The following is a 57,671-nucleotide window of genomic DNA, read 5'->3' as shown; positions in this document are numbered from 1 at the left end:
CTCAACGTCGTCTACCGCATCGTATGCCTTTTCTAAAGCAGTTTGTGCTCTGTCACCGCTTAAGGTACCCAAGGCACCAGCAGCAGTATACTCATTGCTAAGTTCGGTTAAAGCATCTGATTTAGCAGTATCAAATTCAGCCTCGTCATCAGAGTTCTTAATGGCAGTGAATATATCGTTATCTACAACATCACCAATCAAATCCTCTGCATCGGCTACGTACCCTTCTGCTTTGGACAAGGGGCTCTCTACAGCTTTGGCGGATACGTTGGCCCACTCAAACCCGTCCGGCAGGACCAGCTTGATGGATTCGTCTTCGCCGTCAGCCAGACCGCCGGCCCGGTCTTCTTTAAATCTGATGACCACAGGGTCGTCTGCACTGGTGTCGTCGCCGAAGTTGGGTGCGTCAATTACATCAATGTCAACTTCGCCACCGGTTACCCGACCGACTGTAAGTGTACCGTCATCAAATCCACCAGTACCGTCAAGTGTCATCTCGATATCGCCGTCAAATCCTTCATCAACGTACACGGCGCCTAATTTGAAGGAGAAATATCCATCTGCGCCGGGATCAGGAGTACCAGCAACAGTCAACTGGATTTCATTGTCAGCCAATTTTTTAATTTCAAGCATTCCAGCGCCCCATAAGGCGTTGGTGTCCCCACGGTAATTCTCGGGAACTGAAATTATATTTTTGATACCATCCGTACCATTGGTACCATACTGATAAACGCCACCAGCTACACTGGTTTTTGACCAATCAGCCTGGGTCATTGCATTACCGTCTTTATCTACAAATTCAAAATCACTTGGCAACCGCATGGTTAAACGAGCGCCTTCACTTACTTCGCCAGGATCCAGTTGAACTGTTACTGTTTCCAGATCCTGTATCTTGTCATCGTCTACTACTGGGACATTGGAATCGTAATCGGCCGCAAATGCTGCGCCCCAGGGGAACACCATGGTGAACGCGAACACGAGAGCCATTAGTAGTGAAAATCTTTTGCTGCGTACTTTAAGCAAATTAGTTTCCCTCCTTAAATTGTTATTTTTGGCCCCTCGGCCAGATTTAAATGAAAGTTACTTTAGTTTTACATCCCCCCTTGAACAGGTATCAGTTAATTTATTAACTTGCTGCTATAGAGAAGCGGCCAAGCCGCCTGCTCACCTTGTGAATGTGACATCTAAATGAGCCGTCTGGATTATTATATCTTCGTTCCTGTATCCTGCAGTGCATGTCTTTATCTGCCACTCGATTGTTAGACACACGGCTAAACGTAAAAGTTCCATTCATCTGGATTTTTTTCTGCTCATTTAATATTTTTCGTTAGTTTGGGTATTTTGGATTTCTTTGTTTTACACCCGTTTCTTTAGACACATGGTTTTTGCGAAAAGTTCCAAACCGGATCAAAAAAATTTAAAAACTTTTTACCGGCAGATAATTGGCGTATAATAATATGAAAGCGCAAAGGGCCGGGTTTAATTTAATTATTATATTTGAAATATCAGGACAGGCAGGCAGCAGTAACCTTTGATAAATTTAATGTTTTAAAGTAAATTATTAATTAGATTAATTATTTAATTCAATAAGTTTTGCCAGTATTTATTAAAATAGTTAAAATAGTGCCCCGCTGTCGGAACTTTTTCTCTTACATAGGTGTCTAAAAAGTATCCGGAGCTGGAGCTCGAGGGGGATTGTCCCTTTGGATAACGTGAAGCTCCTGGTAACAAAATCCCAAAAGGGTGATACCAGGTCCTTTGAACAACTGGTTACTATGTATCAGGACAAAATATTTGCACTAAGCTACCAACTTACCGGCAATTACGCCGACGCGCAGGACCTGGCGCAAAATGTGTTCATCAAGGCTTACCGTGCTTTGCCCGGTTTTCGCAACGAGGCTGATTTCGGAACCTGGCTGCACCGCATTACAGTAAATCTTTCTATTAATGAAAAACGTAAAAAGAAACCCGAGGTATACCTTGACTCCCCGGTGCAAACCGGAGAGGGTGAAATGCCCCGCATGGTGGCCTCAGACATCGAAAGCCCCGAGGAGGCTTTTGAAAAAAAGGAATTTAGCAGTATGGTTCACGCCGCGCTATGGAAATTGTCCGAGGAACACAGGGCAGTGCTGGTATTAAGGGAGATGCAGGGTTATTCCTACGAGGAAATAGCCCAAATGCTGGACTGCACCTTGGGTACCGTTAAATCCCGCATCAGCAGGGCCCGTCACTCTTTGAAAATGCAATTATCCCAGGTTGCCTGCAATGGCAGGAAAAAGCAGGCTTAACCTTCCTTAATAAAATTAACCGCAGGGAGGTGAATCATAATGAATTGCACGCAAATTCAGCAACTGCTGCCGGAATGGCTGGATGGCGAATTGGATGCCGCCACAGCCGGACAAATTGAAAAACACGTTGCCACCTGTGACGTTTGCAGTGCAGAGGCTGATATCTGGAGAAATATCGGCAGCGTTTTACGGGAAGGAATGCCGGACATAAAGACACCGCCTGGCCTCGTCGCCAGTGTTATGAGTCAATTGCCGGAACAGCGCAGCACGTTTGCAGCAGGCCTGTTCACCAGGTGGAAACGCAGTATCGCTGTGGCTGCCGCCTTTATGCTGGTAACGCTGGGATCAGCGGGAGCCTACCTGAATTGGGGAGGTAATATGGCGGGGCAGCTGGCCGGCAACGGCAAAGGCAACCTGAGTAACTTTGAGCAAAATGTACCCACAACCTCACCACCGGAAAACGAAACGAACAAGCAAACGGAGCCGGATGATCAACCGGGCGATGTGCAGGCAGACCCCGGCCAAACACAGCAGACCGGCGGCAATGACAGCAATAATAATACTAATGATACCGATGCCAACGCCAATAAAGATACAACGCAACAGGGCGATACCAAGGATGGCCAAACCGATCCCAATGCCGGGTCAGGAACGGTCAAACCTCCGGCCAAAGATGCCGGCCAACAGCAGTATGTGCTGTTGGGCACGGACAAAAACCGGGTTTTAGACCGTATCTTTTTAAATGTCAAAGTCGATGATTTGCAGGCCGCCCACCGGCAGGCGCTGGCACTTATCAACAGCAGCAACGCCACGTATGAAGTTCTGGCTTCCGAGTATACTCCCGCGGGAAACCAGGAGAGTTTAAAGATAATAGTCGACGACGGTTCGTCCTACGACTTGTTGGATAATCTTAAAAAGCTCGGACAGGTGTTGAACAATGACGCCCAACCGGTCGATATTAATGCACGCTATAAAGAAAAGGTTGAACAATACCAAGAACTGGCAAGCCAGCTAGGAAGCTCCGGCCCGGCGGAACAGGAAGAATTAAAGGTTAAGCTGGCCACTATTGAGGCGCAGCTAAAGGCTTGGGACCAGGAAGCAGATACGGATACAATTATACTATGGTTGGGAAATTAAAAAAAAGCGGGTGTTTTTGCAAAACACCTGCTTTTTTTGGCTTAACCGTACTTCTTATAGCTCCGGGCACCCGCAAGGGGTGCCCCTACTGCTGTTGCCGGGGCTGATTGGCATCGGTTATTACCGAATCCAACAACCTGTTCAAGGCGGCAGCCGTTTCAGCCCGGGTAATGTAGTTACCGGGGTCAAATAAATTCCCGGGTTTACCGGACAGCAACCCCAGAGCATCGGACATGCTCACGCTTTCTCTTGCCCAATTCGGAACTTTATCCCAATCCGCGTAGTGTGGTTTTTGCTGCGGGTTTTCCGGCGGGCCTTTTAGTATTGCATATGCGCGAACCAGCAGTGACGCTGCCTCTACCCTGGTTATTCGTGCCTGCGGCCGAAAAGTGTTATCGTCGTAGCCGACGGCCAGTCCCCTGCTGTAGGACAGAGCTACGGCATTCCTCGCCCAGTCCGGTATGGACCCTACATCCCTGTACGGCAAATTTGCCATGAGATTGCCCGAGCCCAACAGCCTGGACAGCAAAACAGTAAATTCACTCCTGGTAACGGCCTTGTTCGGCCGGAATGTGCCATCCGGATAACCGCTCACCATGCCGCGAGCTGCCATGTGGCGAATATCTGTTTCCGCCCAGTGCCCGCCGATATCGGTAAATCCTTTCCGCTGCCGGGCGAGATTTAGCTGAAGTCCGGCCACCCCGCCGGTTGTCCCGTCCACGGCCACCAGTTGAATGTCTTCCTCCTCGCCGGCTTTGATCGGGTAATAAAATGTCCCGGAAGCGTTAATTTCAATCTCCCTGACATCGCCTCCCGGATACCGGGCATAAAGGCGGGAAGCGGAGGTTTGACCGGTAACCATAGAAAATTCTTCATATGGCACGGTGGATATTATTTTTAATTCCGGCGGCGCGACCCCTTTCCGGGTTTCCGCTTCCAGGTTTGCGGCAACCTGCCGGCCGTCCGGCGTATAAAGAGCAGAAACTACAACCTGTTCTCCCGGCAGCAAATCCCTGAATTCAACAGGATAGCCATTTTTAGTTACCGCGGCAAATGAGCTAAGCATTAACGTTTGACCGTTGTCAAGCTTCATTCCCTGCCCGGAGGTATAGGATTTAAAGACGCTTTTTACTTTTTTAGCGCTCTCGGCGATATCCACCCGCCATACCGTATCCGCGGAGGGATCCCGCGCAACCCGTACCCATTGGCCGGGATTTAATATAGCAATGCCCGCGGGCATGCCCCATCTGTACAGCCGGGTTTCGGGAGATAAAATTAAATATCTGAAACCTTTGTTGCTGTCCATTAAATACAGCGTATCTTCTTCCGCAAAAATCACCTGACCGTAACTAACATCAGAGAAAGCAGTAACACCCAGCACTTCAGTGGAACCCGGCGCCAGATTGAGCATGACCAGATCATCTTCTTGCAGCGAATCAAGTGCAGCCGGCTGCTGATCCCTGGCGATGGATATGCCTGCCATAACGTGATACCGTTTACCCGAGGATAAAGTTATATTTCCTGCGTCGCGGTTCACTCCGGCTATATGCCCCAGAGCCAGGTAGCGTTTTACGGTCAGGTGATAAACCAGTTCATCAACCCCCGAAGTAATTTGCACCGGCATACCGGGCAAAAGATTGTCCAGGTCCGCGGTGGTGGCAGCGCCAAAAGGCAAATCGGCCGCATCACCGTCTACTATGACATCGGAAAAATCTATTGAGGCTTCCCGGGCCAGACTGAAAATTTGCCGGTCCTCCAGCAGTTCAATTTGCCCCTTTTCCCGGTCAACCCCGGCCAGAACACCCTCGTTCTCAAGGCTGGTAACATGCGCCTGCCAGATGGTTTGGTCATGGGGGTTGATATAAGCCGTTACACTGCTGCCCGGGGTAATCGTCTGTCCTGCCGGCGAGGCACGGCCGTTGACAACCAGGGCTTTTTTAGCCTCCGGATTGATAACATAACCACCTTCCCGGTAATCACGATTAACCCGCAATAAAATTTCTTTTTCTTTATCTTCCATTTCCTTAATCCCGGTGGCCTGCCAGGTGCGGCCCACAACATATGCCAGGCGGGAATCATTAGTCGCTTCCAACCGATAAACATCAGCGCCGGCCGGGATTTTTTCACCGGCTGACAGCAAATGGTCATCAACAGCCGATATGGTTTCAGGTGGCAAAGAAATCCCTTTTTCTCCGTTAACCGTCTCCCGGCCCGGAGGCTGGCCGAAAACCAGGGCAAAGTCCTGAGTCAGCCCGCTTTCCGTTGAGGCATCTTCTACAACTGACCGGCCGCGCACCACGATTTTGTATTCTCCGGATTGGGGATCGGGTATATAAACCTGCTCCACATTGTTGCTGTTATCCTTTTTGCCCCGGCGGTCGAAGTCATTTCCATAATATGTTTTTCCGTCCGGGGCGATAACCTCCAGGTCCAGGTTGTTAACCAGAGTTGTTGCGGCGCCCGGCGCCGCCGCAGGGTCTGTCCAGGCCAGAGTAACTTTAAACGGGGCCCCGGCGGATGTGATTTTCTTTCCTATGGTCCTGCTGCCGCCGGCAGCCAATCCCTTTTTATCGTCCACCAGCTCAAAAAGTTGGTTTTGCAGGGCTATAACCGTGCTGCCCAGATCCAGTTGGCCGAAACCGGCCGCCGGGAGGTCCGCCTCCAAATGCTGCGCGCCGTTGATTAAGACAGCTTTCATTAGAGCCGCCGAGGGATCATTAAATCTGGTATAGTTTTGCAAATACTGGCGCAGCAGTGCCGCGGCACCGCCTGTGACGGCTGAAGCCATACTGGTTCCATCCATCACCGTGTAATCGGAGCGGCCATCCAGGTTCCCCTCGACCAGCCGGGAGGCTGTAGAAATTATGGAGGTGCCGGGAGCCACCAGTTCCGGTTTGATACGCCCGTCACCGGCGGGACCCCGGCTGGAAAACCCTGCTACTTCACCGGCGTCACCCATATCTCTCTCAAACGCCGGTCTGGAGCTGTTCGAAGCCCCGACCACCAGGGCATTTTTACTGTTGGCCTCCGCAGTAAGGCTATCCGTCTGGGGACCGGAATTACCCGCGCCGAAAATGGCCAAAAAATCATTATGAGTGCGCACGAACTCATCTATTTGAGCGGCCGTGCTGTCATATGTATTTTGTTTTTTACCCCAGCCATCCACATGAATGCGAACACCCGCACTATACGCCGGTCCAAAAAGTTCCTGCAGGTCCAAAGGCGGGGCGGTATTACCGTTTTTGTCCACAATGCCCTGAAAATACAGGCCGGCGCCGGGAGCCAGTCCGGCATATTTGCCGTCGGAGGCCTTGCCGCTGCCAACCAGGGTGCCCGCCATATGGGTGCCGTGTCCGATGGTATCCGCCGGCGTCTCAACTCCGGCCCAGGATTTAAGCATGGTTACCCGGGGCTTTTCGTCCGGTCCGGTTTGCAAATCGGGATGAATATTGGTAATTGAGCCGGTATCCAGCCCGCTGTCCGCCAGACCGATGATTTGCCCGGCTCCGTTAAGCCCGCCGGGAGTTATAAAATCCGGGATAGCCAGGGGCCTGGCCCCCACTATATCTCTGACCCGGTCATTTAAAAATTCAGGCCGGTCGTACTTTTCCACATACAGTACCAACGGGGAAGCCGCCAGTTTACCGACCGCAGCGCCGGGCAGTTCTATTCTCAAGTAGCGCCCTTCACCCGCAGCGCCATCCAGCACCCGTCCATCCAGGCTTTCTATCAGCTGTAATGCGTCGGGTTTGTCTCCCGCCCCGGTTAAGGTTACAGTGTAAACTTCCTGCTGGGAACCATTTTTTTGAGTATTGCCACTGCTGTTTTCTGGTGTTTGATGGCTGTCTTTTGGCTCGTTTTGCGACAAGCCTTTCAGTTTTTGTTCAGGAAGGTATTCTGTAAGGTTTTTAACATAGGGCAGTTTTTGCAGCGCTTGCTTTTGTCCGGCGCTGGCCCGTACCAGCAAAATCTCACCGTTTAGGCTACCCATCCAATCTACCTGTTCGGTGAGAGATTTTTTTTCTTTGCTGTTAAGTGGCCTGCTAATGTTTAACGCATACATTTCAAGGTCTTGTTTAGGCTCCGCCGCCCCGTCTTTGTCTACTTCTTTAGCTCCATCATTATGATTCAGCACGCTTTGCCGGTTACCCGGGCCCTGCCACCATAATACCAGGCCAAGTGCAATAATGGCTATAATTACAGCCATTCGCCTTAACTTTATCGTGCTATCACCACCTTTATTTAGTTTTTTATTGGTTAAACGGCATGTTCCTTTTGCCAATACTGGATTTGCGCTGTTGTTCTGCCATTAATGACTTTAGCTTGTATACATTTTTTCTACGGAAGCTTTTAAATTCCCTGTTAATTTACCTATTAAATATTTAACAATATTAACTATCTGCGGTTTATTTTTACCTTAATATTTATTGACGACCATAAAGGTAAATTGTTCCCTTTAATATGCAAATAAAATGAATAAAAAAATAAAACAAAAAGCACATAACATACTAAAGCCCCTCTGATGACAGAAGGGCTTTACTCTTATCTTATCCGGCGTATACTTTTTGCTTGATTACTTTGCGAATCATCCTGCGTTTATGCTGGTCGTTTAACACGTTCAACATGGTCAGCGCTCTGCCGGTACCTATGGCAACGCAGGAAAGGGGGTCTTCCGCAATGAACACGTTTAAGCCGGTCTCACTAGCTATAAGCTTGTCCAAATCGCGCAAAAGTGACCCACCCCCGGTCAGTACGATGCCCTTGTCAACTATGTCCGCGGCCAGTTCCGGCGGGGTTTGTTCCAATACTTCTTTGACCGCGCCCACAACCAGAGCAAGGTTTTCCCTGATTGCCTCATAAATATTATCGCTGGAGACGGTAACTTCTTTGGGCAGGCCGTCCAATAAATCACGGCCCCTGACCTGCATTTCGGCCGGCGGCCCGGCATCCGGATAAGCGTTGACAATTTCCATTTTAATCTCTTCCGCCGTGCGCTCTCCTATGGCCAGGTTATATTCCCGCCGGACGTATTTGATTATCGCCTCGTCAAACTTATCGCCGCCGACCCGGAGGGAAATGCTGATTACTATTCCTCCCAGAGATAACACGGCGACATCGGTGGTGCCGCCTCCAATGTCAACAACCATGGTCCCGCCGGGCTGTGAAATATCAAGCCCGGCACCAAGCGCTGCGGCCAACGGCTCCTCAATCACGTGGGTCTGGCGCGCGCCTGCCTGAACGGCCGCTTGTTTTACCGCGCGCTCCTCCACTCCGGTAACGCCCGAAGGAATACAAACCATCACCCGGGGTTTAAAAAACAGTTTTTTGCCGACTGCTTTCTCAATAAAGTAACGCAGCATTTTTTCTGTTACGTCATAATCGGCAATCACACCATTGCGCAATGGGCGGGTGGCCACAATATTGCCCGGAGTGCGCCCCAACATGCGCCGCGCTTCTGAACCTACGGCGATCACTTTGCCTGAAATTTTGTCTATAGCTACTACAGAAGGTTCTGTTAAAACGATACCTTTGCCTTTAACGTATACCAGTACATTTGCTGTTCCTAAATCTATACCTATATCAGTGCTCATGTGGAACCTCATAGACCCCTTTCCATACTTCTAATTAAAACGCCTGTCCACAATTGCATCAATAAATATTTAGCCCTATGTCCCTAAAAATTAATAAGCATGCGTATTTATTATCTTAGGACAAGCTTACCGCTACTAATATTTCTACTATCAGGGACAGATTCCTCCAGGAAATGATATATTTGTTATTGTTTTTCCCGGTATTTTTTTCTAGTAGCTTCGCCGCCGCGCAGATGCCTCTCAGCCTTATTAAAATCCAGAACTTTTTTAACCTGGTTGGCCAGTTCTTTATTTAATGAAGGAAGCCTTTCAGTCATATCTTTATGCACCGTGCTTTTGCTCACGCCGAAAACCAGAGCAGCCTGTCGTACAGTGGCCTGGGTTTCAAGAATATAGGTACAGATTTCCAGCACCCGCTTTTGGATATATTCCTGCATTGCTTTACCTCCCCCGGCATTTGTTACATTATATGCGGAGGGAATGAAAAAATTGTTTTATGAAAAAAATAAAAGCCCCCCAATTTAGGGGCGGCATTTAGATTACACCATACCCGGCAGCATTATGCCTGTTGTTACCGGATCCAAACAGCCAGCGCTTTAGCCAGCGGTGGTATTTCTCCACCGGGTTTTGATTCCCAAGTCTTTTGTTGAACGGCCACATTCATAACACCCCCAAAATGTGATCAGCTGTTATGTTAATAAGTTGGAGTTTTATTTATTGTGGCTTGATTGTTTATTTTTTATTCAGGGCAAATTTTGTTTAATCGGTAAAAATGTTGTTTATTTCCACTCCAGTATAATAATGTTTTAATATTTTTTTATAGTCATAGTTGTGTTCAGCCAGTCCTTTGGCCCCATACTGGCACATTCCCACACCATGCCCGTAACCTCTTGTATTAAACGTTACCTTATCGCCGTCGGAGGTAATGGTAAAATTAGTTGAGCGCAGGTTCAGCATGCTCCTGAGATCTGTGGCGGCAATTTTAGAATGGCCGCCGACCATTAATACTTTAGGCCTGCCGGTTGCCGTTCGTTCCAATACCTGGAACATTTCGTCACTTTGCCCGGTGGACACTGCCACAGCCTGCAGGTCGACACCAACTGCCTTCACCAACTGGGATAAACTAAATATCACCTGACGCTCCGGCTCGGGGTCGGCATCATAGGGGCAAGCTACGCTTTGTAAGTATGGCACATCATATTTCCATACATCACCGGAATTTTCAGTTTGCCCGCCGCAGGAGGCATGAAAAACCGGGTCGATGGGCTTCCCATTGAAGGTAATTATTTCTCCCGCAGTATCATCAACAGCCATGCGAACTTTGTAATAATAACGGTAGTAATTGACTGTGCCCCAGCGCTTTTTCATTTCTTCCCTGGACTGCCAGGCCTGGGCGTGGGCCGGGTCGTCACAAGTATCGGCGCCTTCCTTGCAGCTATTGACAATGCCTCCAGCCACCATTCTTTTATAAATGTAAGTTCGTGCGGCCACGGCCTGGGCTTTAAGCGCTTCGGAGGGAAATTCCGCCGGCATTTCGGCAGCTACGACACCGGTAACGTAATCTTCCAGTGGTATTGATTCAATTTCACCGGTTGCATGTCTGTATAAACGGACAATTGTACCCTCATTCTTCAGAGGCGGCTCGGTCAGCCGGTTAACGACCCAGGGCACTCCCAGAGCTAATATTGCTATTAATAATAATGTTAAACAAAATACCTTACGCAAGGCAATCACCTTTCTTTAGGAGTCAGGAGTCAGAATTCAGGAGTCAGAATATAAACATAAAATATTTGCTGTCTTGTATCATCTTGTTTAATTTTCTCCTGACTACTGACTACTGTCTCCTGGTTCCTGCCTACTAACTCTCGTCTCCTAATTTATATTACCCATCAATGGCATTTATTACCTATTATCACCGGCAGAATGTTTGTTTATACGCCCATAATTACCACTTAGGTCTAACTTAAAAACGCAAGTCTTAATCCTAATATTTGATTGATTTTTCAAAATATTAGATATATACTTAAAATTGGTTGGAAAAATTTTCTCTATATAAAAACTAGAAAGGAGGGCGGGTTTTTAATTCTTGGTTAATTAATTATTGGGGGTGTTATTATTAAAAAAAATATTCTTACCTTAACAGTAATGCTTTTACTATCACTAATGCTATTGATGTTTGGCTGCGGTAAGAAAGAAACGCAGGAAAATGCATCGTCTAATGTTCCAGATCAGACTAAACAGCAGCAGGTTAAAGACAACACTACACAAGCAGGACAACAAGACAACCAACAGGTTACTGATGACACTACAGAAGCTGAGCAACAGGATAATCAGCAAGTTACAGGTGATGAGGTCAAAGCAGAAAATGGCGAGATTAAGCATTCTGTGCAGCAGTCCACAGATAATCCATCGGCCCCAAGCTCCAAACCAGTACCTGATGATACTAAACAGGCGTCTAATCAGCAACCGGCGCAGCAAGGGGCAACTCAACAATCAGCTAAACCCGGCAACTCGCCAACCAATCAGCCTGCGCAGCCACAGCCGGAGGACCAAGCTACGAGCCAACCTGCCGATAAACCTGCGGTATCTGAAAAAACCCCTTTTGAATCTTATTTGGAGGGACTGCCGGCAAGATTAAATCCGGCAAACGCTGAGGGAGTAACATGCACTTACCAATTTAACATTACAGACGGCCATCCCGGATTATACTGGGTATCTATAAAAGACGGTAAATGCACTACCGGCAAGGGTGCCGTTGATTCCCCCAGCATAAAAATTAATGTCGGCGAACAATTATGGCTTGACATTGCAGCCGACAAGGTTAATGGTACTATGGCTTACTTATCCAAAAAATTTACCGCAGAGGGCAATACCGACTACCTGTCTAATATGAAAAAATATTTTACAAAATAGTTGATTAGGAGGTAATTTATTTGATGATTAAAAGGTCCTTTCTTGTTTTAACCTTAATGCTTATGCTCCTGGCTACGGCTGTGCCGGCGCTGGCCGGAACGCCTGCCGTGTTGGTAGATGGCACCCCCATCACCCTGGATGTTCCGCCAATTGTTAATAATGGAACTGCCATGGTTCCATTGCGAGCTGTTTTTGAAAAATTGGGGTTCGTTATTAACTGGAATGATGAACAGCAGTTAGTTACAGCCACTAAAGACAATACTGTTATTAAGCTATATATCGGTGGTAAAGCATATAAAAACGAAATGGAAATTAATCTTGAATCCCCGCCTATTGTCGTCAATTACAGAACATTGATCCCAATGAATTTCTTATCTGACGCCGTTGATTATGCAGTTGAATTAAATGAAGATTCGATATCTGTCACATCGCCAGATCAGGCACCAACACCCCCTGCACAGCAGGCAGAGCCTTCAACCCCGGTAACCACAGAACCTGCAGATCAGCTTTCTCCGTCTGTTGATCAGACTGAAAGTGATAAGCCTGCAGCAGCAACACCCTTTGAGGAATACTTAAACACTTTACCTTATGATACAACTGTTATTGCTAACGTTGATAAAGAGGCTCAGTTCGTAATTACAGGAGATAATGCCGGAAATTACGTTATTGTTATTAAAAACGGTACGGTCAGCTGGTATAAAGGTAGTTCCAGCAATCCCGCCATTACCGTTAGAACATCCGAGAGTATCTGGCTAAAGGCTGCAAGCAGGGAAATTGATCCCACATCGGCTATTATGGACGGGCTGATTCTAACAGATGGTGACTTGCCTTTCTTTGTCGAGATTAAAGATTCATTCATTAAGACTGCAAATTAATTTATTATCGTATCATTGAATGATTGTTCACTCATAAATATTTCCTTGTAATCTGCTCTAATGATAAACAACAAAACCGGAGTTGAATAAACCCCGGTTTTGTTGTTTTACTAACACTTAATCACGGTATTCTATATCGGCGCCAACTGATTTTAATTTCTCGGTTAGTTTTTCATAACCCCTCATAATGTGTTCTACTTTGCCCACTACAGTCTCGCCTCTGGAGCTGAGGCCCGCCAGTACCACGGCAGCCCCTGCTCTTAAATCAGTGGCTTTGACGTAGGCACCGGTCAATCTGGCAGGGCCTTCAGTCACCGCCATCCGGCCTTCCACTTTTATCCTCGCACCCATGCGTTTCAATTCACTAACATGCATAAATCGATTTTCAAAGACTGTTTCTGTAATGATGCCGGTGCCTTTGGCCACCGTCATCAATGCCATCATCTGTGGCTGCATATCTGTGGGGAACCCGGGATAGGGCATAGTTTTAATATCTACGGCATGATACTGTTCACTTGCCGTGACCCTTACTGCATTTTCCAGCTCCTGAACCTGCACACCCATTTCTTTTAGCTTTGCGGCGACTGGCTTTAAATGGTCCAGAATAACATTTTCTACAATAATATCCCCGCCGGTAATAGCTGCGGCCACCATATAGGTGCCTGCTTCTATCCGGTCCGGAATCACCGAGTGGGTAACGCCATGCAGTTCTTTTACCCCGTTTATTCTAATTACCTTTGTACCGGCACCCTTGATTTTGCCACCCATGGCGTTGATGAAATTGGCCAGGTCTACTACCTCCGGCTCCTCTGCGGCATTTTCGATAATTGTTTGCCCTTTTGCCATAACCGCAGCCATCATGATATTTTCCGTTGCACCAACACTGGGAAAGTCCAGGTAAATTTTCTCCCCCTGCAGGCCGTTTACCCCGGCTTCGGCCAGCACACTGCCATAACCGTGTTCAATACGTGCTCCCAGCATGTTAAAGCCTTTCAAATGCAGATCTACCGGCCTGCTGCCGATAGCGCAACCACCGGGTAGCGAGATAGAGGCGATGCCTGTACGGGCTAACAATGGCCCCATTACCAGAAAAGAAGCTCTCATTTTACGGACGAATTCATATGGTGCCTCGGTGCGGGGTTTTTCCGGCGGTTCAATAATTAATGTGCTGCTGTTGAGCCAGGTTATGCCGGCTCCCAGGGTCTCTAAAACCCTGCATATTATATGTACGTCTGCAAGGTCCGGTACGTCTTCCAGAGTACACGCTGAATTGGGTAAAAGGCATGCGGCGATAATAGGCAGCACCGCATTCTTGGACCCGCTAACCCTTATTTTCCCATACAGGGGTTTGCCACCTCTAATAACAAGTTTAGTCACCAAACAGTCTCCTCGGATTTTGCTTTGCTACCTATTGTTGCCAAATTAAGGTATTGAGATACAAAAATAACCCCCGGTTGGTTATCCGGGGGGTATTTTATGTCTTCCGACTACTGACTCCTGTTCTTCAGCTTACAGCCTTAAGGCGATTTAGTGCACGCTTCAGAGCTGCTTCGGCGCGCAGCGTATCTATATCGCCTCCGCCTTGCAGGCGGTGCTCGGCGCGTTCCTTGGCTTCCTCGGCCCTTTTAACGTCAATTTGGTCCTCGCGCTCAGCGGAGTTGGCCAGTATGGTCACCCTGCTGCTGCGGACTTCCACGAACCCGCCGCTGACGGCTATTTTTAAAATTTTGCCTTCATGGTGCACTCTGACCAGACCAACTTTAACGGCACTGACCAGTGCAGCATGTTCGGGCAAAAAGCCTAATTCGCCTTCACTGCCGGGCACCACCACAAACCGCACTTCCTGGCTGTATACTTTCCGCTCGGGTGTAACAATTTCCAGTAATTGCAGTTTTTCTTCCGCCATACTTATGCACTTCCTTCAGCCAGACGTTTTGCTTTCTCTATGACTTCTTCAATAGTTCCCACCATATAGAAGGCATCTTCCGGCAGATCGTCATACTTACCGTCCAGAATTTCCTGGAAGCCGCGGATGGTGTCTTTTAGTGAAACATAGGCTCCGGGGAACCCGGTGAATGTTTCAGCAACGTGGAAGGGCTGAGAAAGATAACGCTGCAGCTTCCTGGCCCGGGCCACGGTTAATTTATCCTCATCGGACAATTCTTCCATACCAAGGATGGCGATGATGTCCTGCAGTTCCTTATATCTCTGGAGCACCAGCTGCACACCGCGGGCGGTGGCATAGTGTTCTTGTCCGACAACGTTGGGGTCCATAATCCTGGACGAAGAGTCAAGCGGGTCCACGGCCGGATAGATGCCCAGCTCGGAAATGGCACGGGACAACACAACGGTGGCGTCCAAGTGAGCGAATGTGGTAGCAGGCGCAGGGTCGGTCAAGTCGTCAGCAGGCACGTAAACGGCCTGCACGGAGGTAACTGAACCCTGCTTGGTTGATGTAATCCGCTCCTGCATCTGGCCCATCTCTGTGGCCAGGGTCGGCTGGTAACCCACGGCGGAGGGCATGCGGCCCAACAGCGCCGAGACCTCGGAACCGGCCTGGGTGAAACGGAAAATATTATCGATAAACAGAAGTGTGTCTGAACCAAGTTCATCCCTGAAGAACTCAGCCATGCACAGACCGGTCAGGGCCACACGGAGACGCACTCCGGGAGGCTCGTTCATCTGTCCGAACACCATGGTGGTTTTATCAAGAACGCCGGACTCGGTCATTTCGTTGTATAGGTCGTTCCCTTCACGGGTACGCTCGCCCACACCGGCAAACACGGAGATACCACCGTGCTGCTTGGCGATGTTGTTGATCAGTTCCATAACGATAACGGTCTTGCCAACACCGGCGCCGCCGAACATACCGACTTTACCGCCCTTGAGGAACGGCACCATCAGGTCGATAACCTTGATGCCTGTTTCCAGCTGTTCCGCCCTGGTGGACTGGTCCACAAGAGCCGGAGCCGGACGGTGGATGGGGTACTCGTTATCACTTACGATGTCGCCTTTGTTGTCAATGGGCTGCCCCAGCACGTCCACCAGGCGTCCGAGAACCGGCTTGCCCACAGGAACGCTGATGGGTTTCCCCAGGTCGACGGCTTTCATTCCGCGTACCAGGCCGTCTGTTGTGGACATGGCTACGGAACGTACGATATTGTTGCCCAGGTGCTGGGCCACTTCCAGGGTGAGGTTCATCTTTCTTCCGAAAGCGTCCTCTTCTTCACTGGTAATTTTAACAGCGTTATAAATATCAGGCACCTGGCCGGGTGGAAAACGAATGTCCACCACAACGCCGATGACCTGTACTACTTCACCTACGTTAGCCATTAGCTACTCCGTACCTCCTTTGCCTTACATAATTGGGGACATTCCTTGCGGTGAGATTGCTTCGCCCGCAATGACAAGAGCACTATGCTCACAAGGTGTATCCCCTTCCTTATTCTGGCTAACCGCCTCCCGCTCCGGTTATTCCAGAGCGGCAGCGCCGCCGACAATTTCAGAAATTTCCTTGGTGATGGCGGCCTGACGGGCACGGTTCATGGTCAGCGTCAGCCTTTCAATCATATCCGCAGCGTTGCTGGTTGCGTTATCCATGGCGGTCATCTGAGCGCTATAAAAACCAGCCTTGGTTTCCAGCAACGCCTGGAATAAGGAGTTTTCAATATACATGGGCAATAATTTACCCATAATCTGCTCCGCATCCGGCTCAAAAATGTAGTCCACATGTTTGCCGTCGGCTTCTCCTTCGGGCGGTTCCGCCGGAAGCAGTTTTTGTACTATGGGCTTTTGTACCAGCACGTTTACAAACTGGCTGTAAACCAGATATACCGCGTCATATTCCTCCGCCGCGTATTTGTCCATCACGAACTTGGCCACTTCGCGGGCAAACCCGGGACCGGCGGCATCGATTACTCCGACATACTGCTGGGCTAAGTTGTAATCCCGGCGGCGGAAGAAGTCCCTGCCTTTGCGGCCGATACAAACAACGTCAAGATTAGGTCGGCCTTTCATCTCCTGAGCGGCTCTCTTAATCAAGTTGGAGTTAAAGCCACCACACAGGCCGCGGTCGGCGGTCACAACGATATATGCCACTTTATTGGCCTCGCGCACTGCCAGCAATGGGTGCTTCAAGCCCACCGAAGCAGATCCCACCCTGCCCAGCACGTCACGCACTCGCTTGGCAAAGGGCCTGGCAGCCAGAACATTTTCCTGGGCGCGCCGCATTTTTGCCGCAGATACAGCCTTCATCGCCTTGGTAATCTTCTGGGTATTGGAAATACTCTTGATACGGCGCCGGAGGTCGCGTATGCTTGCCATCTACTATTTCACCACCTCGCTGTTTACTCTGCCGGGCAATTTATTTAACGAATGATTCTTTGTATTCTTTAATGGCAGCCCTGAGTTTTTCTTCAAGATCCTTGGTAATCTCTTTCTTCTCGCTCAGTTCCTGGCGGACATCGGCCTTATTGTTCTTGATGAATTTAAGCAACCCGTCTTCAAACGGCAGTACCTGGTCCACAGGAAGGTCATCCAAAAAGCCCCTGGTGCCAGCGAAAAGTGAGATAACCTGGTCTTCGACGTCCATCGGCACATACTGGCCCTGTTTGAGCAGTTCCACCATGCGCTCGCCACGGGTCAAACGGGCCTGGGTGGCTTTGTCCAGGTCGGAGCCGAACTGGGCGAATGCAGCCAGCTCGCGGTACTGGGCCAGGTCCAGACGCAGGGTGCCGCCGACTTGCTTCATCGCCTTGATCTGGGCGGCGCCACCCACGCGGGATACTGAAATACCCACGTTAACAGCAGGACGGACACCGGCGTAGAACAGGTCCGGCTCAAGGTAGATCTGACCGTCGGTAATGGAAATAACGTTGGTCGGAATGTAGGCCGAAACGTCACCGGCCTGGGTTTCAATGATCGGCAGAGCGGTCATTGAACCTGCTCCCAGCGCGTCACTAACCTTACAGGCACGCTCCAAAAGGCGTGAGTGCAGGTTGAAAACGTCACCCGGGTAGGCTTCACGTCCGGGCGGGCGCCGCAGCAGCAGCGACAGTTCGCGGTAAGCGGAAGCCTGCTTGGACAAATCATCATATACGATTAACACGTGTTTGCCCTGGAACATGAACTCCTCGCCCATGGAGGCGCCGGCAAACGGAGCAATAAATAGCAGCGGAGCAGGATCGGAAGCGGTAGCTGATACGATGATGCTATAATCCATGGCTCCGGTATCTTTTAATTTTTGCACCACGTTGGCCACAGTGGAGTTTTTCTGCCCCACCGCAACGTAGATGCAGATAACATCTTTACCTTTTTGGTTAATAATGGCGTCAACGGCAACAGCCGTTTTACCGGTTTGGCGGTCGCCCAAGATTAATTCACGCTGGCCGCGGCCAATGGGAATCATGGAGTCGATAGCTTTTAAACCGGTTTGCAGTGGTTGGTGCACGGATTTACGTTCAATAACGCCGGGGGCGATACGCTCAACCGGGCGGAATTTATCCGTGTTAATGGGGCCAAGGCCGTCGATGGGCTGGCCCAGGGGGTTAACCACGCGTCCGATCAGGGCATCGCCAACGGGCACGGAGATAATCCTTCCGGTCCGCTTAACAGTATCGCCCTCTTTAATGTGGGTGTAGGGACCCAAAAGCACGCAACCGATGTTGTCCTCTTCCAGGTTCAGCGCCATACCCATGGTGCCGCCGGGGAATTCCAGCAGCTCACTGGCCATACATTTTTCTAAGCCATAGACCCTGGCAATACCGTCACCCACCTGGATGACCGTGCCAACGTCGCTGACTTCGACTTCGGCTTTATATTTCTCAATTTGCTGCCGAATGATCGAACTGATCTCTTCAGGTCGCAAATTCATCTACTGTTTCACCCCTATCTACTTAACTTATTTGTCTGAGGTGTTCGCGCAGGGTCGCAAGACGTGTGCGCACACTACCGTCGATAACCTTGTCGCCAACGCGTACCAGCAATCCACCCAGCAGGCCCTGGTCAACATTATAGCTGATCCGGACTTTTTGACCGGTGCATTTGGCCATAGCATCGGCAAGCCGCTTTTTCTCTTCTTTGGTGAGTTCCACCGCCGAGGTCACATTAACGTCGCTGATATTACGGGCCTTGTTAGCCAGTCCGGTGAAATATTCGGTGATGTCCGCCAGATAAATTTCCCTGTGACGTTCCACCAAAAGACCCAGGAAGCTCATGGCAACCTCAGAAATTTGCTCTTTAAAAAGATTGTCCAGCACTTCCTTTTTCTCAGCGGCGGTAATGCGGGGGTGAAAAAGAATCTTCTTCAGTTGATCGGAATCATTGATCACACCAACAACTGCCTTCAATTCCTCTTCAAGCTGGTCAACAAGATTCGCTTTTACCGCAATTTCATAAAGGGCCTCAGCATAGCGCCCGGCCACGGCCCCCTTTAGCATGGCAGATCCCCTGCCTCTTTAATAAATTCGTCAATCATGTTGCGCTGTATATCGGCAGTAATTTTCTCGCTGACAACTTTACCGGCAACCAGTATGGACAGTGTAGCAACCTGATCGCGTAATTCTGCAACAGCCTTTTCCTTCTCCCTATTGATATCCTGCAGTGCCGATTCCTTGACGCGGTTGGCTTCCGCCTTGGCCGCTTCAATGATTTCACGGGCCTGGTCTTCACCGGCCTTGCTAGCTTTCTGAATTAAATCCCGCGCTTCGTCCTTGGCTTTTTGCATTTCAGCCAGGTATTGCTGGCGCAGGGACTCGGCCTGCTTTCTTTCTTCCTCGGCGGCAGACACATTTTTCTCAATATAATTCTGCCGCTCTTCAAGTATCCTAACAATATGGGGATACACTACGATGCGAAGGAAGATGAGCAACACTATAAAGTTAAAAACTTGCGCCACCAACGTATTATTAAGGCCTAACGCCTGAACTACAGCACCCACAACTTACCCTCCTTCCTTTCGATTGTGACAAAAGGAAGGCGATAGCAGGCTCTGGTTGGCCAAAACCCGCTATTGCCGCCTTCGCCACAATATTGCCTGGCATTACAGGGGGCCTACCCGATTTTACCCATAAGAATGAACGCAATAACGACGGCGATGATGGGCAGCGCCTCGATCAGACCCACGGAAATGAACATCATGGTCATCAGGTTACCCCTCATTTCAGGCTGGCGAGCGATAGACTCAACAGTTTTACCAGTTACGAGACCGTCACCGATACCGGCGCCGATAGAAGCCAAACCCACTGCCAGAGCAGTACCGATTGCAGCAGCACCTGCTAATTCCATGCTTTTCCCCTCCTTTCCCCTAAAATTTTAAAACATAAATTATGGTGGCATATCTCTATTTTAAATTGAGATATCAGCTAATTAATGTGCAGCGTCTAAAAGCTGTCAAGAAGTTAGCGTTAATGATGCTCGGCAGTTACCTGTCCGATGTAGGCTATGGTCAACATGGTAAAAATGAATGCCTGGATAAAACCTACGAAGATGCTGAATGACAGCCATACCACCATCGCAATGAAACCGCCGAAGAAGTTGATGGTAAATGGGATCAACCCCAGCAGAACCGCAATGAGAACTTCACCTGCATAGATATTGCCGTAAAGACGGAAGGCCAGCGTCAGAGGCTTGGACAATTCCTCGATAATAACCAGCGGCAGGAAAAAGACAAATGGTTCAACAAAGTGTTTGAAGTAACTGAGCTTGCGGTAGTACAGACCCAGGACTTGGACCAGGATAAACACCGCGATGGCCATCCCCAGCGTGGTATTAACGTTTGCCGTGGGAGACATCATGGTTGGGATCAGGCCCCAGAGGTTACAAAACAGCAGGAAAATAAACAAACTGAATAACAGGCACATTAGGGAAGCGCCTTTTTTCGGGTCCAGGTTTTCATAAGCCAGACCCTTTAAAAAACTGTACATCTCCTCCACCATCAACTGCAGCTTGCCGGGTCGCTTCAACTGCATATTGCGCGTGGCTGCAACTGTAAACAGTATGACCAGTGCCATCACGATCCAGGTCATAACCAGTGTTTTCAGATCCATGGGACCCAAACCGAAGTTTACAGCATCATGGGGAAACCCCCAAATATTCAGGTTCTCATGCACCACCTCAAGCATGTCTTTGCTTGCTTCGTGAGCTGCTTCTGCGGACAATTTTTTTCACCCCTTTCCCTTTTTTTAGTAGTCAGGAGTCAGGAGTCAGTAGTCAGTAGGGATCTCTTGCATTCCGATTCTGACTCCTGGCTTCTGTCTCCTGACTCCGGTTCTTTATATTTTATCAACGGCATTGCGTGCCGCGAAATACTTGTACAGTGCTACGTTAGCGTCCACGACGGTGATTAAGGTTGGTATCAAAAGCCCAGCCCCAACACCGTAGATATCAATAAAATCAATCTTGCTGGCAAAATATATCACCGCTATGATCATGCCCAGGCGCGGGTAGAAGCCCGACCGCATGAACATTTTGGCCTGCTTCTGGTCGGCATTCTTCTGCATGATCAGTTCCACCAGCATGCGCATCCGCTTGACCAGAAAATAGCAGTTGATAATCCCCACCACGCTGCCCACAATAAAACCCAGGATCAACGTATCACCGGGGTTGATAAGCAATCCCGGGAGCGTCAGCACGGCGATAAGGGCCGTAATCCTGGTGGTGCGCGCATATTGTAAATCTATGTCTCTGATAGGTGTGGGCTCTGTCAAGCGGTTTTCACTCCTTAGTTTTTAAAGAACCTTTGCACAGTTTGAATAATACCGAATATTCCCAGGGCCACCCCGGCCAGCACACCGCCCACCAGAAACCAAGGCTCGGTGCCCAGCTGCCGGTCCAGCAGCCGGCCCCCGTAAAATCCTATCAACACGGTAATGGCCAGTTCAGTGCCGATGGTAGTTGTAACAGCTATTGCCGTTAAAGGTGCGTTTTTTTTCTTGGGCTTTGGTTCTTCCACTTTACCACGCCTTACCAACTAAAATTGTCACATAAATTGTCGTGTACCTTACAATTTTAGTTAAGAGAATACTTTCTACATAAATAGTATTATTCCTTCACCATACTGCACTTTTTTATTTTTTGCAGTTTGGAACTCTTTATTACCTTGTGACAAGATGTACTATTTCTTGTGATAAGTTTTACTATTAAACATATGCTAATCTATGCGTCAATTTGATTATTTATCAGGGACAAATTCTCCGCTGAAACGCTTTTTTCCTCCTAGACCAACCTGGGTTTTTAATATATTTTTTACTTTTATTGTTTCTTGGGCCCGGGTCTTCTTTTCGGCGCAGAGAGATATTTTTTCATTTTGCGAACCACCGTTGATTGATTAATATTGAGGGCCTCCGCCATGCGATAAGTGTTGCCGAACGTCTTGAAGGCCTTTTCAAGCAATTGCTTCTCCACCTCTTGCACCGCTTCATCCAACGGGCAAAGATCAGGAATATAAATTTTATTGTTTTTTTCACTTATCCGGCTAAGCACATAATCCGGCAGATGGACAGGCTTAATCTCCGTCCCGTCCGACGTAACCGCAAGCCTCTCCACAATATTTTCAACTTCCCTGACGTTACCGGGCCAGCTGTACCGGTCCAAAACCTCCCTAACCTCCGGGGTAAACTTTTTGGCCATACCATATTTTTTATTAAACAGGTCCAGGTAATAGCCAAGCAGCACATCCACATCTTCCCGCCGCTCACGCAGCGGCGGAATTTCCATGGGTATGACATTGAGCCTGTAAAACAAGTCCTCCCTGAAAGAGCCTTCCTGAACCATCTTTTTAAGATCGCGGTTGGTAGCGGCAACAAACCTTACATCAACCTCCACCGGGGCCGTTCCGCCCACCGGAAGCACATTTTTCTGCTGAATGACGTGCAGCAGTTTAACCTGCAGGTTGAGGGGAAGCTCGCCTATTTCATCGAGGAATACCGTGCCCCCGTTACCCATTTCAATCAGGCCTTTTTTGCCCCCCTTGCGGGCTCCCGTAAAAGCCCCCGGGACGTATCCGAACAATTCGGACTCCAGCAGGTTTTCCGGAATAGCCCCGCAGTTGATGGTGACAAAAGGCCCGGTACTGCGGGAACTCATGTTATGGATTCTGGCCGCCACAACACCCTTGCCCACCCCGGACTCGCCCGTTATCAAAACAGTACTGTCAACGGCCGCAACCTTATCCACCATTTCCAGCAGCGTCAGCATCTGCGGGCTGGAAGCTATCAAATCGCGCTGCGCGCCTTTCTGTTCGCTTTTCAGCTGCAGCACCTGTTTGCGGTAATTATCGGCCAAACGCTCGGTATCTTTTAACAGCCGGCGCAGGCTGGATAGCTCGGAAATATCACGTGAATTAACCACAACCCTGGTAATGTTGCCATTTTCATCGAAAACAGGGTTCCCGGTCACAATCAGCTCTTTGCCGCTGCGGGTCGTCTGGGTTATTGTGGCCCGTTCTTTCCTGTCAAAAACCAGCCGGGTCACAGAAGGAGAAAAATAACCATTTTCTTCTAGTTCAGTTACGTTTCTGCCAATCATTTTATTTGTATCAACACCATAAAAGCTTTCACCGGCCTTATTGATCTTTCTGGTAATGCCCTTCCCGTCAATGACAAAAATTTCATCATAGGAAGAATTAAGAATAACCTCCAGTTCATCTTTGGCCTGTTTAAGCTCCAGCATCTGCTCTTTAACTTTTTCCAGCTCCGAGGTATCTTGAACAATAAAAATAGAACCTACCAGCCTGGCATTTTCATAAACCGGGGTACGGCTGACAATCAGTCTTTTGCCGCCAACACTAATCTTTTCCTCTTTGCTTTCCCGGTCATCCAGCATAACGTCAGTGAGTCTGGTGTCGGGAATAATCTCTTTTACCGACCTGCCGATCACACTGCGCAGTTCAAGCCCCAAAAGGGCCCTGGCCGCATCATTCAACATGGTTATTCTGCCCGCAGCATCAGCTGTTATTACCCCGTGACTACCGGTAGTCAATTGCATCCCCACACCCCCTCTCCCCATTATACTACCCTTGGGGAAAAAAAGGGACCCGTGTAAGCACGGGTCTGTTATAGGAAGACAAACTTGTATGAATTAAATTGTATGCTTGATTGCACACAATATTTCGTTTTTGATTATGGCCAATATAGTTAGCTAATCCGGACATAGCGGGATTTGTCGTTTCTATCCAGCATGCGTTTTAATTCTTTAATTTGCCTTTCCAGATCTTCGAGCTTGCGCACTGCCTGACTAGGCACGCATTTACCGTAATGCTCACAGTATTTGCACGGGTCGGAATAAGCCATTGGACACCCCGTCATAAATGATCACTCCCCTAAATTATTTTTACAATTTAGGCTAACTTGACCTCGCGTTTAACTTCCTGGTATACCTGGTTGCCCAGCCAGCCCCTCATGTACATGGCCTGACTGATGCGCTCGATTGCCACCATATAGGCCGCGCCTCTCATATCGACGTCTTTGCGCTTCCGGTAAAGTCCGTAGACGTTGTTAAAGGCCTCAACCATCTTTCTTTCCAGTCTGTTATTTACTTCTTCTTCATTCCAGTAATAGCCGTATTGGTTTTGCACCCATTCAAAGTAGGATACGGTTACGCCACCGGCATTAGCCAGCACATCCGGCAGCACCAGGATTTTCTTATCCGCCAGAATGCGGTCGGCTTCGGGCGTCGTGGGACCGTTGGCGCCTTCAGCGATAATTTTAGCTTTAATTTTGGCTGCGTTTTTATCTGTAATCTGGTTTTCCAGCGCAGCCGGAACCAGTATGTCACATTCCAGGGACAGCAGCTCATCATTACTGATATCTTTGCTGCCGGGGAATCCTTTAACGCTGCCGGTGCGAGCTTTGAATTCTTCCACAGCTGCAATGTCCAGACCATTGGGGTTATAGGCGCTGCCGGTTGAGTCACTTACGGCCAGAATACGGCAACCGTCTTCTTGCTGCAGCAAACGCGCCGCTATACTGCCAACATTGCCAAAGCCCTGCACTACTACCGTTGCTCCATTAAGTTCAAGCCCTGTTACTTTGGCCGCCTCGCGGATAGTGAAGACACACCCGCGCGAGGTGGCTTCCACCCTGCCCATCGAGCCGCCGACAATCACCGGTTTGCCCGTAATCATACCAAACTCGTTCTGGCCGCGGTAACGGGAAAATTCATCCATCATCCAGCTCATAACCTGGCCGTTGGTTCCAACGTCAGGGGCCGGTATATCCAGATCGGCACCGAGTACGGGCGCAATCGCCCTGATGTAACCCCGGCTCAGCCGCTCCAGTTCCCCCTGTGACAGCTCTTTATGATTAACAATAATCCCGCCTTTGCCACCGCCATATGGAACGTTCAGTACGGCGCATTTTAAACTCATCCAGGTTGAAAGAGCTTTAACCTCATCCAGGTTTACATCCTGGTGGAACCTGATGCCACCTTTATAAGGACCAAGAGCATTGTTATGCTGAGACCGGTAACCGGTAAAAATTCTAATTTCGCCGTCATCCATTTGGACCGGAATTTGAACTGTAAGAACCCGCTGTGGCTCACTTAGGATATTGTATACCGACTTGTTTAAATTTAATTTTTTGACGGAGGTATCGATCAAATCTTTAACAATTTCAAAACAGTTGATTTCCTGGGTCATGATTACCCCTCCCTAACATTTGCTTTTGATTTTCAAGTTGACTTGCTTGATATTAGCCTACCTGCTGTTACTTGTTGTTAACTATTAGTTATTGCTAAATAAAAGCAAAAGCAATGCCAGCATTCTCGATATTTACCCTGCTGCTATTAGGGGGAATTTGACTAACCGGCCCAAGCAAATAATGCTCAAAAGCATTATTTGCTTGGGCAATCATGCTGTATACAATACACAATCTGCAAACCGCACACCCTTTACTTTATTAATGCAATTTGTGATTAATTCAATCTAGGTTTGCATTAATTCCTTCGTGACGGGTTTCATATTTAAAATATTTTCTTGCAAATTTAATACTTAATCAAAAACCAGCAAAATTCATGCAATACTCCCTCAAATATACTGATTAATTTGTCTCATTATTGTTACATTTGTCTCATCTTTGAAAATATTTTTTCACTTGTGAGACAGTTTTATGGTAATTGAACAGGATTCCAATGCAGCAATCAAGAATGTTTATCTTAATAAGAGAAAGGGAAAGGGGACATAAGCCATGTCTCTTTTGAGGAGAGGAGACACACCTTCAACGAAGGAACCGCCCCAATTAAAGTCAATATCGGACACGGCACAACAGGTTGCCGAAGCCGTTTCCGCCGTTTTGGACGTGGAAACCGAAATATTGGACGATCAATATAACATTGTGGCCGGCACAGGAAAGTATAAAAACCTGATCGGCACCAAGGATGATGAAGCCTGGCATACAGATGGGGATTTTATCTACACGAGGGTGTTGAAAACCGGTGACCCTATCATTATTGAGGACCCGGAGGCTGAATTTTACGGCCCTATTTTAATGGGCGAAATGGGGGAAATTTGCTGCCCGATTAAACTGCGCGGCAAAGTTATTGGCGTATTGTCTCTGGTTGCCTTTGACGAAAAGCAAAAAAACCAGCTGATGGATAAAAAGGACCAACTGCTTAATTTCCTCAACCGCATGGCTTTTCTGCTGGCTTCCAGGGTTTCCGAGGTTGAAGCCTACAACCGCCTGGAGATTACCTCCAACAAATTAAACGTCATTATCGAAACCATCAACCAGGGTATTATTTCAATCAACCGGGATAATATAATCATTCACTGCAATAAATACGCCGAGTCGATAATCGGCATTCCGAGCAAGCACCTGCTGGGCCTGCATATAGAAGAAATCTGGCCTGATTCACCGGCGGTTAAAGTGACTAAAACAGGGGTTGGTTACCGGGAGAAGGAAGAGCTTTGCGGCACCCCCCCCAACCAGATGCATCTTCTGGTAACAGCTACTCCGGTTTGGCTGGAGGAAAAGCCCATGGGGGCAGTTATATCATTTAGGAATATGTCGGACGCCAGGCAGATGGCCTATAACCTGACGGACAATAAAATAGCCCTGGAGTTGGATCACATCAAGGGCAACAGCAAAAAAATCCGCGAGGTCAAGTATCAGGCATTGAGGGTGGCCAAAGGCTCTTCAACTATTTTAATCACCGGCGAAAGCGGAACCGGCAAGGAATTATTCGCCCGGGCCATTCACTACACCAGTCCCAGGCGCAATAAACCGCTGGTCATCGTCAACTGCGGCGCCATTCCTGAAACACTGCTGGAAAGTGAGCTGTTCGGCTACGAAGAGGGGGCCTTTACCGGAGCCCGCAAGGGTGGACGCCCCGGAAAATTTGAACTGGCCAACGAGGGGACAATATTTTTGGATGAAATAGGGGACCTCCCATTGCATTTGCAGGTTAAACTGCTGCACGCTATCCAGCGGCGCCAGGTGGAAAGGGTGGGAGGCAATCATCCGATTCCGGTAGACGTAAGAATTGTGGCCGCCACCAACAGGGACCTGGAAGCAATGTGCAGAACAGGGGAGTTCAGAGAGGACTTATTTTACAGGCTTAACGTGATTCCTTTATTTATCCCTCCGCTGCGCAACCGGAAAGAAGATATTGCCATACTCATGGATTATTTCCTGGATAAATATCGCGACCTGCTGGGCAAGATTATCGACGCTTTCAGTGAAAATGCGCGCCAGGCGTTTATCCAATACGAGTGGCCCGGCAACGTCAGGGAACTGGAAAACGCGGTGGAATACGCGGTGAATATGGAGCCCGGCAGAATTATAACCCTTGAGAGCATTCCCAAAAGGGTCAGCGGACACTGGCTCAACAACGGCACCCCCCCGGCTGAAACCAATTTTAAGGATGACCTGGGCAATATGGAAAAGGATTTACTGGCTGCAAAAATAATGGAGCTTTCCAGCCACAATTACAGCAAGAAAGAGATTGCAACAGCGCTGGGCATCAGCAGGGCTACTTTATACAGGAAAATTAAACAGTACGGAATTAAGCTTTGATCTCGTTAACCGCCGCTAAGACTCCCGCCTCTACAGGCGGGAGTTAAGCGGCGATAAACTCGAAATAAGTGCGACTAAGGTTCAGGTGGGGTCAAAACCCCACCTGAACCAAGTCTTCTTTATTGAAAAGGCCGGGGTAAGCCCCGGCCTTTTCAGGAGTCAGAATTCAGGAGTCAGTAGTCAGAATGCCCTCGCCCAGTCCTATTTTTTATTCTGAATCCTGACTCCTGTCTCCTGTCTTTTCTTATTTAGACAGCCAATAACTTCATAGATAATTTTTAGGGCCGCCCAGGAGGTTATGTCGGAATGGTCCTGACTGGGCGATACCTCCACAATATCCATGGCTTTTACCGGCAGTTTATCCACCATCAGTTTTACCAATTCAAGCAGCTGCCGGCTGGAAAGCCCCCCGGCCTCAGGCGTACCCGTGCCGGGCGCAAAGGCCGGGTCCAGCACATCAATATCCAGGGTAAAATAGATGGAGTCGTAACCGGCATAGCGCTTCATAATCTCTTCAAAGGCCTGTTCAATACCGCCATGATACAGGTCACAGGCTGTAATTACTTTTATTTCCGGGTGACGCGCCAACAGCTCCAACTCTTCAATTTCATAGGAGCGTATCCCAAACAGCGTTAAATCTTCAGGCCTGATAACTTCTTCAATGGCTCTTCTTTCAGTGCACGCGTGGGACCAGCCGTGCCCATCATAGGAGTCACAGAGGTCGCAATGGGCATCAAAATGAATCACACCGAACCTCCCCTTGCCGGCACACGACCTGCCGAAGGCTTTATGCAGGGGTATGGTTACCGAGTGGTCGCCGCCGATAAACAGGCAGAACTTGTTATCGGACAACAATTCAAAAGCCTTATCTTCCACCGTTTTATAGTAACGCTCCCAGTTAAGGTCCAGCGGGATATCACCCACATCCATAATTTTAATTTTGTTGATGATGGCTCCTGTTTCCGTAGTGGCCGGCTGGTACCTGGACAGGTATCTGATCTTTTCCGGGGCCAGGGCGGCTCCCTTGCCGCAGCTGACGGCCAAATCAAAGGGCACCCCCAGCACGTAAACCCCGGCTTCAGCTGCATTTTCTGTTAATAATTTTCCCCATGGATGGGTGTCAATCATTTTTTCACCTCTTTGCTGATCAGCCCTTTTTTGAAATTGCCAAGTCACTCGCTACTAACAATGACAAAGCCGGGGCGGGGATCCAACCAGCCCCGGACCAGATTATTTTTATCCCAATATTATTATAGCAGAATCATTATAACAGAATTATGCTTTATATGCCGCCAAACCAGTTTTTAACAGGCATTAAATTGCCGTCCATATCTTTTAAAGGTGATGGGGGGCTGCTTTTCTGCGTCAATAATGATACAACAACCAGTAATGCAATGGAGACCAGGAAAGCCGGCACCGATCCGATGTAAACCGCGTCCCAAATAGCCCATTCTGTGTAAACTACGCCTTCCTCAATAATACCAACATTGGCTTCGCTGGTGGCAGGCAGATAGTAAAAAATAAACGCAATCCAGGAAATAAATCCACCAAACAGCGCCGCCAGCGCCCCGGGTTTGTTGGTTTTTTTCCAGAAATAACCACCGACATAGGGAGCGGCCAGCCCCACCAGAATGACACTCCAGGCAATTACCATCAAACGATAGATAGTTTCAGCATATAAGGCCAGCAGCAATGATGCTATAGCCACTATTGGCACCATGATCCGGGTGAGCCTTAAAGTATCACTGTCACTTGCATCAGGCTTAAAATAACGCAAACCGTTATAGCCAACCACCGCAGACGCGGCCAGCAGTGCGCTGTCTGCGCTGGACATCAGCGCAGCCACCAGGCCGGCAACAAAAATAGCGCAAACAAAGGGTGACAGGAATTTCATCGCCATCCAGGGCAAAATCATTTCCGTATCCGGCACACCAAGATCGGGATTAACTTCAAACATGGCGATACCTGCAATAACCGGGATTAAGCCAATGGTTACATATAATATTGCCGCTATATAAGAAGCACGCACAGCAGTCTTTTCATCCTTGGAAGACAACACCCTGGCCATCAGGTCCTGAGCCGGTATGCTGCCGACGCCAATTGCCAGCCAGGCACCCAGGTAGTAAAACCATCCGGGCAATCCGGTGTAGCCCAAAAATCCCACATCTCCCGCAGGTCCCATGGCAAAGGCGGGAAGCTCAGCCCAGTTACTGGCGTTGGCAACAAAGTGATCCCATCCGCCAACATGGGAAATAACCGCCGGCAAAAGCAGTAACAGGCCTGCTGTTAAAATAATCATCTGAATCACATCTGTCAGGGTTACTGACCACATACCACCCATATAGGTATAAAAAACCAACACAACACACGAAATTATTATACCGGCCCATAAAGGAACTCCCATAAAAATCTGCAAAATCGAACCAAAAGCCACCAACTGGGCTCCCACCCAACCAGATTCAGCAATTATCACCACTATGGTTGAAAGAAGCCCCATTTCTTTACCGTAACGTATTTCAAAAAAATCAACCAGGGTCATGTAGCCGCCGCGCCTCATCATCCTGGCAAAAAATAAACCCGTTAAAACCAAACACAATGCGGCTCCCCATGGATCAAATATAACACCCTGATTCCCGAACAAATAAGCATTGGCAGCGCCGCCCATCATGGTACCGGCACAAAACCAGGTGGCAAAGAGAGTGCCCACCACAAAGGGCAAGCTCAGGCGTCGGCCGGCAACAATGTAATCAGTAGTGCTGTCAACCTTTTTGGATGAATACCAACCAACCAGCAACATCATAAGCATGTAGATACCAAATACAATTGCCACTATGTTCGTGTGCTGATAGTTTCCCAAATCCATTATCAAACCTCCTTTTAATGTCAAGTTGTTTTGGAACACCAAACAAATCTGCCAGAACCACCTCCACCGACCAATTCTAAACCTACTGATGTCAGAATTGTCTGATATTAATCATCTATTAAAAGGCCACCGGCACTGGCCCTTTTTTTTGCGCCGCCGGCGGCCTCATTGCCGCTAAAATATTACAGCTACTTCCTCACCGGCGCTTAAATCACATAAACACGCCGGTTTTTTTTGTCTTACCGCGAAACATTCTAATATTCCTAGCCCCAGCCACCATAGGAAAGATGATTACTTGGTCACCTTCCCCGAACAATGTAAATACAGGATGACAGCTTCCCCAAAGTGTTTTATGAAGAAAACCAGCCAACGGGCTGAACATCCAGGTTGATATTAATTTGCTTCACTTCTGTGAATTCATCATAACCAAAGGTCCCCAGGTCGCGTCCTATCCCGCTTTGCTTGTAGCCACCCCATGGTGCTTCATTATATGTTGGGTGATAGGAATTGATCCAGGTTATGCCGGCCCGCAGCTTGCGTATTACCCTCTGTGCTTTTGCGCCGTCGGTGGTAAAGACAGCTCCCGCCAACCCATATATTGAATCGTTGGCCAACTGAAGAGCCTCAGCCTCGTCTTTAAACTTTTGCACAGCCAATACCGGGCCGAATATCTCTTCCCGCACAATGGTCATATCCGGCCTGGTGTTGACAAATATAGCAGGTTCCACAAAAAATCCTTTGGAGCAATCGCCGTCCGTAATTCTGCCGCCTCCGCAAACCAATTCCGCGCCTTCTCTTTTGCCTGTTTCGATGTATGCCAGCACCTTTTCCATATGGGTACGGGAAACAAGAGGGCCCATTTCGGTGTCGGGCAGTAATCCAGGGCCTACTTTAATCTTTTTAGCTCTTTCTACCATGCGGTTTATAAAGCGGTCATGGATGCTTTCCTCTATTAAAAGCCTGGAGCCTGCGGAACAAACCTGTCCCTGGTTGGCGAAAATGGCAAATAGCGCATAGTCAACCGCAGTTTCAAAATCAGCATCGGCAAACACTATATTGGGTGATTTGCCTCCCAATTCGAGCGAAATCTTTTTAATATTCCCGGCCGCTGCGATCATAATGCTCCGGCCGGTTTCAGTGCCCCCGGTAAAAGCTACCTTATGCACATCCGGGTGGGAAGCTATGGCATGCCCCACCTTTGATCCAGGTCCCAGCACCAAATTAACAACACCGGGAGGGAAACCTACCTTCTCAAAGATTTTAAACAACCTCACTGCTGTCAGAGGAGTAATTCCCGCCGGCTTAAACACTACGGCATTTCCCGCCGCCAGAGCCGGAGCCAGCTTCCATACTCCCATCAGCAGCGGATAATTCCAGGGCACGATCAGCCCGCAAACACCGATCGGCTCCCTGACCACCATGGCCTGCATCGGGTCGGCCACTTCATAGGTCTGACCATGCGGTTTGGTGGCAATTCCCGCGTAATAGCGGAAACAGCCGGCGGCGTCGGCAACATCATAATATGACTCTCGCATTGGCTTGCCGTTATTTATTGTTTCCGCCCGGGCCAATTCGTCAGCTTCTTGGTCAATTAGATCGGCTACGGCTAAAAGCAGCCTGGCCCGCTCGCCGGCGGCGGTATCCCACCAACCTTTTTCATAAAAGGCTCCCCTGGCGGCGGCGACAGCTTTTTCCACATCCCGCTCGTCGCCGTCGGCAGCAACGGCAATTACCTCTTCCGTGGCAGGATTGATAATATCCACCGTTTTTCCGCCAACGGCATCCAACCACTGCCCGTCAATAAACATTTGCAGCTTTTCCGTCATTCTTCTTTAACCTCCTTTAAATGATCTACGTTTTTCAGGGGGAAAAATGCAACCCAAATTACAGGCCGGCGTTAACCTCCTTTAACGTGTCGGACAGGCGCTCGATTACCTGGTCCTGCTGCTCTTTGCTGATGATGAGAGGCGGCTCAATCCGGATCGACTTGGCGTTAATCAGCGTTCCGGCCACCAGAACTCCCCGGGCAAACAAGCCTTTGGCAACTTCATAGCCCAGTTCGTTGGTTAAAAATTCTATACCGATCATCAAGCCCCTGCCCCTTACTTCATCAACAACGGCAGGATATGTTTCAGCCAGCTGATAAAGTTTACCCAACATATAGGCACCGGACTCAGCTGAACGCTCGGGCAGTTTTTCCTCCAGCAGCACGTTGATGCTGGCAATTGCAGCGGCGCAACAGACCGGGTTGCCGCCGAAAGTGGTCGTGTGCAGGAACGGATTGTCGACTAATTTTTCCCAGATGGGCTTGCGGGCTACAGTGGCGCCGATAGGCATGACTCCGCCGCCAAAGGCTTTAGCCAGGCAAATAATATCAGGTACTACGTTGCTGTGCTCACAGGCAAACATTTTACCGGTGCGGCCCATGCCTGTCTGCACTTCATCAAGGATCAGCAGCGCCCCGTACCTGTCGCAAAGCTCACGCAGCCTGGGCAGGTAGTCATCCGGCGGTATAATTACGCCGCCCTCACCCTGGATGGGCTCAACAATGACGGCGGCTACATCCTCGCCAATAAATGCACAGCTTTCCAGCATCATTTCCACCGCCTCGGCGCTGCCGTACGGAACATGGTGGAAACCCGGCACCAGCGGCAGGAAAGGCTTTCTAAAAACACCTTTGGCAGTGGCGGTTAATGACCCCAGGGATTTACCATGAAAAGCACGGGTGGCGGCAATAAAACTGCGCCTGCCGGTAGACATTTTGGCAAACTTGAGACTGGCCTCAACAGCCTCGGTACCGCTGTTGACAAAGAATGCGTATTGCAGGTCGCCGGGAGTAATGGCACCAACCAGCTTGGCTAAAAGGGCGCGCAGCGGGTCAAGTAATTCCTGGCTGTGCAGCGACTGGCGCTTCAACTGGTCCAGAACGGCTTTCATCACCTTGGGATGACGATGTCCAACGTTGTAAATTCCGTAACCGCCAAGACAATCGATAAATTCTTTACCCCAGATGTCGGTAAAGGATGAGCCGGAATCTCTCCATTCCACGGAAGTATAGTCGGTGGAAACTGATTTTCTGTAATCAAGGAAACCGGGGTTAACGTTTTCCCGGAAACCATCCACAGTTTCCTTAACTACCCACTCTTTCTCCTCATGGGTGAGTTCTTCTTTGGATATCATGTCAAGATATCTCTGTGACTGGGCAATGATTCCGTCGTATTTTTTACTCATTATTAACCTCCTGATAACTGTAATAACATTTAACATTTATGCAACTGCGGATCTATCCTGAAAAATCGTTGCTTGGGGACCAGTGTTATGCGGATTGTCATCCTTGAAACACTTAAACAAAAAATCAACTATGCAAGCAAGGTGCCACATCTTTAAAAGCCTTTAAAATGGCTGTTTGCGGTATTTTGGTTACAATATTTGGCATTATCATCAGGAGTTTGTCTCACTTTTGAAACATAATCTCATCACAGGATACCTTTTTAAATTGAATATATTTTCTGATAATGTATAGTGCGGGGGACTACAACGGTGCGGGGTCAAACCCCGGTTACCTGTTCTCGTTGATTGTTACTGTTAGCGTATGCGGGTCGACATCCTGTTATTAATCAATCTGCATCAAACATGATACACTTGTCTCAGAGACAAGGCATTGTATACTAAATGCAAAAGCCCCGGGCATGATAATTCCCGAGGCCTTTGGCAGCTTTATTAACTTAATCACTTTAATTAGTGAGCAACCGCAACTCATCTTCGCGCTGGGACAATGGGACACGGTACCTGTCCCATTGTCCCACCCAGGCTGTCCCGAGCCGGTTTTCTCATTCTGACTCCTGTCTCCCGACTCCTGGTAAACCTATTGCCACCCGCGCAGCTGATAGTAGTCATCCACCATGCGGTTAAGTTCGTCAGGGTTTATTCCGTTCTGGCCGTCGTTGACCTTTTCCTTAAAGAACCTGTCCGGTATGGTATCATCTGCTCTGGTAAGGCCCTGCTGCTGGTTGAAGGTATGAGTGGCGTCTATGATTCTGTTAGCTACCGCCCATAAGTCTTCTTTGGTGAACTCCAGGCCGGTTATGGCCTTATTTAATTCAATTAACGTTTCCCAGGTAAGCAAATCCCTGAAAAACACGCACAATATTTGGGTATTAAAAATGGTCAACCTGTTTTCAAAGTCGATAAACAGTTCGGCCACGCCATCGGTGGAGGAAGTGTCAATCATGCCGGCCAGTTCCGGCTTGTAAAACGTAGCCCTCAAGTGGCAAGCGCCCCTGGCCGAGGTGGCGTAAGCCAAACTCATCCCTTTCAGCACCCGGGGATCGTACCCGGGAGGCTCCATCCCCTTGACGTGAATGGCAATATCCTGCAAGCCCAACTTGGCAGCGGCCTCTTTAATGCCAAGGGACAGGATTTCGCCCAGTCCGGTGCGCTGAGCCATTTGGCACACCAGTTCCGCGGCGGCTCCGACATCCCCATACCTGACCGGGGTATCGATCAGGCCTCGCTCGGTTCCTTCCATAATCAGACCCACCAGGTTGCCGGCGGTGATTGTATCCATACCCAGACGGTCGCACAGGTCGTTAAGATAGGCTACCTGATCCAGCCGGTTGACTGAGCATAGTCCCCCGAAAGCGTAAATGGTTTCGTACTCGGGTCCCTCGATTTCCAGGCCGGCATGCTCGCCGTAATCGATGGAAACACGCTTCCCGCAGGCCATAAAGCAGTTGGGGCAGGCGGTAGGCTTAACCTTATGCTGCTGGAGCAGAGTATCACCGCTCAGGTTTTCCCAATTGGGGTCAACGGCCCTGTTCCAGTAGCGGTTGGGAAAAGCCTTGGCGCCGTTCATAATTTTTACCATCACAGTGGTACCGTAATTACGGTAGTTTTCCACCCCGGGGTTGCCCTTGCCAAGATCCCGGATTTTTTTAACCACTGTTTTTAGCAATTCCGGGTCGGCGATTTCGGCTTTGGCGTTACCGTGAAAGACAACAGCTTTCAGTTTTTTGGAGCCCATCAGCGCCCCCATGCCGGTGCGACCGGCGGATCTCCACCGGTTGTTCTCGATACACGCAAACCGGACAAGGTTCTCACCGGCGGGGCCGATCACCAGCGCCTGGGCGCCCTGTACCGCAACCTGTTTCAGCGCTTCCTCTTCGGCGGCATAGGTATCCAACCCCCAGAGGCCGGAAGCATCGTGAAACGATACGCCGGAATCACTTATTTCCACCAATACCGGCTGATCCGAGGCGCCTTCAAAAATTATGGCGTCGTAGCCGGTGCGGCGCATGACCGGCGCCACTCTGCCCCCGGCATAGGATTCGGCATAGCCGCCGGTTTGCGGCGACTTGCCGAAAACACCGTACCGGCTGTTGCCCACCATGGCTGTGTCGGTGGACGGGCCGGTGGTGAAAATTAGTTTATTGTCGGGGGAAAGGGGGTCAATGCCGGGCTTGATGTTCTGCAGCAGCAGATAGGAGCCCAACCCCTTACCGCCAAGATACTGTTTAAAAACTTCGTCCGGAATAACTTCTTGCGCGTAACTTTGCCGGGTCAGGTTTATTCGTAACAGTTTTCCAAAAAATCCTTTCATACTTTACCTCCCCGGAGATAATTTAATTTATTTCGAGGCGTGGGCTACGGCCTGTTCCAGAACGTTAAGGCCTCGCTCCAGCTGCTCATCGGTAATGACCAGAGGAATCAGGGTGCGGATCACGTTGCCGAAAATGCCAGCGCTAATGGCAATAACGCCATTGTCCAAGCAATACTTGGTTATAGCTGCCGTTGCTTCCTTGGCCGGTTCTTTGGTTTCCCTGTCTTTAACCAGTTCGATGGCATTCATGGCGCCAAGACCGCGAACATCGCCAATGATGGGGTACTTCTCTTTCATTTCCAGCATCCTGTTGCGGGTCTTGGCCCCAATCTCCAGGGCCCGCTCCGCCAGTTTTTCCTGCTGCATGTAATTAATGGTAGCCAGCCCGGCAGCGCAGGATACCGGGTTGCCGCCGTAGGTACCGCCGACGTACCCCGGGTCGGGGGCGTTCATGATTTCGGCCTTGCCTACAACGCCGCTGAGGGGCATGCCGGAGGCAATCGACTTGGCCACAGTCATCAGGTCGGGCTCCAGTCCCCAGTGCTCGCAGGCGAACATCTTACCGGTCCGGCAAAAACCTGTCTGAACTTCGTCAGCGATAAGAACAATACCGTGCTTATCACATATTTTCCTCAGACCGGGCAGGAATTCCGGCGGCGGAACAATGAAGCCGCCCTCGCCCTGGATGGGCTCGATAATCATTGCCGCAACGTTCTCCGGTGCAACTTCGGCGGCAAACATCCTGTCGAACTGCTCCAGACAGTGCATGCCGCAGCCGGGGTATGTCGACCTGTAGTAGCAGCGGTAGCAATAAGCGGAGGGGATTTTGTAAACGTCGGGAGCGTACGGGCCAAACCCGAATTTATAAGGCTTAACTTTACTGGTCAGGGTCATGGTCATTAAGGTGCGGCCATGAAAAGCGCATTCAAAAGAGATTACACCGGTTCTTTTGGTATGGAACCTGGCGATCTTAACGGCGTTTTCAACACACTCGGCACCGCTGTTGACGAACATGGCTCTTTTCTCATAGCTGCCCGGTGAAATTTCGATTAGCTTTTCTGCCAGATCCAGATATGGCTCGTACATGGTAGTCATAAAACAAGTATGCAAAAGCTTTTCCGCCTGCTCCTTGATGGCAGCAACTACGGGCGGGGGACAATGCCCGGCGTTGAGAGTGCCGATGCCGGCGTAAAAGTCAATATATTCGTTGCCTTCCACGTCAATTATGGTTGCTCCCCTGGCCTCCTTAGCGAAAATACCGGTGGAATTGGAGATGCCGCGGGCCACCAGGTTGTTTTTTCTTGCCAGAAGCTCTTCACTTCTTCCCATTGTTTTTACCTCCTTTTTTTTCAGGAGTCAGTAGTCAGGAGTCAGAATAGCAGTAACCGGGAGTCAGTAGTTAGTAAATAAGTAGTTTATTTTCTTTAGTATTTATTTGATAGTAAAAAGTTGGCATTTAATTGTCAATCGTTAGCAGGCAAAATGCTTTGTGGCCTTGTTCCAATAGATCAACTAATAATATACCAATATTTACAAATATCATTCAACTTAATCATTACCTAAAAGCCAGCCCTTGACTGTTTTCACCGGTTCTCTTATTCTGACTCCTGTCTCCTGACTCCTGACTCCTAATTTCAGCCTCCTGTTATATAGGGAAACAGTATTATTTTATCACCGGGCCCCAGCGAGGAGGCCCAATCTTTTTTTTCGCTGTTAACAGTAACAAAACTGATATATTCCCTGGGTATTCCTAAATAATCCACCAGGTGACATATTGTAACGGGTCCCGTAAGGGATACGGTAATTTTAGGCTTTTGGTAACCAGGTGCCTTGACCAGTTTCGCCAGCACCACGCCCAAATCCACATCTACAGAAAAAATACCGGTACTGCTCATGCTTATCATTCCTTACCGAGATATTTTTTCATTTTGCGCACCACTGTTGATTGGTTGATTCCTAAAACCTCAGCCATACGATAAGTGTTCTTATATTTGCTGTGCGCTTTTTCCAACAGCTGAGTTTCAATTTGCTCTATGGCATCCTTCATGGGGCAAAGGTCGACAACCATAACCTTATTTTTAACCGAACTGCCGCCAACCTGAGTGATACGTTCGGGCAGGTCAATAGCGGCAATAATATTTGCAGCGGAAGTTATCATCAATCTCTCGACTAAATTTTCGAGTTCCCGGACATTGCCCGGCCAATCATATGTTATTAGGGTATTCATAACTTCCTTACTGATTGATTTCCTGGTGCCCAATTGCTCGTTAAACTTTCTGACAAAATGATTAATCAAATGGGGAATATCCTCTCTGCGATGTCTTAGAGGAGGTATAACCACGGGTACCACGTTCAGCCTGTAATACAGGTCTTCCCGGAATAAATTTTCATCAATCAGTTTATACAAATCTTTATTGGTTGCGGCAATAATTCTAATATCCACCTCTTTATAATCGGAGGACCCTACCGGCATGATTTTTTTATCTTGAATTACATGCAAGATCTTAACCTGCAGGGGCAGCGGAAGCTCGGAAATTTCATCCAGAAAAACAGTACCGCCGTGCGCCATTTCAATGAGTCCTTTTTTGCCTTCCTTATTGGCCCCGGTAAATGCTCCCGCGGAATATCCAAACAGCTCTGATTCAATTAAATTTTCCGGAATGGCCCCACAGTTGATCACAATATAGGGACCTTTGGCCCGTCTGCTGGCGCGATGAATTCTTAAAGCCACCAGGCCCTTGCCTACCCCCGACTCACCTTCCACCAGGACGGTGGAATCAACCTGGGCCACTCTTTCCGCGGTTTCCAGAATTTGCTTCATGGACTGGCTTTCGGCAACAATTGCATTGCGCGGCAAGTTGGCATTTCTTAGCTGGGCCAACTCCTCCCTGTAGGTCTGCACCAACTTCTGGGTATCCTCCAGGCGCTGCTGCAGGTTGGTTAATTCCGTAATGTCCCTGGAATTACAGACGATCCGGGTAATACGTCCCGCGTCATCAAACACAGGATTGGCAGTAACAATTAATGTTTGGCCGTTTTTCACTGTTTGCACAGCCGTAATCCGCCTTTTGTCCTTTAGCACCCTGGGAACAAGCGAAGGCGAATAGTAGTTCAGCTTTTCCAGTTCACTGACGTGCTTGCCAATTATTTCATCTTCAGTGACGCCATAATATTTTTCACAAACCTTGTTAACCCGAACAGCAACACCGTTGCCGTCAGTTACAAAGATTTCATCGTAGGAATTATCAAATATAACTTTTAGCTCCTGGTACAGGCTTTTTACCGAGCCTAATTCCTCACTGATTCCTTCCAGTTCTCTGATATCTTTCAAGGTAATGACCAACCCGACAGGATCGGTACCGCGAAAAACTGTCCTGGAGCATAAAATTAAGGTTTTTCCCGCAACTTCCATGATCCGATTTTTTTGATCCTGGTCAATGCTTTTAAGATCAAAATTAAACCGAGGCAGGATGTCGGAAACCATAAGATCCGCCCACGGCTTGTTTTTTAAGTTCAGGTAACCTCTGGCTGTAGAGTTAATGTAGGTGATTGCACCGGAAGCATCCACCATCAGAATCCCGCCGCAAACGTTCTCCAACCCGTCCTCCAGCCTCATAGGATACCCCCTTAAGTTAAAAAATTGCCGACGCCGCGCTGCGCCGGCTTTTTCGCTGTTATAAAAATAACGTAAGCAGGTTATGGTTATCCGGAAATATTTTTATCGTTATTGAGCTTGACAAAAACGTGCTCATGCATCGCTCTGTCGGCCTCATCCTTGCCGTAGGAAGATCTGGCCCAAACAAAGAAGACGATACCGATAACGGACCAGCCGAGGAAAATTAGCCACTCATAAGGCCAAACCAAGGCCGCCGGGCTGCCGGGCAGGTATAGAAGGATAAACAATGCACTTAATATTACAGCCAGATATCCCACCAGATTGCCCGCTTGAACTTTAAAAGGACGTGCCATTTGGGGTTCCTTTTTTCTTAATACCACAAATGATAGCGCAACCATGAAATAGGCCGCCACGATGCCCAATCCGCCGGCGTCCACCAGCCAGACCAGCATTTTTCTACCGAACAGGGGCGCCAGAGTTGATAATACCCCAATTAAAATAATCGCATTATAAGGTGTTTTATACTTTGGATGCAATTTACCTAAAAATGAGGGCAACATTTTGGCCTGGGCCATAGCGTAAATCGCCCGGCTGCCGCCAATGTAAAAACCGTTCCAGCTGGTGAGGATGCCGCAAATCCCGCCGATAATCAGCAGTTTGCCGGCCCAGGCCCCGCCAAACAGCGCTGTCATGGCGTCTGCAGTTACCAGGGAGGCATTGTTCATTTGCTCGGCCGTCAGAGCGCGGGATACGCCGAAAATGACGAGAATATACCATAATGCCGCTAAAAAGACGGAAGCGATCAATATTTTGCCTATCGATTTATAAGGGATATTGATTTCCTCAGCCGCCTGGGGAATTACGTCAAACCCCACAAACATAAACGGGGTCATAATAGCCACGGCAAAGATGCCTTTCATGCCGTTGACAAAAAGCGGCTCCATATGTGCGGTGCTGCCGTTTACCGCTGCCCCGCCGATCAGCACCAAGCCCACCAAGGCTATGGCTATAGTAAATACCAATTGCAAAAATGCTGCCACCTTGATGCCCACATAGTTGATTATAGTAATAAAAATCGAACCCAGAACACCAATCAGCACCCATGAGGCATAGACATCCCATTCTGCAATGGTCCAAAGATATCCGAATTTATAACCGGGAAAGAGGTATTCCGTAACAGTGGGAAGAGCTACTGCCTCGAAGGCAACTACCGATACGTAACCTAATATAATCGCCCAGGTACAAATAAATGAGGCCGTTACGCCAAGGGCGCGGTAACTGTAAACGTGTTCACCGCCGGTCAGCGGCATGGCCGACGCCAGCTCGGAGTAGGTCAAGCCCACCAAAACCACCAGCAGGCCGCCCAACACAAAAGCGAGCATGGCCCCCATTGAACCGGCCGTACTAACCCACGAGCCCGCCATAACCACCCAGCCCCAGCCGATCATGGCGCCAAACGCGAGGGCCAGCACATCCTTGCGGGAAAGGACTCTTACAAAGTTGTCATTATTATTTCCGCTCACACATTAACCTCCTTAAAATTAGATATTTATTAATATTGCAAAAATTAACCAAACCCCCTTTACAAAGAAATTCTTAAAACATGGTGATAACCTTACGCAAATTTCAGGCCAATTGAAGGTTGTACAATTACAAATGTTTTGAAAAATGTATACAAAAAACATGATGCAGAACAGAATCATAACTATAATAATTTTTTAACACGGCTCCTGAGTGCAATGCATTCATCCAATGCAAATAGGAATCAAATAATGCTAGATTGCATCCCATTGCAATAATAATTCGATGTATACGATCAAAATCTTTTAAATTTCGGCATTTAATCAAAAAATTAAACAAAATTCTTTTGGTAAAACAGGAAAGGGGACACACTTCCACTTTTGGGTCGCAGATCAAGGGTCGGAGGTATGTTCTCGATAATGTGGGGAAATTGGAACTAAGGGCAAGAAAGTAATAAATTAGCTATTTAGGGAAAAATGTGGTAAAATAGCGTTTCCCAGGGTGTTTACGGCACCCTGGGAAACCTGTAAAGCCCCGGTTTAGGTGAGGCACTCACGCCGTTCCTCAGTTTTAGTATTCCCAATTAATAAAGATAACTTTAATTAAATAATACTTCCCGACCGGGAAGTTGTCAAGAAGTGGAACCAGGAGGTTTAGCTTGTTAGCATTGTTACTGTTTTTGCCGGTCAACCCTGGCTCCTCCAATAATAGCCTTAACAGCACAAGCTATTAATTCATTGGTATCTCAATATCTAAGAGAGGCGGATATTGCTGACACCCGAAGATGTCCCCTTCACCGGGGCTGCCGCTGGGCCGGTCGCGGTAAATGGTAAATTTGATCGCATATGCCGGGTCAAATTCAACGAAATCAGTAATTCTGTTTTCACTGATACCGTAAATTCGGCAGATCGTTTCTTTGGTTAATGCCCCGCTTTTTTTGACCAGTTCGTAATTTTCCTTTTCCCGAAAGATAATATCGAAGGTAATCTTATCTGTTCCTGCGTTTTTGCTTCTTATGGTTTTAGCCAGTTCGGCCAGCTTTTTGGTTTTCATTTCCGTCCCCCCACTACTTGACTTCAATTAAATTGGTTTTAAACAGTTCCATGGGATCAGCCACGGGCACGGTGTGGTTCATGGTCCAGGCGCAGGCCGGACTGGCCGGCAGCACTTCATCCAGGACAAAAGCCACCCCGCCGGCGGTTCCCTTCACCTCGGGCAACCTGGCATAAAACATTTGCCTGGTGCCGGTCATGCACACTTCGTGGGCCATTTCCCCGGTCGGAGCAATGCCTTCCACAACCACGCACAGCTCATGGGACCGGATTTCTTTGACCGGCTCCAGATCGCCCATAACGCCGTTTTTGCCAAACACCCGGTAGTGCAGCTCATAACCGGTATCACCGAACCTTTCCACCGCTTGCTGCCGGGCCCACTCGATGACCTTGTCGATGTGCTGAATGGTATAGGGGTCGCGGATACCGGCAATGCCGACGTATCTTTCACCCACCTTGCCGGCCCCCTCGATCTTAACCCTTAATTCATCCGCCGGGACGAATTTCGGGCCGGTAATCCGGCAGGTTTTTTCATCATGCTGCTCATACTTGCAATTGCTCATGTCCAGCATGCCGCCGGCTACATACTCATAATAAGGATTTGATCTTTCATACATGGCGTGCCCGGCCACGGAGGCCACGGTGCAGCGCTGTTCGGGATGCATGGCTGTTACCTTGACGTCTTCTCCGGTAATGGTGCCAATGATAGTTTCTTTGCCGCCGTAAGGTTCGCAGCAGAAAGAGGCGCATTCCATTACTTTACCGAGATAGTAGCAAAGTTCTTCGGGAAAACCGGTCCGTAGCGCGGGTGCGGCAAATATCGCGCAATCGCTGGAGCGCCCGCCGATAATTACATCGGCGCCCATCTCCAACAGTTTGATATAAGGATGAACGCCGGCCACGGCCACCACCCGGTCGGTTTTTTCAATATCCTCCACAGTCAGGTCCGGTCGCCCGTCCAGCCCTTTAAGCACCTGGCCGTTTTGTATTTTTCGCACCAGGTAATCCCGGCCCAATTCCGAGTAAAAGTAACCCAATTTAAATGGGGGGATTTTGTGCTTGCGGGCCAATTCTTTGATAATTTCCACGTACATATCCACCCGGCTGTTGGTTCCCGTATCTCCGGCGGAACCGATAATCATTGGCACCCCAAGTTTACGGGCCTCGACCAGCATTACCTCCAGGTCGTGCTTTTGCCACTGCAGCGGACTGGCGCAGATATCCACACCCAGGGGAACCGGGCCGATATCATCACTGCCCGAGTCCGCCAGGATAAAATCAGGTTTTTGGCTGATACCGCGGTAGAAACTGCCGGTTTTGATCGGCGCAAAGCCCAGGTGCCCGTTAGGACACAAAAATGATAGTGATTTGGCGCTCATAATTGTCCCTTCCTCCATAGTATTCATAGTATAGTATTTATAACATGTTATAACCTCTTTATTTATGCTTCGGCATTGATTTACCTATTCCTGCTTGTTATTTATTCTTGGTCGGTATTTTTTAAAGTAAGTTCATGCTCTCCGCAGGTGTAAAAATTAATCAACCCACAGAGCACACCCACGGCGGCGATTTTGATCCCATAATCCAGGATCTTTTTCCCCAGCAGGGCCATATTTGCCCCCGCCGGTTCACCGGCAATAAATCCAACGGCAAACATAAGTGCAGCCACCGCGCCAATACAGATTGCCACAATTATGAAAATACCGAACAGGTTGCTTAACAGGTTTTCTAATTGCTTTTTCACATTTAACACCTCACCCGCAACAAATTTATCTTAAGACCGGCAGAATCCCCAGCAATAACAGCAAAGTCACAATGAAGTGGCCAAATATCCACAGATAGGCCAGTTTGGCGGTCTCCCAAAATTTCGACTTGGCAATACCCATCGCAGTGTACATAGCCAGGGCCAGGGGTGGTGTCATGCCTTCCATTACACCGGTAAGCGCCGGGAGCACCACCGCTACCAAAAAGGGATTAATGCCGACTGCCGCACCGGTGGAGATAATAGCGCCGCCAAGAATGGCCACCTGGGAGGAACCGGGCAAAATCATCCCCAGGAAGGCGGTAAATACCACCACCATTATTGCCCATCCAAGTTTGCCCAGACCAAAGGTAAGAAACCAGCTCTGGATGACTTCATCCATTTTTATTTCCTGGAAGATAAGGGCGATGGCATAGGCCAGGTATATGGTGGCGGACACCGGGACCACACTTTTCAGACTATCCCGGAACATAGTATAAATGCCGGAGACATTAAACCCGCCGGGGATTAAATTCCTGCCGATAATAAGGACATATACGGTGCACAGGCCCACGGTAAAGAGCAGCACCGAACCGGAAAACGCTTTGGCCCCTGCTTCTCCGAAGCGGCTAATTAACGTATTTTTCAACAGTGAATCAATCATAATCGGACCAAGGATAAGAACCGGAATCAGCAGCGCTTTCCAACCTTCCCTTAAGGAATCCAACAATTTGGGGCGTTCTTCTTTGGGAATGGGTTTAACCTTATAGTATTTGCAAAAGCCAATCAAGGTCAGCCAGCGATGAATAATGAGCCAGCCGAATACTCCGTAAAGTCCGAGCCAAAAAGTGGACAGTGAGTATTGGTCGGGGTACAGGGCGCTTAATATGGCGAAACAAACCAGGTTCAAGCCGGGCCCCACCTGGTTGCCCATCATACTGGACGACATCTCTACCGTTGCCGCCAGGGGACGGGGAAAACCGCTTTTAATCATCGCCGGAATGGTAAATACACCCGTGGCGGCCACATTTCCCGGACCAGTTCCGGTCATGGTGGCCATAGCGGAGCTGCCCAACAGGGAAACATATCCGGCCCCGCCGGGCAGACCGCCCACGGCGGCCAGGATTACATTAATCAATTTATCAACTACCCTGGTTTGCCCTAAAATATAAGCAAAAACCAGAAAACCCACAATGATGTAAAACAGTCCGCTTGTTGTCGGGGCCAAAAGTTTAATCCAAAAGAGGTCATAGCGACCGGTCATCACAATGGTAAAAGCAAAGGCAATGGCCATGGCCTCGTAAATGGGCCGCTTAAATGCTATAAAAACTACCGCAATTACTATCAGCAATTCAAGCAACCAGAAAACTTCAAGCGGAACCGGCCCGATCATCTGTGCTGATCCCATATGTATCCCTCCTAATCAAAGTTTATTTGTTCACTTTCTGATAGCTTTTACCGGCTTCAATCAAACCATTGAATAATTTGCCCCAGACCGGATCAGGCAGCACTTCCGGATGAAATTGAACACCAACCACGAAATCGCGCCGGGTGCCGGCGATGCCCTCAATTATACCGTCATCGGCGCGGGCTATCACCCGGAAGTCTGACGGAGGTTCTTTTACCGCCTGACGGTGGAAACTGTTAACCCTGGCCTTATTGATACCCGTAAGTTCGGTCAGCACAGTGTCGGGCGTAAACACCACCTCGTGTACGGTTTCCGATGGCGGTTTGTCTCCCTGGTGGTGTTGAACATTGCTCCTGCCCGGTAGGTGGTGGATATCATCCAAAAACATGGAACCGCCACATACAATGTTCAAAACCTGCAAACCGCGGCAGATTCCCAAAATAGGCATATTCCGTTCCAGCGCGCCAAGAATGTAGGCACTTTCATTGGCAAACCGGAGCGGGTTTTGGGCCGACAAATCTTTCGGGTTACCACCTTTTAATACATTACGCTTAACACTGAGCACTTCTCCGCTGACGATCAGCGCGTCAATACTTGTCAGAACCTCTTGCCGGGTGGATTGATTGTTCGCCACTGGCAGCAGCAAAGGCACTCCCCCGGCTTTTTCCACCGCTTCCAGGCACCCTCTGACGGTATAAATCAGAGACCACCCGGGTACAAGCATATTTTTCTCCCAACCAGTTGTTATACCAACCTTAACAAGCTTAACGCCGATTTTTAACACCTCCTTTCTCAAATAGCGCTTGTTGTCAGGCCCAATTTAATAACATCGTCCAACGTTTCCTTTAAATACCACACTTTAGATGCCGCCACCAAGATGGCAATATTGGTTATAACATGTTATAATTATGTTCAATTCGATATAAATTTTTATTTCCCTTCCCTTTTTCAAAAAATTTTTTATAAAGAAACTTTTTTTAATTGATCTCCCGGACGGGATGCAAATCCACATATTGTTGAAGAACAACCAACATGTTATATTCTTGATATAAGCACTATTTATCGATTATAATTACCGCGGCAAAGGAGATTAAAAATGCTTGTACACGATAAATCCGTGCCCCTTTACCTACAGCTCAAAGAACTGATCAAGCAAGAGATCAAGAAAGGAAATTTAAAGCCAACTGACCGGCTGCCTTCGGAAAAAGAGTTATGCAACATTTATAAAGTCAGTCGCATCACCGTAAGACAGGCACTGGCGGCACTGGATAATGAAGGACTTATTTACAGGAGCCATGGCAAAGGCACCTTTGTGGCCACCCCCGGGGTGGATCAGGAACTAATTACGGTCACCCCTTTCGAAGAAACCCTGCACCGGAAAGGAATCAAACCTTCAACCAAGTGCCTGTCATGCCATATTATTTCCGCGGATTTCAATCTTGCTACAATTTTGGCCATTCCCCTGCAATCCAATATCGCCCATGTTTGCCTGTTGGGTCTTGGCGATGACGAACCGCTGGTCATTTATAATTCCTACTTCCCCCAAGCAATTGGCCAAGAAATGATGGCTCTGGTTCAGGAAAAGATTCAAAAAGGACATTCATTCTCAACCTACGATTTATACAAGAATATCTCGACCGTGACTCCTGCCATGCTGACCCAGTCCTTTGAATCAATTGTGGCGGATAAGAGCACAGCTAAAATATTAAACATTAAACCAGGCCATCCTTTACTCCAGGTAACCACTATTGTATATACCGCCGACGGGCGTCCAACCGAATATAGAATTGCCGCGTATCGGGGTGAGAAATACCGCTTTCACATTACCCGCCCGGCCGGCAGCCATTTTAGCAACAACTAGCCGCGTACAACCGGACAAATAACAATCAGCCAGGGGCCTAGCTCCTGGCTGATTGTATGGAAAGCTATATAATATTCACTTCTTTATTATTTTCCTGAATTTTTAACGGTAATTTCAATATATTCATCCAGTCCGGATAAACCTTTCCTGGCCGCGGCCCCACCCATGATCAGGTTGGCCGGATCAGCCGCCCGGACGGCCGCCAGTTCCTCCTCCGTCGGCTCGGAAGCGGTTTTTAATTGCGGAGCAATTTTTAAATCCCAGCCCACCAGCGCTTTAATTTCCCCAACGTCTACACCGGGGTAGACGGTATCCAGGTACATTTCATGGGTTTGCGGGTCAAATCTAAATAACGCCTTGTCAGTGACTACAGCGACAGGACCGCTACCCAACAAGCCGGCTTTTTTCCTGGCATCCGGGCTGCCGTCCAGAAAGCCGGGCGTGGTAAGGTAATCCACCTTTTCCGCGAACCTCAGCGGCTCCAGTCTGAGCATCACCACGACCCGTCCGATATTTGAGCCGATGTCGTTGCCGCCACCGCTGCCCGGCAGGCGTACTTTGGGGGATTGGTAGTCTTGCTCGCCCAAAATGGCGGTAGTGTTAAGGTTGCCGTATTTATCCACCTGAGCCGCGCCAAGTACCCCCACATCGTAGTACCCGCACTGCATGTCGCTGAATACGCGCCACTCCGAGGTGAGACACAGTGCGCCATCCGCCGCCGAAGAATCCCCGACGTTAAAATCCACCCGGTATTTTTGCGGCCCGATGCAGCCGGATTCATACACAATATTCAGGTTGGGAGCATGAAACCGCTTGGCGGTGATCCCGGCCACCAGGGGGATGCCGATGCCTACAAAGGCGACTTCCCAGTCTTTAAATTCCTTGGCGGTGGTTATAGCCATTAATTCCGATGCGCTGTATCGTTTATCGCCCATGATCAATTATATCCTCCTTAGCCCGGAATGCGATTGAAGCGGCGCTCCAATCCCTTCAGTTTTTGCAGTCTGTCCCAGCCCACCATTTCACAGTAAGCAAGATGGTCCGCCGTGCCCAGCACATAGCGGTCCAACCACCGCAAAAAGCTATCCCTGTCTTTGGCCGACTCGTGATACTCACCGCAAAACAATACATCGTAGGCATAGTAGCCATAACAGGACTGTGGGTGGCACCCGTACGGCACCTGCACCACAGCATCAACACAGTAAAACGGGATCAGGGTCAGATTGCCCTGGCGCCGGATTTCCTCAGTGGATACAATTTCCTCACAAGTGATTATAGTATGCCTGGCGGCACGGGCCTTATTTTCGTCATTACCGGTGAAACCCCATACCTGGGCATTGCCCATGACATCGGCCCGCTGCACGTGAATGATAGCCACATCCGGGTGGGCCGCCGGAACAAGGGCCACCGGGGTGCCCTCATAGGGTTCTTCGATCACTTTAATCCGCTGGTTGTACTTGACGATGTCCGTCCCCAGCATCGACCTGGTGGGCATAAAGGGAACGTTTAAGCTGCCGGCCAGAAAGCGCATGCTGATGCCGGCGTTGGACCAGTCCTCCAACTCTATTTTCAGCGGTACGCCTTTCTCCACGGACCGTCTGATATTTGGAGCCAATCCGATGGCGCCATAACCAAGGTAAGCGCCTTCCCACCTTTTAACGGCACCGGCACCTACCAGCAAATCCATAACGTCGGTTTTGCTGTCGTCAATTACCGTCAGGTTCTTGATATCCTGCCTGATGATTTCATGTGCCGCAGCCACACCATCCCGGCCAATGAAGCCGCCGAAAGTGATACTGCACCCATCTGTTACGTATTTTTTTACCTCATCTTTAAGTGACATCTGCTTGTTTGCATTGTTGCTGTCCGTCAAGGTCCACTCCCTCCAAGTTGTGAGTTTGCGCCGGCTGTTACATAAGCCAAACGGATACCCGGTATCGCCGGCCATTATCCCCGGCAAACGCTAGCGGGTTAAATTACCGGACGCGGCAGTGACGCCGGTTTTTTTTCCCCGGAGAATATTGGCAGCCAGCGCCAGGGCAATCATCCCCAACCCGATAAAATCAGTATAGAACCCCGGGTGCAGGGATAACAGTGCGCCGCCGATCAGCAAAGCCCTTTCCCATAATGTGGCATTGCAAACCACAAAACCAATGTTTCCGCCTGCCAGGGCAACAACACCGATTAGCGCCGTAAAACTAGACCATGCAATATGTATGCCATCTCCCACACCGATCAGGGCCGGTTGCACGGCAAACAAAAACGGCACGATAAACGCTGCAAAACCCAGCCGGCAAGCGGTAACGCCAATTTTCATGGGATTGTCCCTGGCAATGCCGGCAGCGGCGTAGGCAGCCAGGGCCACCGGCGGCGTAATGGCGGAAATAATGGCAAAATAAAACACAAACAAATGAGCGCCCAGAGGCACTACGCCCAAATTGATCAGCGCCGGCGCAGCCATGGTGCCGGTTACGATGTATGCAGCCGTAGTCGGCAGCCCCATGCCCATAATCAGCGCCACCACGGCAGTTAGCAGAAGAGCCAGCCATAGCGTCCCCCCGGAGGCCGCCACAATAGCGGAAGAGATTTTAAGGCCCGCCCCGGTTAAATTAATGCTGCCGATAACCAACCCTGCGGCGGCACAAGCCAGAGCCACAGTGATGGTGTTGCGTGACGCGGCAATAGCACCTTCTCTAAAACGATCCCAGTTGATCCGGCTGTCCTTGCTAACCAGGGAGACCAGAAACATGGCGATGATGGAATAAAAACCCGACCGGACAGGCGTATATTGCAGCACGGCCAGGAAAAATACCAGGACACCCAGCGGGATTAAAAAGAACCAGCCCTCTTTTAAAACAGCTCTGGCCGAAGGAAGTTCGGCCTTCGGCAGACCGGTAAGGCCCAAACGGCAGGCTTCAAAGTGCACACCCAAAAGGACGCACATGTAATAAAGAAATGCCGGAATAATAGCGGCCACAACTACATTGATATAAGGAATGCCCAAAAATTCGGCAATGATAAAAGCCGCAGCGCCCATGATCGGCGGCATCAGCTGGCCGCCGGAGGAAGCGCAGGACTCTACAGCTCCGGCAAAGTGCGGTTTATACCCGTTTTGTTTCATTAACGGTATGGTAAAGGTACCGGTTCCAACCACATTGGCCACGGCACTGCCGTTGATCGATCCCATAAAGCCACTGGCCAGCACCGCGACTTTGGCGGGGCCACCGGCAAATCTGCCCATAACCGCCATGGCCAGACGCAGCAGGAAGTCGCCCATACCCAACTTTTCCAGCATGGAGGTGAGAAATACGAACAAAAAGATATAACTGGCGGAAACCCCCAGAGCCGTACCAAAAATACCTTCCGTGGTCAAATACATTTGCGAAACGACCCGGCCCAGGGAGCAACCTTTATGCCCCAGCATCCCGGGAATATAAGGCCCGGCAAAATTATAAATTAAAAAAACTCCGGCGATTATTACCAGCACCCACCCCGTTGCCCGGCGGGCAGCCTCCAGAATCAGCAGGATCATAATCCCGCCAAAAATCAAGTCCGGTGTATTGGGCGCGCCGGCTCTCATAACAATGTCCTGATTGTACAATAGGATATAGGCTCCTGACGCCAGAGCCAGGGCAATTAAACAATAATCCAACACCGATGCCTCATCCTGTTGACCCTTGCGGGCAAAAGGAAAGATTAAAAAAACAATAACCAGTATAAAAGTCAAATGGATATCACGCTGCATCCAGGCGCCAAACATGGATATCCCGGAGGTGTATAAGTGAAAAAAAGTTAAGGCAAGGGCCACAATTAAAATTAAACCGGGGGTAAGCCGCCCCTTTTGCAGTCCTTTATTATTTTTGCCAGTGACGTCACTGCTCATTTACCATTCCCCCATAAAAAATTCCTCTTACGTTCGACTCCGACTTTAACCAGTGATTTGGGCGTAAAGTAGTCGGACAGGCGGTACTTCCTTCCTTTATAAACAATTGTGTGATCAGCAATGGTTCCGACTCTTAGCGGTAAAGCACCAACTCGCCGGTTCATGTTGTCAATCTCACTCCACTTTCCCTTTTCCTGCAAAGTCCCCTGCCCCATATATCCGAGGCCGGCACCGAAAGAAAGACACTTTGTCTGCATCAAGTATAATTCTTTATTTTTATAAACAAAATGATCCTGCACCGGCAAGATATCCACCGAATGGATAAAATCAAGATCAAAGGCGTCGCCTTCTGAGATAGATCCCAGCACCAGCTCTTTTCCGGATTCAGCATCCCGCACCACCAGGGTGGGGCGATAGGCCGCCGTCCCAATCAGGATGGCGGCGGCTATCACCAACAGTGTTAATATACAAATAAGCGGCAAACCAGGCCGGGCCTTCACAGCTCCCGGTTTCACAGCCCTACTTCATTTCCGGCGGGATCAGATTATCCGGCACATCAAGCCCTTTTTCCTGGAGGTACTTGATTACGCCGGGGTGCAGCGGGATAACGGCGCTGGCTCTGGTATTTTCGGGCGTGCTTTCCTTGGCGCCCGCATATACAGCCACCAGGTCGGCGTTGCTCTCAAATATAGTCTTGGCCAGGTTATAAACCAATTCTTCAGACATATCCTTGCTCACCACCACACTGTTCCAAACAGCCGGAGTTTTAACATCAACATCATACCCGCTGTAAGTGCCGGCAGGCAGAGTAACGGCATTATAGTATGGATATTTTTGGGTGATTTTGTTCATATCCTCATCAGTAAATGGTATAATGTTGATTTTGTGGGTTGTCACCAGGTCCATAATGGAGGAAGTGGGTGCGCCCACGGACCAGATGCCCACATCGATAACGTGGTCGCGCAAACCTTCGGTATTTTCGGCAAAGGAGAGGCGGAATACCTGGAAGGCGTCATAGCCGATACCAAGGGCATCAAGCACCTGGTTGCTCATATTCTCGGTACCGCTACCCGGCGCCCCTACCGATACCTTGAGTCCTTTTAGATCCGATATGCTTTTGGCACTGGAATCAGCCAGCGCAACTACGTGCATTACATTAGCGTACATGCCCATAAACGTACGCAGTTCGATGGGCTTATCAAACTGGTTTTCACCTTTATAAGCTTGATATACCACATCGTTCATCAACAGCCCCATTTGGGCCTCCCCGCTGCCGATAAGTCTGGCGTTTTCCACCGATGCCCCGGTTACTTCAGCTGTGGCTTCAACGTTTTCCACTTTATTGTTGATGATACCGGCCAACGCGCCCCCATACGGGTAGTATGTACCGCCGGTTCCTCCGGTGGCAATTGATATCCTTTCAAGCTTGGCAGATTCGCCGCCGCCTTGCTCTTCTCCGCCGCTGCCGCCGCAGCCCGACACAACCAGGGCCACTGTGAGCAATGTGGCAACAACTAAAAGCAGTAAAATGTTGGCACGTTTCACGTTAAACATTTTTCCAACCTCCCAATTTTTCAGATTTGTTTCGCTAGATGAAATTTTTCGAATTTTCTACCCCCATTTTTTCTCAATCCGGATTCACCTCCCAGAACTTGGCCGGGGATCCGCCAAGGCGAATAGAAGCAGCTTCCGCGCACTCTTTAAGCAGGTCCAAATACCCCAACAAAACTTCTTCATTGAGTCTGACATAAGGACCCAGAAGGTTAAGAGACGCCACCACATCTCCGGACCTGTCCCAGACGGGAACTGAAAGACTGGACCCGCCTTTGATCCGCTCCCCGTAGCTGACAGCCCACCCCCTTTTTCTGATTTCCTCCAGTTCTTTTAACAACAGCCCCTGGCCGGTGGGTTTAAACCCCTGGCTGGCGTGCTCATGATTAAGAAATTCATCGACTTCATGACGGTTCATGTAAGCAAGAAATACCTTGCCCGGAGAGCCGGTATTGGCGTTAATCGGCACTACAGTACCCACGCCTACGGCAAATTTCAACGGTTGCTGGCTGACAATTTCAGCCACACAAATCCTGTTGTAGCCTTTTTTAATGTACAAAGTCACGGTTTCGCCCGTCAGCCGCCATAATTTTTCCATTAAAGGATATACGCTCTGCACCACCCCCTGCTCCAAGCCGGCATTTAACAGGCCTGTCAGCCCCCAGTGCAGGTAATATTTTCCGCTGTCGGCGTCCCTGGAAACAAAGTTTTTATTACGCAGCGCGCCTAAAATTCTGTATACCGTGGCCTTACTGAGACCAAGCTCAACACTGATTTCCGTTAAAGTTTTTTCTCCGCTTCCCATACAGGTAAGGATATCGGCGGCCCGTTCAACCGAACGAACGCTTCCGGCGGATTTTTCCTGCGATTTGCCTTCCGTTGAAAAAATGCCCTCATTCAACGGATCAACACCTCCATATTTCGCCTAGTGGAACATCTATTTCACAAATTGTTTTATTTATCTTTATACACATAATCATAAAATCCTTCTATATTTTTAAAAATTATTTAATATTTTCACAATTGGCAATAAGGAAGACTTGGTTCAGGTGGGGTTTTGACCCCACCTGAACCTTAGTCGCACTTATTTCGAGTTTATCGCCGCTAAGACTCCCGCCTTTAGAGGCGGGAGTCTTAGCGGCGGTTAACGAGATTAGCAGATCTAGTTAATTGATTTACTATTGAAAAGAAGATAAAGTAATGATAGTGGGAAGCCAAAACAAGGTTTCATCTAATGAAAAGGCTGGTGCGTTTCTATGCGAGTTCGAGAAGTAATGACCAAATGCGATATAATTATACGGCCTTTAGCATCAGCACTGGAGGCTTGGAGAATTCTCAGCAGCACAGGGCTGCCCGGGGTTCCGGTTGTCAACGATCAGGGAAAAGTGGTGGGCATTGTAACAGGGGAGGAAATAGTAAATGCAGGGCCGGAAATGCTCTCCGAAGGCACGCAGGTACAGGCCATTATGCAGGAAGATATTTATGTCTTAAGGGAAGATTCACCCGTTACAGATTCCTGGACCATGCCCGCCAATGTTTTCCCTGTGATTAACAGCCGGGGCCGGACAACTGGAATAATGGGCAGGACGGAAGCGGCGCAGGCTCTTTTTAAAATGGCCAGCAGCATGTTCCAGCAAATTGAAACCATTATGGACTCGGCTCATAATGGCATAATCGCTATCAACGAAGATGGCGTTGTTACCATGTTCAACCAGGCTGCGGAGAAAATCACCCGCAGAGATAAAAGCGAGGCCCTGGGGCGCCACCTCTCCGAAGTCATTATTCCCCAGGGTTTGCTGGACATTTTAAAGGACGGGCAGTACCAGTCCCACTATAAATTTTCAGTGGAGTATTCCTCGGGAACTCATACTTACCTGACCAACCGCAGCCCGATAATTGAAATGGGCAAAGTTGTGGGAGCTATTGGTGTTTTCCAGGACATTTCGGAGATTGAGTTTATCTCTGAAGAGCTCAGTTCTGTAAAACAGTTGAATAAAGAACTTGAGACCATTATTGAATCTTCTTATGACGGCATTTTAATTACTGACCGTGACGGAAAGATCATCAGGGCCAACCGGGCCAATGAAAGAATTACAGGTATTTCTCCGTCCGCCCTGCAGGAAATGAACACCCAGGACCTGGTAAACAGCGGCATTTACACCAAGTCCATTACCAAAGCCATTGTCGAGAAAAATGAAGCCGTCACTGTTTCTGAGCAGAATACGGCCCATAATTTATTAATAACCGGAAACCCGGTGCATAACCAGCAGGGCGAAATAGTCAGGGTGGTAATTAATATCAGAGACATGACCGATCTTAATCAGCTTAAAAACCAGCTGGAGCAAAGCATGGCCCTTAGTAAGCGCTACCACGACGAACTGGCCCAATTACGCAGAAAGTTTATCGAACAGGAAAATGTGGTGATTAAATCCACCAGCATGAAGGAAGTCATGGAAATATCTTTGCGCCTGGCCCAGGTTGATTCCACGGTGCTGCTGCTGGGCGAGTCGGGTGTAGGCAAAGAAGTGGTGGCCAAAACTATTCATAAGCACAGTAAGCGCAGCAGCGGACCTTTTATCACCGTTAATTGCGGCGCCATTCCCGAAAACCTGCTGGAGTCCGAGCTTTTCGGTTATAATAAGGGCGCGTTTACCGGCGCCAACAGGGAAGGCAAGCCGGGCATGTTCGAACTGGCCGACAACGGAACGCTTTTTCTGGACGAAGTGGGCGACCTGCCACTGCCGTTTCAGGTTAAATTGCTGCGCGTCATCCAGGAAAAAGAGATTACCAGGGTGGGCGGGGTCAGACCACGCTCAGTGAACGTGCGCATTATCACCGCCACCAACAAGCAGCTGGAGGAATTGATGCAGCAGGGGAAATTCCGCGAGGACTTGTATTTCAGGCTGAACGTGGTGCCCATTAAAATTCCGCCCCTGCGGGAAAGAAAAGATGATATTATCCCGCTGGTTTATTATTTTAAAAAGCATTTTGAAAAGGCTTACGGCATCAGCAAGGAATTCTCCCCCGGCGTATATAAGGATTTACTGAATCATTCCTGGCCGGGCAATGTGCGGGAGGTCAAAAACGTGGTAGAGCGGCTGCTGGTGACTTCACCCGGGGAAATTGTGCAGTCGGTGGAAATCCCCTTTGATTTCACCCCGCAATCTCAGGTCAAACCAACTGAAGCTGCCGACGACACCAGGGAAATTACGGTCAACGGGATTATGCCCCTAAAGAAGGCGCAGCTGGAGCTGGAGCGGCAGTTGATCGGGACGGCACTAAAAGAACTCGGCAGCACCCACAAAGCAGCCAAGGCACTGGGGGTGGACCAGTCCACCATCGTCCGCAAAATGAACCGAATCAGGGGGGCAGGCTTAAACTAACTATAATAACTGCATGATTACGATATAATAATAAAAATGGATACCAACTAAAAAACAGCCTGAAGGCTGGTTGGTTTTTTTCACTATGATGTTACACCGAACCGATATTGATATGGGACCACTATTTCCAGATCCCGGTGCGGAACATATTTAAAATCACCCGGGTTTCGGGTATATAGCGGCAACTTGTAGGCTATGGCCGTGGCTGCTATATAGCAGTCCTCTACATGGTGGTCGCGGTATTCTGAGGACTGGCGTGAAAATAAACCAGCAATATGAGCAACGTCCTTATTGGTCTCAAGAATATCACACATTAAAGGGAGATTTTCCAATATCCGGCTTTCTTCTTGTGTCGAAATATTCTTATATTGAAGCAATTCCTTAAAGGTGTGACACGATATTAACAATTCCACATCCTGTTCAATCGACTGGTCAATGAATTGAACCGCTTGTTGACAGCAATATGCTTGCCGCGGATTTTTAGGGCGGGAACCTCTTTGTGAACGAAAATAGTCAACTAGAATATTGGTATCTATCAAGATTCGCATGAGCTACCGCTCCGTGAAAAAGGAATCATCCTTATCTGCCCAAATGCCCTTCAATGCTTCGGCAGCCGCTTTCCTTCGGGCAATTTGCCTTCGTTTCAAAGGATTTACAATGATACCCACCGATTTTTTATAGACGGTTTGGGATTGTTTTTGATTTTTTTTCGTAAGCATAACGAACACCTCTGAAAAAATCATCTTTGCTTAAATTATAACCTATCCTCATTTGTATTACCATAATCTTTCTTCTGCTATCACCAGCATACTATTCAAAATAAATACCCGGACAAAACCTGTAGGGGACTCAAATTAAGTCCCCTACAGGTTTTGGATAACAGCTATTTTTACATTATCGCGGCGATGAAGGCACCTGCGGCCACCGCGGTGCCGATAACGCCGGCTACGTTGGGACCCATTGCGTGCATCAGCAGGTAATTCTGGGGGTTGGCCTCAGTACCCATGCTATGCACAACCCTGGCCGCCATAGGCACTGCCGAAACGCCGGCCGCCCCGATCAACGGGTTGACTTTGTTCTTGGTAAATAAATTCATAAATTTGGCGATCAACACACCGCCTGCCGTAGCAAAGGCAAAGGCCACGACGCCCATAATGAACACGCCGATGGTTTTCCAGGTTAAAAACACCTCCGCTGTCATGGTGGAACCAACAGCCACGCCCAGCAGGATGGTAACAATATTCATTAACTCGTTGCGGCTGACGTTGGTCAGCCTTTCCACCACGCCGCTCTCCATAAACAAATTGCCCAGCATGAACATGGCAATCAAGGGAGCCGACTTGGGAACCAGCAGCATGACAACAATTGAGGCAAGCAGCGG

General features: G+C 49.0%; 49 protein-coding genes (1 of these 49 running past the window's edge). 7 read left to right on the top strand and 42 right to left on the bottom strand.

What is annotated here, in order from left to right; all coding sequences use genetic code 11:
• Positions 1-1,023: the start of a copper amine oxidase N-terminal domain-containing protein gene (locus tag BM056_RS18215; RefSeq protein ID WP_092473098.1), read on the bottom strand. The gene continues 1,557 nt to the left of window position 1, outside the view; 1,023 of the gene's 2,580 nt are visible here — the first part of the coding sequence; it begins with the start codon at positions 1,021-1,023; the stop codon falls past the left edge of the window.
• Positions 1,024-1,712: 689 nt separating this feature from the next.
• On the opposite strand from BM056_RS18215, the gene BM056_RS18210 reads away from it, so the two are divergent.
• Positions 1,713-2,288 (top strand): sigma-70 family RNA polymerase sigma factor, encoded by a 576-nt coding sequence (locus tag BM056_RS18210; protein WP_337833527.1) that lies wholly within the window; start codon positions 1,713-1,715, stop codon positions 2,286-2,288.
• Positions 2,289-2,327: 39 nt separating this feature from the next.
• A complete protein-coding gene (locus BM056_RS18205; RefSeq protein ID WP_092473094.1) occupies positions 2,328-3,425 on the top strand; it encodes a zf-HC2 domain-containing protein in 1,098 nt (365 codons plus the stop codon).
• 85 nt (positions 3,426-3,510) lie between these two features.
• Here BM056_RS18205 and BM056_RS18200 read toward each other — a convergent pair whose 3' ends face one another.
• The 4 genes from BM056_RS18200 to spoIID form a co-directional block, all read right to left on the bottom strand.
• On the bottom strand, positions 3,511-7,632 hold the full coding sequence (locus tag BM056_RS18200) for a S8 family serine peptidase (RefSeq protein ID WP_092473092.1): 4,122 nt from the start codon (positions 7,630-7,632) through the stop codon (positions 3,511-3,513).
• 340 nt (positions 7,633-7,972) lie between these two features.
• Entirely contained in the window at positions 7,973-9,016 is a 1,044-nt protein-coding gene (locus BM056_RS18195; RefSeq protein WP_092473090.1) for a rod shape-determining protein, read from the bottom strand.
• Between the two features lie 185 nt (positions 9,017-9,201).
• On the bottom strand, positions 9,202-9,453 hold the full coding sequence (gene spoIIID, locus BM056_RS18190) for a sporulation transcriptional regulator SpoIIID (protein WP_092473089.1): 252 nt from the start codon (positions 9,451-9,453) through the stop codon (positions 9,202-9,204).
• Positions 9,454-9,775: 322 nt separating this feature from the next.
• Positions 9,776-10,741 carry a stage II sporulation protein D gene (spoIID, locus tag BM056_RS18185; RefSeq protein WP_092473087.1) on the bottom strand — a complete coding sequence of 322 codons (966 nt, stop codon included), beginning with the start codon at positions 10,739-10,741 and terminating at the stop codon, positions 9,776-9,778.
• A gap of 420 nt (positions 10,742-11,161) precedes the next feature.
• On the opposite strand from spoIID, the gene BM056_RS18180 reads away from it, so the two are divergent.
• Both BM056_RS18180 and BM056_RS18175 read left to right on the top strand, forming a co-directional pair.
• Entirely contained in the window at positions 11,162-11,929 is a 768-nt protein-coding gene (locus tag BM056_RS18180; RefSeq protein WP_092473085.1) for an SCP2 sterol-binding domain-containing protein, read from the top strand.
• 23 nt (positions 11,930-11,952) lie between these two features.
• Positions 11,953-12,804 carry a stalk domain-containing protein gene (locus tag BM056_RS18175; protein WP_238456545.1) on the top strand — a complete coding sequence of 284 codons (852 nt, stop codon included), beginning with the start codon at positions 11,953-11,955 and terminating at the stop codon, positions 12,802-12,804.
• A gap of 117 nt (positions 12,805-12,921) precedes the next feature.
• Here the strand turns inward: BM056_RS18175 and murA are convergent, their stop codons facing one another.
• The 14 genes from murA to BM056_RS18110 all read right to left on the bottom strand — a co-directional run bounded on the left by murA (position 12,922) and on the right by BM056_RS18110 (position 25,441).
• On the bottom strand, positions 12,922-14,181 hold the full coding sequence (murA, locus tag BM056_RS18170; RefSeq protein ID WP_092473081.1) for a UDP-N-acetylglucosamine 1-carboxyvinyltransferase: 1,260 nt from the start codon (positions 14,179-14,181) through the stop codon (positions 12,922-12,924).
• A gap of 127 nt (positions 14,182-14,308) precedes the next feature.
• A complete protein-coding gene (locus BM056_RS18165) occupies positions 14,309-14,710 on the bottom strand; it encodes a F0F1 ATP synthase subunit epsilon (RefSeq protein WP_092473079.1) in 402 nt (133 codons plus the stop codon).
• A gap of 2 nt (positions 14,711-14,712) precedes the next feature.
• The gene (gene atpD / locus BM056_RS18160; RefSeq protein ID WP_092473077.1) at positions 14,713-16,137 is read right to left on the bottom strand and encodes a F0F1 ATP synthase subunit beta; all 1,425 of its coding nucleotides are present in this window, start codon (positions 16,135-16,137) and stop codon (positions 14,713-14,715) included.
• Positions 16,138-16,275: 138 nt separating this feature from the next.
• Positions 16,276-17,127, bottom strand: a complete 852-nt coding sequence (gene atpG, locus BM056_RS18155; protein ID WP_092473075.1) for an ATP synthase F1 subunit gamma — start codon at positions 17,125-17,127, stop codon at positions 16,276-16,278.
• Between the two features lie 40 nt (positions 17,128-17,167).
• Entirely contained in the window at positions 17,168-18,676 is a 1,509-nt protein-coding gene (atpA, locus tag BM056_RS18150; protein ID WP_092473073.1) for a F0F1 ATP synthase subunit alpha, read from the bottom strand.
• A 22-nt stretch (positions 18,677-18,698) separates the two neighbouring features.
• Positions 18,699-19,241, bottom strand: a complete 543-nt coding sequence (gene atpH / locus BM056_RS18145; protein WP_092473071.1) for an ATP synthase F1 subunit delta — start codon at positions 19,239-19,241, stop codon at positions 18,699-18,701.
• Positions 19,235-19,741: a F0F1 ATP synthase subunit B gene (atpF, locus tag BM056_RS18140; protein ID WP_092473069.1), complete on the bottom strand. Its 507-nt coding sequence runs from the start codon at positions 19,739-19,741 to the stop codon at positions 19,235-19,237. The genes atpH and atpF overlap by 7 nt, the downstream gene beginning before the upstream one ends.
• 113 nt (positions 19,742-19,854) lie before the next feature.
• Positions 19,855-20,088 (bottom strand): F0F1 ATP synthase subunit C, encoded by a 234-nt coding sequence (gene atpE / locus BM056_RS18135; RefSeq protein ID WP_092473067.1) that lies wholly within the window; start codon positions 20,086-20,088, stop codon positions 19,855-19,857.
• Positions 20,089-20,207: 119 nt separating this feature from the next.
• Complete coding sequence (gene atpB, locus BM056_RS18130; protein WP_092473065.1) at positions 20,208-20,960, bottom strand: F0F1 ATP synthase subunit A; 753 nt, start codon at positions 20,958-20,960, stop codon at positions 20,208-20,210.
• 114 nt (positions 20,961-21,074) lie between these two features.
• Positions 21,075-21,509 (bottom strand): ATP synthase subunit I, encoded by a 435-nt coding sequence (locus BM056_RS18125; RefSeq protein WP_092473063.1) that lies wholly within the window; start codon positions 21,507-21,509, stop codon positions 21,075-21,077.
• A gap of 14 nt (positions 21,510-21,523) precedes the next feature.
• The gene (locus BM056_RS18120; RefSeq protein WP_092473061.1) at positions 21,524-21,754 is read right to left on the bottom strand and encodes an AtpZ/AtpI family protein; all 231 of its coding nucleotides are present in this window, start codon (positions 21,752-21,754) and stop codon (positions 21,524-21,526) included.
• A gap of 299 nt (positions 21,755-22,053) precedes the next feature.
• The gene (locus tag BM056_RS18115; protein ID WP_092473059.1) at positions 22,054-23,787 is read right to left on the bottom strand and encodes a sigma 54-interacting transcriptional regulator; all 1,734 of its coding nucleotides are present in this window, start codon (positions 23,785-23,787) and stop codon (positions 22,054-22,056) included.
• Between the two features lie 149 nt (positions 23,788-23,936).
• A complete protein-coding gene (locus BM056_RS26330; RefSeq protein ID WP_165613597.1) occupies positions 23,937-24,092 on the bottom strand; it encodes a hypothetical protein in 156 nt (51 codons plus the stop codon).
• Positions 24,093-24,139: 47 nt separating this feature from the next.
• On the bottom strand, positions 24,140-25,441 hold the full coding sequence (locus tag BM056_RS18110) for a Glu/Leu/Phe/Val family dehydrogenase (protein ID WP_435050976.1): 1,302 nt from the start codon (positions 25,439-25,441) through the stop codon (positions 24,140-24,142).
• A 544-nt stretch (positions 25,442-25,985) separates the two neighbouring features.
• On the opposite strand from BM056_RS18110, the gene BM056_RS18105 reads away from it, so the two are divergent.
• Positions 25,986-27,812, top strand: a complete 1,827-nt coding sequence (locus tag BM056_RS18105; protein ID WP_092473055.1) for a sigma-54-dependent Fis family transcriptional regulator — start codon at positions 25,986-25,988, stop codon at positions 27,810-27,812.
• A 201-nt stretch (positions 27,813-28,013) separates the two neighbouring features.
• On the opposite strand, the gene speB is transcribed toward BM056_RS18105, so the two are convergent.
• The 14 genes from speB to BM056_RS18035 all read right to left on the bottom strand — a co-directional run bounded on the left by speB (position 28,014) and on the right by BM056_RS18035 (position 46,408).
• Complete coding sequence (speB, locus tag BM056_RS18100) at positions 28,014-28,940, bottom strand: agmatinase (RefSeq protein ID WP_092473053.1); 927 nt, start codon at positions 28,938-28,940, stop codon at positions 28,014-28,016.
• A gap of 154 nt (positions 28,941-29,094) precedes the next feature.
• Entirely contained in the window at positions 29,095-30,675 is a 1,581-nt protein-coding gene (locus BM056_RS18095) for a high affinity choline transporter 1 (RefSeq protein ID WP_092473051.1), read from the bottom strand.
• Positions 30,676-31,025: 350 nt separating this feature from the next.
• On the bottom strand, positions 31,026-32,501 hold the full coding sequence (locus BM056_RS18090) for an aldehyde dehydrogenase family protein (protein WP_092473049.1): 1,476 nt from the start codon (positions 32,499-32,501) through the stop codon (positions 31,026-31,028).
• Between the two features lie 58 nt (positions 32,502-32,559).
• On the bottom strand, positions 32,560-33,906 hold the full coding sequence (locus BM056_RS18085; RefSeq protein ID WP_092473047.1) for a putrescine aminotransferase: 1,347 nt from the start codon (positions 33,904-33,906) through the stop codon (positions 32,560-32,562).
• Positions 33,907-34,540: 634 nt separating this feature from the next.
• The gene (locus BM056_RS18080; RefSeq protein ID WP_092473045.1) at positions 34,541-36,274 is read right to left on the bottom strand and encodes an aldehyde ferredoxin oxidoreductase family protein; all 1,734 of its coding nucleotides are present in this window, start codon (positions 36,272-36,274) and stop codon (positions 34,541-34,543) included.
• Between the two features lie 27 nt (positions 36,275-36,301).
• Positions 36,302-37,603 carry a 4-aminobutyrate--2-oxoglutarate transaminase gene (gene gabT / locus BM056_RS18075; protein WP_092473043.1) on the bottom strand — a complete coding sequence of 434 codons (1,302 nt, stop codon included), beginning with the start codon at positions 37,601-37,603 and terminating at the stop codon, positions 36,302-36,304.
• Between the two features lie 305 nt (positions 37,604-37,908).
• Positions 37,909-38,169: a ubiquitin family protein gene (locus BM056_RS18070; protein WP_092473041.1), complete on the bottom strand. Its 261-nt coding sequence runs from the start codon at positions 38,167-38,169 to the stop codon at positions 37,909-37,911.
• 5 nt (positions 38,170-38,174) lie between these two features.
• On the bottom strand, positions 38,175-39,890 hold the full coding sequence (locus BM056_RS18065; protein ID WP_092473039.1) for a sigma 54-interacting transcriptional regulator: 1,716 nt from the start codon (positions 39,888-39,890) through the stop codon (positions 38,175-38,177).
• Between the two features lie 86 nt (positions 39,891-39,976).
• Positions 39,977-41,413, bottom strand: a complete 1,437-nt coding sequence (locus BM056_RS18060) for an APC family permease (RefSeq protein WP_238456536.1) — start codon at positions 41,411-41,413, stop codon at positions 39,977-39,979.
• 727 nt (positions 41,414-42,140) lie between these two features.
• Positions 42,141-42,464, bottom strand: a complete 324-nt coding sequence (locus BM056_RS18055; protein ID WP_092473037.1) for a DUF4387 domain-containing protein — start codon at positions 42,462-42,464, stop codon at positions 42,141-42,143.
• 13 nt (positions 42,465-42,477) lie between these two features.
• Positions 42,478-43,869 carry an acyclic terpene utilization AtuA family protein gene (locus tag BM056_RS18050; RefSeq protein WP_238456535.1) on the bottom strand — a complete coding sequence of 464 codons (1,392 nt, stop codon included), beginning with the start codon at positions 43,867-43,869 and terminating at the stop codon, positions 42,478-42,480.
• 74 nt (positions 43,870-43,943) lie between these two features.
• Positions 43,944-44,207, bottom strand: coding sequence for a hypothetical protein (locus tag BM056_RS18045; protein WP_092473033.1), 264 nt, complete (start codon positions 44,205-44,207; stop codon positions 43,944-43,946).
• A 25-nt stretch (positions 44,208-44,232) separates the two neighbouring features.
• A complete protein-coding gene (locus BM056_RS18040) occupies positions 44,233-45,612 on the bottom strand; it encodes a TRAP transporter large permease subunit (protein ID WP_207648214.1) in 1,380 nt (459 codons plus the stop codon).
• A gap of 22 nt (positions 45,613-45,634) precedes the next feature.
• Positions 45,635-46,408, bottom strand: coding sequence for a gamma-glutamyl-gamma-aminobutyrate hydrolase family protein (locus BM056_RS18035; protein WP_131820789.1), 774 nt, complete (start codon positions 46,406-46,408; stop codon positions 45,635-45,637).
• A gap of 300 nt (positions 46,409-46,708) precedes the next feature.
• On the opposite strand from BM056_RS18035, the gene BM056_RS18030 reads away from it, so the two are divergent.
• Complete coding sequence (locus BM056_RS18030) at positions 46,709-47,473, top strand: GntR family transcriptional regulator (RefSeq protein WP_092473029.1); 765 nt, start codon at positions 46,709-46,711, stop codon at positions 47,471-47,473.
• A gap of 86 nt (positions 47,474-47,559) precedes the next feature.
• On the opposite strand, the gene BM056_RS18025 is transcribed toward BM056_RS18030, so the two are convergent.
• From BM056_RS18025 to BM056_RS18000, 6 genes are all read right to left on the bottom strand, one after another.
• Positions 47,560-48,408 (bottom strand): CoA-transferase subunit beta, encoded by an 849-nt coding sequence (locus BM056_RS18025; RefSeq protein ID WP_092473228.1) that lies wholly within the window; start codon positions 48,406-48,408, stop codon positions 47,560-47,562.
• A 17-nt stretch (positions 48,409-48,425) separates the two neighbouring features.
• Complete coding sequence (locus tag BM056_RS18020; RefSeq protein ID WP_092473027.1) at positions 48,426-49,346, bottom strand: CoA transferase subunit A; 921 nt, start codon at positions 49,344-49,346, stop codon at positions 48,426-48,428.
• Between the two features lie 90 nt (positions 49,347-49,436).
• The gene (locus BM056_RS18015) at positions 49,437-51,356 is read right to left on the bottom strand and encodes a TRAP transporter permease (RefSeq protein WP_092473025.1); all 1,920 of its coding nucleotides are present in this window, start codon (positions 51,354-51,356) and stop codon (positions 49,437-49,439) included.
• A complete protein-coding gene (locus BM056_RS18010; protein WP_092473023.1) occupies positions 51,353-51,871 on the bottom strand; it encodes a DUF1850 domain-containing protein in 519 nt (172 codons plus the stop codon). Before BM056_RS18010 ends, BM056_RS18015 begins: the two co-directional genes overlap by 4 nt.
• 4 nt (positions 51,872-51,875) lie before the next feature.
• The gene (locus tag BM056_RS18005; RefSeq protein WP_092473021.1) at positions 51,876-52,910 is read right to left on the bottom strand and encodes a TAXI family TRAP transporter solute-binding subunit; all 1,035 of its coding nucleotides are present in this window, start codon (positions 52,908-52,910) and stop codon (positions 51,876-51,878) included.
• Between the two features lie 73 nt (positions 52,911-52,983).
• The gene (locus BM056_RS18000; RefSeq protein ID WP_092473019.1) at positions 52,984-53,808 is read right to left on the bottom strand and encodes an IclR family transcriptional regulator; all 825 of its coding nucleotides are present in this window, start codon (positions 53,806-53,808) and stop codon (positions 52,984-52,986) included.
• A gap of 355 nt (positions 53,809-54,163) precedes the next feature.
• Here BM056_RS18000 and BM056_RS17995 point away from each other — a divergent pair, with 355 nt between their 5' ends.
• Entirely contained in the window at positions 54,164-56,290 is a 2,127-nt protein-coding gene (locus BM056_RS17995; RefSeq protein WP_092473017.1) for a sigma 54-interacting transcriptional regulator, read from the top strand.
• Between the two features lie 83 nt (positions 56,291-56,373).
• On the opposite strand, the gene BM056_RS17990 is transcribed toward BM056_RS17995, so the two are convergent.
• From BM056_RS17990 to BM056_RS17985, 3 genes are all read right to left on the bottom strand, one after another.
• Positions 56,374-56,838 (bottom strand): PIN domain-containing protein, encoded by a 465-nt coding sequence (locus BM056_RS17990; RefSeq protein ID WP_092473015.1) that lies wholly within the window; start codon positions 56,836-56,838, stop codon positions 56,374-56,376.
• Between the two features lie 3 nt (positions 56,839-56,841).
• On the bottom strand, positions 56,842-57,009 hold the full coding sequence (locus BM056_RS26325; RefSeq protein WP_165613596.1) for a hypothetical protein: 168 nt from the start codon (positions 57,007-57,009) through the stop codon (positions 56,842-56,844).
• A 170-nt stretch (positions 57,010-57,179) separates the two neighbouring features.
• A partial coding sequence (locus BM056_RS17985) for a sodium ion-translocating decarboxylase subunit beta (protein ID WP_114319300.1) occupies positions 57,180-57,671 on the bottom strand: 492 nt, incomplete at its 5' end.

The organism is Desulfotruncus arcticus DSM 17038, from assembly GCF_900113335.1.
In the GTDB taxonomy this organism is placed as follows: domain Bacteria; phylum Bacillota; class Desulfotomaculia; order Desulfotomaculales; family Desulfallaceae; genus Desulfotruncus; species Desulfotruncus arcticus.
Note: the sequence above shows the minus strand (reverse complement) of the source record. Positions and strands in the feature narration are given on the sequence as shown.

What these genes read in the sequence shown, in the direction of transcription:
- gabT (WP_092473043.1), bottom strand. Translation starts at nt 37,603, where the DNA reads ATGGGAAGAAGTGAAGAGCTTCTGGCAAGAAAAAACAACCTGGTGGCC.
- BM056_RS18070 (WP_092473041.1), bottom strand. Translation starts at nt 38,169, where the DNA reads ATGAGCAGTACCGGTATTTTTTCTGTAGATGTGGATTTGGGCGTGGTG.
- BM056_RS18095 (WP_092473051.1), bottom strand. Translation starts at nt 30,675, where the DNA reads ATGGATTTGGGAAACTATCAGCACACGAACATAGTGGCAATTGTATTT.
- BM056_RS18205 (WP_092473094.1), top strand. Translation starts at nt 2,328, where the DNA reads ATGAATTGCACGCAAATTCAGCAACTGCTGCCGGAATGGCTGGATGGC.
- BM056_RS18195 (WP_092473090.1), bottom strand. Translation starts at nt 9,016, where the DNA reads ATGAGCACTGATATAGGTATAGATTTAGGAACAGCAAATGTACTGGTA.
- BM056_RS18065 (WP_092473039.1), bottom strand. Translation starts at nt 39,890, where the DNA reads ATGAGGCTGGAGGACGGGTTGGAGAACGTTTGCGGCGGGATTCTGATG.
- spoIIID (WP_092473089.1), bottom strand. Translation starts at nt 9,453, where the DNA reads ATGCAGGAATATATCCAAAAGCGGGTGCTGGAAATCTGTACCTATATT.
- BM056_RS18055 (WP_092473037.1), bottom strand. Translation starts at nt 42,464, where the DNA reads ATGAAAACCAAAAAGCTGGCCGAACTGGCTAAAACCATAAGAAGCAAA.
- BM056_RS18015 (WP_092473025.1), bottom strand. Translation starts at nt 51,356, where the DNA reads ATGAGCAGTGACGTCACTGGCAAAAATAATAAAGGACTGCAAAAGGGG.
- BM056_RS18200 (WP_092473092.1), bottom strand. Translation starts at nt 7,632, where the DNA reads ATGGCTGTAATTATAGCCATTATTGCACTTGGCCTGGTATTATGGTGG.
- BM056_RS18025 (WP_092473228.1), bottom strand. Translation starts at nt 48,408, where the DNA reads ATGGGCGATAAACGATACAGCGCATCGGAATTAATGGCTATAACCACC.
- BM056_RS18105 (WP_092473055.1), top strand. Translation starts at nt 25,986, where the DNA reads ATGTCTCTTTTGAGGAGAGGAGACACACCTTCAACGAAGGAACCGCCC.
- BM056_RS18165 (WP_092473079.1), bottom strand. Translation starts at nt 14,710, where the DNA reads ATGGCGGAAGAAAAACTGCAATTACTGGAAATTGTTACACCCGAGCGG.
- BM056_RS18080 (WP_092473045.1), bottom strand. Translation starts at nt 36,274, where the DNA reads ATGAAAGGATTTTTTGGAAAACTGTTACGAATAAACCTGACCCGGCAA.
- BM056_RS26330 (WP_165613597.1), bottom strand. Translation starts at nt 24,092, where the DNA reads ATGGCTTATTCCGACCCGTGCAAATACTGTGAGCATTACGGTAAATGC.
- BM056_RS18115 (WP_092473059.1), bottom strand. Translation starts at nt 23,787, where the DNA reads ATGCAATTGACTACCGGTAGTCACGGGGTAATAACAGCTGATGCTGCG.
- atpD (WP_092473077.1), bottom strand. Translation starts at nt 16,137, where the DNA reads ATGGCTAACGTAGGTGAAGTAGTACAGGTCATCGGCGTTGTGGTGGAC.
- BM056_RS26325 (WP_165613596.1), bottom strand. Translation starts at nt 57,009, where the DNA reads ATGCTTACGAAAAAAAATCAAAAACAATCCCAAACCGTCTATAAAAAA.
- atpG (WP_092473075.1), bottom strand. Translation starts at nt 17,127, where the DNA reads ATGGCAAGCATACGCGACCTCCGGCGCCGTATCAAGAGTATTTCCAAT.
- BM056_RS18180 (WP_092473085.1), top strand. Translation starts at nt 11,162, where the DNA reads ATGCTTTTACTATCACTAATGCTATTGATGTTTGGCTGCGGTAAGAAA.
- BM056_RS18005 (WP_092473021.1), bottom strand. Translation starts at nt 52,910, where the DNA reads ATGTTTAACGTGAAACGTGCCAACATTTTACTGCTTTTAGTTGTTGCC.
- BM056_RS18085 (WP_092473047.1), bottom strand. Translation starts at nt 33,906, where the DNA reads ATGAGTAAAAAATACGACGGAATCATTGCCCAGTCACAGAGATATCTT.
- atpE (WP_092473067.1), bottom strand. Translation starts at nt 20,088, where the DNA reads ATGGAATTAGCAGGTGCTGCTGCAATCGGTACTGCTCTGGCAGTGGGT.
- BM056_RS17990 (WP_092473015.1), bottom strand. Translation starts at nt 56,838, where the DNA reads ATGCGAATCTTGATAGATACCAATATTCTAGTTGACTATTTTCGTTCA.
- BM056_RS18040 (WP_207648214.1), bottom strand. Translation starts at nt 45,612, where the DNA reads ATGGGATCAGCACAGATGATCGGGCCGGTTCCGCTTGAAGTTTTCTGG.
- speB (WP_092473053.1), bottom strand. Translation starts at nt 28,940, where the DNA reads ATGATTGACACCCATCCATGGGGAAAATTATTAACAGAAAATGCAGCT.
- BM056_RS18090 (WP_092473049.1), bottom strand. Translation starts at nt 32,501, where the DNA reads ATGACGGAAAAGCTGCAAATGTTTATTGACGGGCAGTGGTTGGATGCC.
- BM056_RS18030 (WP_092473029.1), top strand. Translation starts at nt 46,709, where the DNA reads ATGCTTGTACACGATAAATCCGTGCCCCTTTACCTACAGCTCAAAGAA.
- BM056_RS17995 (WP_092473017.1), top strand. Translation starts at nt 54,164, where the DNA reads ATGCGAGTTCGAGAAGTAATGACCAAATGCGATATAATTATACGGCCT.
- atpH (WP_092473071.1), bottom strand. Translation starts at nt 19,241, where the DNA reads ATGCTAAAGGGGGCCGTGGCCGGGCGCTATGCTGAGGCCCTTTATGAA.
- BM056_RS18050 (WP_238456535.1), bottom strand. Translation starts at nt 43,869, where the DNA reads ATGAATACTATGGAGGAAGGGACAATTATGAGCGCCAAATCACTATCA.
- BM056_RS18175 (WP_238456545.1), top strand. Translation starts at nt 11,953, where the DNA reads ATGATTAAAAGGTCCTTTCTTGTTTTAACCTTAATGCTTATGCTCCTG.
- atpA (WP_092473073.1), bottom strand. Translation starts at nt 18,676, where the DNA reads ATGAATTTGCGACCTGAAGAGATCAGTTCGATCATTCGGCAGCAAATT.